Below are 56,505 nucleotides of genomic sequence, written 5' to 3'. Positions count from 1 at the left end.
GGCAAAGCGCGAGGGCATCCGGCAGGCCAGATTCCAGACCATGGATGCGCCCTGCGAGAAACCACTGGCCAGAATCCTGTCGGGGTCGACGGGGAAGCGTTGCGCGACATCGTCCAGCACATGGCCGATAAAGGCGAATTCGTCGCGATGGTGCCCGGGAGAGCCGGGATAGGACCAGGTCCGTTCCATCCCGTCCGGGACGATCAGGGCAACCCCGAGGCGCCGCGCAACCGCGACGAGGCCCTGATCGGCCATGATCTCCTCGGCCGAGCCTTGCCAGCCGTGAAAGTACATGATCGCCCCGCGCGGGGGGCCGATCGCGGCCCGCGCCGGCAGCAAGATGCGATAGAATCCGCCCTCGACCGGGCAGCCTCCCTCGGCCGGGCAAGGCGTCAGGCGTTCTCCCGTCCCGGCGTGTTCCTGTGCGATGGCGGCCGGTGGCAGCGTCGCGACCAGCGCCATTGCGAGCGCTGTGATCGCCAGGCTGAAGCACGCTGCTGTCGCCATGTTCGTCGCTCTCCCGCGAAGGCCTGGAAAGGCCGCGTTTTGCGCGTGTGCGAGCGTATCGGGGCTGCGCGTGGTCATCATCTACCAGTCACGGGCTTGTGAGCCCTGCACCATCATGCGACGGATTGGGCCTCCAGCTCGCACTGCCCGGACAATCGCTGCTTCCCGTGTCTCTCGCCGATCTTGAAACGCAGCTGCATCCCGTCTTTCTCTCCGCGCTTGCCGGCGATGCGGCGGCCTATCGCGTGTTCCTCGAGGCGATCAGCGTGCGTCTGCGCGGCTATTTGCGCCATCAGCTGGCGCGGGCGGGGCGCACCGAACCGAGCGAGGTGGAGGATGTGTTGCAGGAGACCTTGCTCGCCCTGCATCTCTCCCGACACAGCTATGATCCGGCGAGCCCCGTGACCGCCTGGGCCCATGCGATCGCGCGCTATAAACTTGTCGATCATTTGCGCCGCTCCGGGCGGCACGCGTCCAACCTGTCGATCGATGACGAGGCCTATCAGTTGGCGGCGCCCGACACGGTTGCCTCCGACGCCGGGTTGGACTTGACGCGTGCCCTGCAATCCCTTCCGGAGCGGACACGAAAGCTGATCGACCAGGTCAAGGTCCAGGGCTGTTCGGTCGCCGAGGCCGCAAGCGCTGCCGGCATGACCGAGACGGCGGCGAAGGTCGCGATCCATCGCGGCCTGCGGGCCATGGCCCGGATCCTGACCAAGCGCAATGCACCGTGACCGGTCCGCACCCTATGCGGCACTGTGAGCGCCGCCATCCCTGTAACCTTTCGCCTGCTTGCCGCGAAATCCCTGACCATCAGAGCGCAATGACCGATCAGACATGAAGACCGACGAGCTGATTTCCCTCATGGCCACGAGCAACCAGCCGGTTGATACCGGGTGGCTGCGCCGCGCCACCTGGCTTGCTGCGCTCCTCGCCATGATCGCGGCGACGATTGCCGTGCTCCTGACGCTCGGCGCACGGCGTGATCTGGCCGGGGCCTGGGCGACCGCGCCGGTGCTCGGCAAGCTCCTGCTCGGAGCGAGTGTCGCCGGGATTGCGCTCGCGGCTTTCCAGCGCAGCCTGCGACCCGGCCTCAGCCCGCGGGGACACCTGTCCTTGATCCTGCTCCCTATCGCTGCGGCGGTGCTATCGGCTCTCGTCGTTCTGGCCCAGGCGCCTGCCGGAGAATGGGCCAGCTTGACCTTTGGCAGGAGCTGGCAGGCTTGCCTGATCGCCGTTGTTCTCTACGGACTGATCCCGCTCACCGCCATGATCGCGGTCGCCCGGCGAGGCGCGCCGGTCGACCTGCGCCTCACTGGCGCAGCCGCCGGAATTGCATCCGCGGCCTTGGCGACCATCGCCTACAGCGTGCATTGCCCGGAGGATACGATCCCCTTCATCGCAAGCTGGTATCCGCTGGCGATGGGCATCATGGCTGTCGTTGGGGCCCTCGCTTTTCCGCGATTCGTGCGCTGGTAGCGGAACGTGAGGCTTTGGGCCGGAGCATCGCCATCACGCAGTACACGTTTCCGACCGCGCGAGGTTTCATCTGCCCGGCTACGTCACCTGCTGCAATCAGAGTCCGTATCAGGCCGGCAGCCTGGCGAGGTCCGGCTTGTTCGTCTGCACTCCGGGCCAGCCAAGATTCGGCGCGATCAGATGAATGAAATCGTCGATGATCTGCTCGTAGTTCTCCGCTTTGAAATTGTAGGGAAGTTCGAGCCGCAGCTCGCCGACTTCGCGCAGCACAGGGTCCTGCCACAGCTCAGTCAGGATCTGCTCCGACGTGCCGACGAGATCCGGGGCGAACAGGGCCCGCTGTTCGCCCTGCGGTTTCAGCGTGCGCTCATGCCGGCTCTCGGCGTAATCGCGATAGCGAGTGCGGGTTCTTGCATCGGCCCCATCGAGCGGGACGATGACACGGCCGACCGCAATGCGTGGCTGATGCGGAGCCTGCCAGCTGCTGCGATAGAGAGCGAGCTGACGCAGTTGCGCCTCGAAGAAATTGTCGGTCTCCTCGCCGATATTGATGTTGCCGACGAGAAGATTGAAGCCGTTCTCCCCGGCCCAGCGCGCGGAGCGCAGCGAACCTCCGCCATACCAGAGCCGCTCGCGCAGCCCCGGTGCGTGCGGTTGGATACGCGGCCGCAACCGTCCCGCCGCCGATGTGATGAAGGTCTCGTCATTGCCGAGATAGGCTCCGTCTAGATTGGCTGCGAGGCGGGCAACGCGCTGATGCGAGTAATCAGCGTCTGTCCGGTCTCCGTCGAGGAAGCGCTGACCCAGCAGCTCGGCGTGCAGCGGCGGTCCGGCACTGAGGCCGACATTGAGGCGCCCGCGCGAGAGCACGTCGACGAGGGACAGGTCCTCGGCCAGGCGGAAGGGGTTCTCGTAGCCGATCTGGATAACGGCAGAGCCGATCTCGATGCGTCGGGTCCGCTGGCTTGCGGCTGCCAGAAAGACGCTGGCCGAGGAGACGCGGGTTCGAGATGACGCTGGCGCACCCAGGCGCTGTCGAAGCCGAGCCGTTCGCCGAATTCGAAGAGCTGGAGGGTGTCCTCCAATCCAACCAAGGGAGCGTCGTCGCGGTAATTCCCAGGCGTCAGGAAGCCAATCCGGCTGATGGAGAGGGGAGTGGCGGGCATGATGGACTCGCAAGGCACTATTGAGGACGGAGGCTTCAGGATTTGGGCAAGCCTGGTGGATTGGTCTCGGAGCGTTCCAGAGCCTCCTCCTCCAGCCCCCAGCGCGCGAGCGCCTGACGGTATTTGTCGGTGGCGATCAGGCCATTGGTGGCGGCAGTCAGCGCGTCGACGAGACCGCTGCCCTTGCGTGTCGTAATCGCGACATCCGATTTGAGGGGCCAGCCGGCGCTGAGAGTGCCGGCTCGCCGGATGTTGCGGTCGCGTGCGGCAATGAAGACCAGTTGCGCATGCGGCTGGACAATGACGTCGGCGCGGCCGGCGAGCAGCGCGATCAGTTTGGTTGGCTCGTCGTCGTAATAGTGCAGGTCGAGTGGCCTCAGCCCGGCGGCGACATTCAGCTTGCTCCATGCGAGCAGGATGCGCTCCTGGTTGGTGCCGGCGCCGACGATGATGCGCAGGCCCGCCGCGTCCTTGGGTTCCTTGATGGAGGTCACTGGGCTATCGGCCTTCACGTAGAAGCCGTGGAGACCTTGCCGGTAGGTCGAGAAGTCGAATTTCTCCTTGCGCTGCTCGGTGACGCCGACATTCGAGATCACCGCATCGTATTTGCCGGAGGCCAACCCGAGCGGCCAGTCGGCCCAGGCGATCGGCAGAAGATTGAGCTTCAGGCCGAGGCTGTCGGCGATGAGCTGGGCGAAGTCGGGGTCGGCGCCGACCACGGTCCTCGCATCGGTCGCATAGGTGGCGAGCGGCGGACCGCTCGGGCTTATCGCGACGGTGAGCGAGCCTGGCTCGACGAAGGCAAAGCCCTTGGGGATAGCCCTGATTGCCTCGGCATTTCGCTCGGTGCGAACCCGGCCGGGCTGCTCCGGGCCGAGATCGAAGGACTGCGCCAACGCGGCAGCAGAGGCCCAGCAGGAGGTCGCTGCCCCAAGCAGCAGCGAGAGAATGGCCCGTCGTCCGATCATGATCGTCTTTCCAGTTCCAGAATTGGCCGCTTCGATGCAGGACATCAGCGCCGCCGCCTTGGAGCGCGGCGGCGCAAGGGCGTCAGCTCTTGGGCAAGCCAGGCGGGTTGGTGGTGGATTTCTCGATCGCCTCGGGGCCGAGATTCCAGCGGGTCAGCGCCTTGCCGTAATTGCCGTTGGCGATCTGGGTGTTGAGGGCCTGGGTGATCGCTTCCGCCAGCCCGTTGCCCTTGCGGGTCGTCACCGCGATCTCGGCCAGCAGCGGCCAGCCGCCGCTGAAATTGCCGGCGAGCCTGGTCTTGCCTTCGCGGGCGGCCTTGAAGCTGAGCAGGGCGTTGGGGCCGAGATAGGCGTCGGCTCGGCCGGTCTCGAGCGCGAGATAGAGCACGACGTCATCGTCGTAATACTGCACCTCGACCGGCTTCAGTCCCTGTTTGACGTTCTGCTCGTTCCAACGGAGCAGGATCTGCTCCTGGTTGGTGCCTGAGCCGACGATGACCTTGAGCCCGGCCACGTCCTTCGGCTCCTTGATGGTGATCGGGTTGCTGGCCTTGACGTAGAAGCCGAGCAGATCCTTGCGATAGGTCGAGAAGTCGAACTTCTCCTTGCGCTGCTCGGTCACGGTCACATTGCTGATCGCGGCGTCGTATTTGCCGGAGGCGACGCCAAGCGGCCAGTCGGCCCAGGCGACGCTGACGATCTCGAGCTTCCGGCCAAGACTGTCGGCGACGAGCTGGGCGATGTCGGGCTCGGAGCCGACCAGCGTCCTGGTGTCGGTGCCATAGGCGCCGAAGGGCAAGCGCTGCGAGGCAATCGCGACCGTGAAGACGCCATCCCTCGCGAATTTGGCGTCCTTGCCGATCAGCTTGAGCACCTCCTCATTCTTCCCCGTACGGGGGCGGCCGGGCTGTTCCGGGCTGAGATCGAAGACCTGCTGGGCAAGGGCCGGGGTGGTGAGGAAGGCGGCTGCGGCGGCGAGTGCGCCGAAGCCGAGCGAAAGGGATCTGGTCCTTGCGGCCATGCTGAAAACTCCATGCGAGGGATCGGGACAGGCTCGGATCATCCGGGGAAGCGCAGGTCCCGCTGCGCTCTCCGATTCTGGCCAGGCGTCAACAGGCCTTAGAGAACCTTGGCGAGGAATTCGCGGGTGCGCGGGTGGTCGGGAGCGCCAAAGACCTTCTCGGGCGATCCGGTTTCGAGAATGCGGCCCTGCTCCATGAAAACGACCCGGTCGGCGACCTCTCGGGCGAAACCGATCTCATGCGTGACCACGATCAGCGTCGTCCCGGAGCTGGCCAGTTCCTTGATGACGTCGAGCACCTCGCCGACCAGCTCGGGATCGAGCGCCGAGGTCGGCTCGTCGAAGAGCAGGACCTTCGGCCGGAGCGCGAGGGCGCGGGCAATCGCAACGCGCTGCTGCTGGCCGCCGGAAAGCTGGCGCGGATAGGCTTCCGCCTTCTCGGAGAGGCCGACCCGAGCAAGCAGTTCGCGCGCCTGGGCGATAGCCTCGTCGCGCCCGATGTTCCGGACCGAGATCGGTGCCTCGATGACGTTCTCGAGAGCGGTCAGATGCGGGAACAGGTTGAAGTTCTGGAACACCATGCCGACATCGACGCGGCGCTTCAGGATATCCTTCTCCTTGAGCTCATAGAGCGTGTGGCCATCCTGACGGTAGCCGATCAACTCGCCGTCGATCGAGACGAAGCCGTCATCGACGCGCTCGAGATGATTGATGGCGCGTAGCAGGGTCGACTTACCCGAGCCCGACTGACCGAGGATGACGGTAACGCTGCCGCGCGGGATGGTCAGACTGACATCGTCCAGCACCTTGAGCGGACCGAAACTCTTGCTGACGGCCTGGATGCGAACCTCGCCGCCGCTGCGGGCCAATGAGGCCCAGCTCACCGGCGTGCCCGCTTCCCGCACAAAGAGCGGGGCTGATGTGGTGGTCGGCGCCTGCGCCACGGCCGGGGCTACCGAGCGACGCAGCTTTGCCAAGGCATTGCCGATCAGGGACGGTGGCGGATTGCGCAGCGCGCCCTTCGAGTAATAGCGCTCGATATGATGCTGGATGAAGGACAGGACGCTGAGGATGACCAGATACCAGACGGTCGCGACCATCAGCAGCGGGATCACCTCCAGATTGCGGCGATAGATGATCTGGATCGTGTAGAACAGCTCCGGCAGCGCCAGGATGTAGACCATCGAGGTGCCCTTGGCCAAACCGATGATCTCGTTGAAGCCGGTCGGCAGGATGGTGCGCATCGCCTGTGGCAGGATGATCCGCGACGCCTGGCGCGAGCGCGGCAGGCCGAGTGCGGCTGCCGCTTCCAGCTGCCCCTGATCGACGGAAAGGATGCCGCCGCGAATGATCTCGGAGCAGAAGGCTGCCTGATTGAGCGCCAGCCCGAGCACGGCTGCCGCGAATGGCGTGAGCAACTGCGTGGTCTGGTAGCTGAAGAAGGAAATCTCGGTGAAGGGCACGCCGAGGGTGATCGTCTCGTAGAGATAGCCCAGATTGTTCAGGACCAGCAGCAGCACGATCAGCGGGATCGAACGGAACAGCCAGACATAACCCCAGGAGAGCGAACCCAGCAGGGGCGAGCCGGAGACCCGCGCCAGCGCCAGCGCCGTACCGAGCAGGAAGCCGAAGGTGGCGCCGAGCAAGGTCAGCAGCAGGGTGCGTCCGAGGCCGGCCAGGACCGGCTCGGCAAAGAACCATTCGGCGAAGACGTCCCATCCCCAGCGCGGGTTCGAGAGGACCGAGTTGAGGATCGCGAAGATCACGATCACCGAGAACACGGTCCCGACCGTCCGCGCCGGGTACTTAGCCGGCACGACACGGAAATGCGCGTAGTCGCTCTTTCGCGCAGGTTGCGGTGGAGACGCATCGAGCGCGCGAAAATCGGTTGTCAGGGTCATGGCAGGTCTCGTCTGGAGGCTGGGGGCGGTCTGACCCGCTGTCTGTCGGCTCGAAAGAGGCTCAGGCCGTACCGGCGGCACCCGGCCGCTCGCTGGCCGGCGCATGCGGCAGATGCCCCGCCAGCCGGCCGAGTTCCTTTTCGAAGGGGAGCTTCCGGTGGGTTTCTGGATCAACCGTGACGTCGAAGAGGGGGCGGTAGCCGGACTGCAGATAGAGTTCCTTGGCCTCGGGCTGCCGGAAGCCGGTCGTCAGATAGATCCTGCTGTAGCCCTGGCGCTGCGCCTGCGCCTCAAGCTCCTCGATCACCTTGCGGGCCAGCCCCTGACGACGGAAATCGGCATGGGTCCAGATCCGTTTCAGCTCGGCGGTGTGCTGGTCGTAGCGCTTGAAGGCGCCGCCGCCGATGGTGCGCCCGTCGCGGACAAGCAGTACGAAGTTTCCGTCCGCCGGCGCGAACAGCTCGGCCGGATAGCGGCTCATCTCGGCGCCGGGCGGCTCGCCGAATGTGCTGCCATAGCGGGTCGCGTATTCCCAGGTCAGTGCTTCGATCAGGGGCTGCGAGCGCGCGTCGAGCGGCGTGGTGTAAATGAAGCTATCGGCCATGATGGGCTGCCTTTCCGGCGGTTTCAGGAGAGGTAGGCCTGCGCGAGCGCGGCCCAGTAGGTCGCCGCGGGGGCCAGGACGGCGTCGTCGAAATCGTAGTGAGGGTTGTGCAGTGGGGCGCTGTCGCCGTTGCCGACGAAGAGGTAGCTGCCGGGGCGAGCCTCCGAGATGAAGGCGAAATCCTCGCTGGCGGTGCGGGGCCTGAAATTCCGCTCGATCCGCTCTTCGCCAAAGGTCGCCACCGCAACCTCCCGTGCGAAGACGGTTTCTGCCTCGTGGTTGACGAGAGCGGGGAAGCCGAGCCGGTAGCGGACCTCTGCCTGTGCGCCAAAGCTCTCTGCCTGTGCACGCGCCAGCGCCGGAATGCGCTGCTGCAACTGCGCGCGGACCGCGCTGCTGAAGGAGCGGATCGTCAGCCTGAGCTCGACGCTGTCGGGGATGACGTTCGAAGCGGTGCCGCCATGGATCGAGCCGACGGTGACGACGGCAGCCTCCAGCGGGTCGATGTTGCGGGAGACCACGCTCTGCAGCGCCGTGATCACCGAGGCGGCGGCAACGACCGGGTCGACCGTCTCATGGGGAGCCGCTCCGTGCCCACCCTTGCCGAGTACGGTGATCTGCGCCTGATCGACCGAGGCCATCGCCGGACCGGCGATGAAGCCGAATTGTCCGGCGGGCACGCCCGGCCAGTTGTGCAGGCCGAAGACGGCGTCGCTGGGGAAGCGCTCGAACAGCCCCTCGTCGATCAACTTGCGGGCGCCGGCGCCGATCTCCTCGGCCGGCTGGAAGATCAGGTTCAGCGTGCCGGAGAAGCGCCCGCTTTCGGCGAGATAGCGCGCTGCCGCCAGCAGGATCGCGGTATGCCCGTCATGGCCGCAGGCATGCATCGCGCCGGTATGGATGCTGGCATGGGCCAGGCCTGTTGCTTCCTGGATCGGCAGGGCGTCCATATCGGCGCGGATGCCGAGCCGGCGTTCGCCGTTGCCGTGCCGGAGCGTCGCCACGACGCCGGTGCCGGCGAGACCGGTCGTGACCTCGTATCCCCATCCGGCGAGATGTTCGGCGACGAGCGCGCTGGTCCGCTTCTCCGCGAAAGCGAGCTCGGGATGGCGGTGAAGATCGCGGCGCAATGCGATGAACGCGTCGGCAAAGGCTGCGATGCCTCGTGCCGCGTCTTCGCGCTCTGGCTGGCCGAGGCTTGGTGTGTGGAAGGTCATGTCTTTGCCCAGCTCAACCGGCTGACCGCGTCAGTGCGGCCTGCTGTTGCGTGCCTCCGCCGGCATGGCGGCTTTCCCGGCGCGGCAGGCCGAGATGGTCGCGCAGCGTCGCGCCGGGCAAGCTGCGGTCATAGACCCCGCGTTCCTCGAGCACCGGGATGACGAGCCGGGTGAAATCGTCGAAACCCTCGGCGATCACCGGGAAGCCCAGGATGAAGCCATCCGCCGCCTGCTGTTCGACACGGTGAATGATCCGCTCAGCGACGGCCTCGGCCGTGCCGATGAAATCGGTCCGCGGTGTGGTGGCTTCGAGAGCGACCTCGCGCAGGCTCAGGCCCTTCAGGACCGCATTGCGCTTGATGCGGTCCGTGGTCGAGCGGAAGCTGTTCTTGCCGATCTCGCCCAGCTCGGGAAACGGCTGATCGAGCGAGTAGGCGCTGAAATCGTGATGGTCGAAGAAGCGACCGAGATAGAGCAGGGCCTCGTTGATCGAGACGAGATCGCGGATGGCGCGGTATTTCTCCTCGGCTTCCCGCTCGCTCGCTCCCACGATCGGGCCGATGCCCGGAAAGACCTTGATGTCGCTGGCGCTGCGGCCATGGGCGACGGCGCTGTTCTTGATGCTGCGATAGAAGCTCTGCGCCTCCTCGATCGCGACATTGTTGCTGAAGACGGCGTCGGCATGCTTGCCGGCGAGCCCGATCCCGGCGTCCGAGGCGCCCGCCTGGAAGACGACCGGCTGCCCTTGCGCCGAGCGGGAAATGTTCAGCGGGCCCTCGACCTGGAAGAAACGGCCCTTGTGCCCAAGCGTGTGCAACCTGGCCTTGTCGAAGAAGACGCCGCTCTCGCGGTCCCGCGGGAAGGCATCGTCGTCCCAGGAATCCCAGAGCCCCTTGATGACGTCGAGATATTCGGTGGCGATCTCGTAGCGCAGCGCATGCTCAGGATGCGGCCGGCTATAGTTGCGGCCCGAGCCTTCGAGCGGAGAGGTCACCGCATTCCAGCCGGCGCGCCCGCCCGAGATCAGGTCGAGCGAGCCGAATTGGCGCGCGATGGTGAACGGGTCGCTGTAGGAGGTCGAGACGGTGCCGACGAGGCCGAGCTTGCTGGTCGAAGCGGCCAGCGCCGACAGGATCGTCAGCGGCTCGAAGCGGTTCAGGAAATGCGGGATCGACTTGTCGTTGATGTAGAGCCCGTCGGCGACGAAGGCGAAGGCGATGCCGGCTGCCTCCGCCTTGCGGGCGGTGCGGACGAAGAAGTCGAAATTGACGCTGGCATCGGCGGGGCTGCTGGGATGGCGCCAGGAATTCATATGGCTGCCCGGGCCCTGCAGCATGATGCCGAACGTGATGGGTTTCTTGCTCATGGAACGTGCTCCGATGGAGAGAGTGATCAGGCCGCGGCAGCCAGAACCTCGTCGGCGAGTAGCGCGATCGACGCGAGCCGCTGCTGCCGGGCGGCTGCCGGCGTATCGAGGATGAATTCGCTGATGCCGAAGCGCCGGTGCAGCGCATCGAGTTCGCGCCGGACCCGGGCCGGCGTGCCGGCGACGATGCTCGGTCGACGCAGCTCGGTGCGGTAGGAGCCCACGCCCGCTTGCCGGGCATATTCCGCGGCCTGCTCCTCGCTGCCGACATTGAGAGCCTGGCCGTCGTCGAGATGGAGGCGCACGATCTGCAGCCCGTCCGCGATCCGTTCCGCCTCCTCGTTGCTCTCGGCCGCCAGCGCGGTCACGGCGAGGAGCGGCGTGCCGGGGCCGCCTGCCTTGGTGAAAGCCTCGATGCTCGCCTCGATCGCCGCGTGATCGCCATTGAGTTGGCCGGCAAAGACGAACTGCCAGCCCTGTTCGGCGGCAAGTCGCGCGCTCTCCGGGCTGCCGCCGAGCAGGAAGCACTCCGGGGCCTCGGGCGGCAGCGGCGTTGCAAGCGGCCTCTCGAGGGCCTGGCCTGGGTCCGTTCCGTGATCGAGATAGGCGCCGAGTTGGCGCAGCTGCGCGCTGAAGTCGCGTCGGACCGCGGGATCATGTCCCCATTGCAGCGCGCGCGTCGCCAGCGGCAGTCCCCCCGGTGCCTTGCCGATGCCGAGATCGACCCGGCCCGGTGCGAGCGCGGCGAGGACGTGGAAGTTCTCCGCCACCTTGTAGGGGCTGTAATGCTGGAGCAGGACGCCGCCCGAACCGACCCGGATGCGCGAGGTGCTGGCCAGGATATAGGCCGCCAGCACTTCAGGCGATGCGCTGGCGACGCCCGCCATACCATGATGCTCGGCGACCCAGAAACGGTGATAACCCCAGCGCTCCGCATTTTGTGCAAGCGCGACGGAGCGGGCGAGGGCAATGCTGCCGGTCTCGTCGTCGAAGACGGGGCTCTTTTCGAGCAGGCTGAGGCGAAAGGTCATCGGAGCGGCTTTCGTGAATGTGCGGGTAGGGGGCTGGACGGTTTCAGAGGGCTCGCAACCCGAGCGCTGCCGCAGCCTCTTCCGCCATCCAGCCGAGGCGCTCGTAGTCGCCGCGCCAGTAGACGAGGGCTGCTTCGTCGGCGCCGAATCTGACGGCCCGCACGCGGCCGATGACGATGCTGTGGGAATGGCGCTCGATCAGTTCCTCGACCTCGCAGTCGAGGGAGGCGAGCGCGCCGACCAGGAGTGGGGCGCCGGTTGCGGCGGTGGTCCATTCGGCTTGCCGGAAGCGCTCGGCGCCCTTCTCGCCGTTTCGTCCGGCGAAGCGATCCGCGATCTGCTTCTGCGCCGCGTTCAGGAAGTTGATGCCGAAATTTCGGTGCCGCTGCAGAGCGGCGTAGCTCGACGATGTGCGGTTGAGCCCGAAGATGACGGTCGGAGGCTCGGCCGAGAGCGAGGCGACCGAGGTGGCCGTGAGACCGGTTCGGTCCTCGCCTGCACCGGTCGTGACGACGCTGACCCCGCCGGCGAGATGACGGAACGCGGCACGGAATGCGGCTGCCTCGTCGCGAACGGGGGGCGAAGCTGTCGGCAAGCGCGTGACGATGCTCATGGGGTTTCCTTCAAGCCATGCGGGCGGGTTTGGGCGGAGCGTTCTGGCGACGGCTGCTGAGCAAGCCATGCGTTCGCCGGCCGAGCCGGCCAGGGGCCGGACCGAGACGAGGGGCGGGGACGTTGCTGTCGGGCTGAGAGCGGTGCCTGATCCGCACAGGGGGCGTTGACGGCTCCGCCGTGGCCGAGTTGCGCGGCGTTACCCACGCGGGATCAGAGGGGGCGCGGCGGGTGCCTGTTCAGGCCCGGCGGGCGGGGGCGTTCAACATCGATGCGCGCAATCAGGCGCACTCGCGTGAAGATGAAGATCCATTCTCTTCGATGTTGCTTCAGTCATGAACGTGTCTCCAGCGATCGGGAGCCCACGAATGCATTCGTGGTGCTTTTAGCTTTGGTGACGCGGTGCAAGCTGCTCCAGCAAATCCCGCGATCGACGCCGTAAAACACGTCATCGATACTATGATCATTCTGCATCGCGCTGCTTCGGTCAATGAAACGTCTTTTCAAAGATCACAGCTGAACCGGGATAAACGCCTCTGGACCGCGAAGTGCCCGATAGGCTTTCCCTCATCTCCCTGAAGCAGACGGCCCCGGTCGTTCGGCCTTCGTCGGCGCGGGATGCCCGCGGTGCGCTTTCATCCAACAGTCATCCCGACGTCATCCAGGCGACCTAGGCAGGCGGCCTCACAGCTGGATTGCCGAGAATGAAACGCCAGAATGTTCTCCTGATCGTCGTCGACCAATGGCGCGCCGATTTCATACCCCATCTGATGCGGGCCGAGGGGCGCGATCCCTTCCTGAAGACGCCGAATCTCGACCGGCTTTGCGCGGAGGGCGTCACCTTCCGCAACCATGTCACGGCCTGCGTGCCCTGCGGTCCAGCCCGCGCTAGCCTGCTCACCGGCCTCTACCTGATGAACCATCGCGCCGTGCAGAACACGGTGCCGCTCGACCAGCGCCACTTCAATCTCGGCAAGGCGCTGCGCGCCATCGGCTATGATCCCGCGCTGATCGGCTACACCACGACGACGCCTGACCCGCGTGCGACCTCGAAGAACGATCCGCGCTTCCTGGTGCTCGGCGACCTGATGGACGGTTTCCGTTCGGTCGGCGCCTTCGAGCCCAACATGGACGGCTATTTCGGCTGGGTGGCGCAGAACGGCTTCGAGTTGCCGGAAAAGCGCGAGGATATCTGGTTGCCGGAGGGCGAGGACTCGGTGCCGGGTGCGACCGACAAGCCGTCGCGCATCCCCAAGGAGTTCTCTGACTCGACCTTCTTCACGGAGCGTGCGCTGACCTATCTCAAGGGCCGCGCCGGCAGGTCGTTCTTCCTGCATCTTGGCTATTACAGGCCGCATCCGCCCTTCGTTGCGCCGGCGCCCTATCATGCGATGTACCGCCCCGAGGATATGCCCGGGCTGGTGCGGGCGGAATCGCCGGAGGCCGAGGCGGCGCAGCACCCGCTGACCCAGTTCTACATCGACTCGATCAAGCGCGGCTCCTTCTTCCACGGCGCGGAAGGCTCGGGCGCGACCTTGGACGAGGCCGAAATCCGCCAGATGCGGGCGACCTATTGCGGCCTGATCACCGAGATCGACGACTGCCTCGGCAGGGTCTTCGCCCATCTCGACGAGACTGGGCAGTGGGACGACACGCTGATCGTCTTCACCAGCGATCATGGCGAGCAACTCGGCGACCACCACCTGCTCGGCAAGATCGGCTTCAACGACGAGAGCTTCCGCATTCCGTTGGTGGTGAAGGACCCGCGAGGAGCGGACGAGCGTCGCGGTGCGATCGAGACCTCCTTCACCGAGAGTGTCGACGTGATGCCGACCATTCTCGACTGGCTCGGTGGCGAGGCGCCGCGCGCCTGCGACGGGCGCTCGGTCATGCCGTTCCTCAGCGAGGGCAGGCCGGCGGATTGGCGCAGCGAGCTGCACTATGAATACGATTTCCGCGACGTGCACTACTCGCAGCCTGAGCAGGTGCTGGGCCTCCACATGGATCAGTCCAGCCTCTGCGTGATCCAGGACGAACACTACAAATACGTCCATTTCGCTGCGCTGCCGCCGCTCTTCTTCGACCTCGCCAAGGATCCGCACCAGTTCGTCAACCTGGCCGAGGACCCGGCCTATGCCGCCCTGGTGCGTGACTATGCCCAGAAGGCGCTGTCCTGGCGGCTGATCCATGCCGACCGGACCTTGACCCATTTCCGCTCCGGCCCGCGCGGGCTCGAGGAGCGTGATCCCAACGCCACCCCTTCAGGAGATGAACAATGGTCGGTTCCTTCACGCGTCGCAGCGCAATAGCGCTGGGCGGCTCCGCCCTCATTCTGCCGCGCTTCGCGATCGCCCAGGCCTATAACCGGCCCTCGATCACCATCGCGGTGCAGAAGATCGCCAATTCCAACACGCTCGACGTGCTGCGCGAGCAGTCCAATGTCGGCGAGCGCGTCTTCTTCTCGTCGATCTGGGAGGGGCTGATCGGCCGCAATTGGCTCGGCAATCTCGAGACCGTTCCCGGTCTCGCCACCGAGTGGAAGCGCATCGACGACAAGACTGTCGAGCTCAAGCTGCGCCGGGGCGTGAAGTTCCACAATGGCGACGAGCTGACGGCGGAGGATGTCGCGTTCTCCTTCAGCAGGCAGCGCATGTTCGGCGACACGCAGCCGTCGCAAGGCAAGACGATCTCCGTCGACTTCGTCGTCGGCGGGGGCCGCGCCAACAAGGAACTGCCGGCGGAAGTGCCGGCGGTGGCGCGCCGCTCCTGGCCGGCTCTGCTCGGCATCGAGATCGTCGACAAATACACGGTGCGCTTCGTCAACGGCACGCCCGACGTGACGATGGAGGGCCGTATCTCGCGCTATGGCAGCGAGATCATGAACCGCCGCGCCTTCGAGGAGGCGAAGACCTATAGCGATTGGGCGACCAGGCCGGTCACGACCGGCCCCTATCGGATCGCCGAATATCGCCCGGACGTCTCGCTGCTGCTCGAGGCCCATGACGAGTACTGGGGCGGCCGCCCGCCGCTGAAATCCATCCGTTTTGTCGAGGTGCCGGAGACGGCATCCCGCATCAACGGCCTGCTCTCCGGCCAGTACCAGTTCGCCTGCGATATCCCGCCGGACCAGATCCCCCAGATCGAGAAGAACCCTGCCTTCGAGGTGCAGGGCGGTACCATCCTCAATCACCGCCTGACGGTGTTCGACAAGAGCCATGCGCAGCTGCAGAATCCGCTGGTTCGCCGCGCCATGACGCATTCGATCGACCGGCAGGCGATCGTCGACTCGCTCTGGGCCGGCCGTACCGTCGTGCCGAAGGGGCTGCAATGGCCTTATTACGGCGACATGTTCCACGCTGGTTGGGCGGTGCCGGCCTTCGATCTGAAGCTGGCGCGCGAACTGGTCAAGCAGTCCGGCTACAAGGGCGATCCGATCCCTTATCGGCTGCTCAACAACTACTACACCAACCAGACTGCCACGGCGCAGGTCTTGGTCGAGATGTGGAAGGAGGCGGGACTCAACGTCGAAATCCAGGTCAAGGAGAACTGGCAGCAGATTCTCGAGCGCACGCCGACCCGGGCGGTCCGCGACTGGTCGAATTCGGCGCCCTTCAACGATCCCGTCTCCTCGATCGTCGCCCAGCACGGTCCCAACGGCCAGCAGCAGCAGGCCGGCGAATGGCGCAATGACGAGATGAACACGCTCTCGATCGAACTCGAAACCTCGACCGACCGCGCCCGCCGCAAGGCCGCGTTCCGCCGCATGCTGGAAATCGCCGAGCGCGAAGACCCCGCCTATACGGTGCTGCACCAGAACGCGACCTTCACCGCCAAGCCCAAGGCGCTCGCCTGGAAGGCCTCGCCGGCCTTCGCCATGGATTTCCGTGCCGAGAACTGGGGCGGCCGGAGCTGAAGGCAGTTCGATCGCGGCGCGCCCCGAAAGGGCGCGCCGTTTTCTGTTTCCGATGACTTCTGGAGGGTTCCTTGACCCATCTGACACGCCGCCATGCGCTTGGCCTCGGCGCAGCCTCGACCGGTGCCCTGATCCTGCCGCGCTTCGCGATCGCCCAGGCCGATAACCGGCCCTCGATCACCATCGCCGTGCAGAAGATCGCGAATTCCAACACGTTGGAAACGCTGCGCGAGCAGTCCAATGTCGGTACCCGCACCTTCTACAGCTATGCCGAGAGCCTGATCGATACCGACTGGGCCGGCGACCTGTCGCTTCGGCCGGGCCTCGCCACGGCCTGGCGCCGCATCGACGACCGCACCGTCGAGCTGACACTGCGCCAAGGCGTCAAGTTCCATAACGGCGAGACCATGACGGCCGAGGACGTCGCCTTCTCCTTCGGCACCGAGCGAATGTGGGGTGGAGCGGGGCAGGCGGGCTCGGCCGGGCTGTTCGGTTCGGTGACCGCTGGCGCCGCCGGCAAGCAGCCGCCCGCCGAAGTGGTGGCCGTGGCGAGGCGGGCCTTCCCAAGCTTCGAGAAGATCGAGATCGTCGATCCGCAGACGGTTCGCTTCGTCAACAAGACGCCGGATGTGACGCTCGAAGGTCGCATCTCGCGCAATGTCGGCATCATCGTCTCGCGCAGGGCCTTCGCCGAGGCCGGGAGCTGGCTCGACTGGGCGCGCAAGCCCGTCGGTACGGGGCCTTATGGGATCGCCGAGTTCAAGCCTGACCAGTCACTGACGCTTGTCGCGCATGACGCGTACTGGGGTGGCCGGCCGCCGCTCAAGCAGATCCGGTTCGTCGAAGTGCCGGAGACGGCGTCCCGCATCAACGGCCTGCGTTCGGGCGAGTATGATTTTGCCTGCGATATCCCGCCTGACCAGATCAGCGAGATCGAGAAGAATCCGCGCCATGAGGTGCTGGGTGGCCTGATCGCCAATCACCGCCTGACGACCTTCGACAAGACCCATCCCCAGCTCGAAAATCCGCTGGTGCGCCGGGCCATGACCCATGCGATCGACCGCCAGACCATCGTCGATGCGCTCTGGGGCGGGCGCACCCGCGTGCCCAAGGGGCTGCAATGGGAGTTCTACGGCGACATGTTCATCGCCGATTGGGCGGTGCCGGCCTTCGATACCCGGCTCGCCCGCGAACTGGTGAAGCAGTCCGGCTACAAGGGCGACCCGATCCCTTACCGCCTGCTCAACAACTACTATACCGGCCAGGTTTCGACGGCGCAGGTGCTGATCGAGAGCTGGCGCGAGATCGGCCTCAACGTCGAGATCGAAAGCAAGGAGAACTTCCCGCAGGTTCTGGCAAAGGGGCCGACGCGGGCGGTGCGCGACTGGTCGAACAGCGCCTCCTTCAACGATCCTGTCGCCTCGATCACCGCTCAGCACGGCCCGACCGGCCAGCAATGGCAGATCGGCGAATGGCGCAACGACGAGATGGGCAAGCTTTCCGACGCGCTCGAAACCTCGACCGACCGCGCCCGGCGCAAGGCGATGTTCCGCCGCATCCTGGAAATCTGCGAGCGCGAGGACCCTGCCTATACCGTGCTGCACCAGACGGCGAATTTCACGGCCAAGCGCCGGGATATCCAGTGGAAGGCGGCGCAGGCCTTCGTCATGGATTTCCGTGCCCGCAACTGGGGCGGGATCCGCTCGTGAGCGCAATGTTGGACAGGTTCGGCAGCGTCGCTGACCCGCTGGTCGAGATCAACGGACTGACGGTTGCCTTCGACGGCGTGAAGGTGCTGCACGGCATCGATCTCTCGGTCGCACGCGGCGAGGCGGTCGGCCTGGTCGGCGAGTCCGGCTGCGGCAAGTCGGTGACCTGGCTTGCCGCCCTCGGCCTCCTGCCGAAGAAGGCGAGCGTCTCCGGCAATGTCAGGCTGGGGAGCACGGAACTGATCGACGCCGAACCGGATGTGCTGGACACGGTGCGCGGCGGCCGCATTGCGATGATCTTCCAGGATCCGGCGAGCGCGCTCAATCCCGTCCTTCGCCTTGGCAAGCAGGTGGGCGAGGCCCTGGCGCTGCATGGCGGCCTCTCCGGGGCGGCGATTAGGGCGGAAGCAAGACGCCTGTTCGATCTCGTCGGGATTCCAGACGCGGCGCGCCGCCTCGACGCCTTTCCGCATGAGCTCTCCGGCGGCCAGAACCAGCGCGTGATGATCGCGATGGCGCTCGCCGGCAAACCCGACCTGCTCGTGGCTGACGAACCGACCACCGCACTTGATGCCACCATCCAGGCGCAGATCCTCGAGCTGCTGACCAAGATTCGGCGCGAGACCGACATGGCGCTGGTGCTGATCAGCCATGATCTCGGCGTGATATCGCAGACCTGCGACCGGGTCTGCGTGATGTATGCCGGGCGGATCATCGAGACCGCCGAGGCTCAGTCGCTGTTCGACGAGCCGCTGCATCCCTACACGCAGGGCTTGATCGCCGCGCTGCCGCCGCTGGAAGGCGTGCGCCGCCGGCTCGACCCGATCGAAGGCAATGTGCCCGAACCCTGGAACCTGCCGCCCGGCTGCGCCTTCGCGCCACGCTGCCCACGGCGGGGCGAGGCCTGCGACGCAGGCGTGCCGCCCCTGGCCTGGAAGGCGCCGGGACGCTTCGCCGCCTGCATCAAGGCGCTTCAGGCCGAACCGGTGCGTCCGCGGGAGCCGGTCTACGCATGAGCGCTCCCCTGCTTCAGGCGCGCAACGTCGCGCGTTGCTACCATATGCGCAAAGGCCTGCTGGGCCGCTCTGTCGAGGTGCGCGCCGTCGACGGCGTCTCGCTGACGGTCGAACGTGGCCGGACGCTTGGCCTCGTCGGCGAATCCGGCTCCGGCAAATCCACCACGGGCCGGCTCGCGCTCGGGCTTGAGAAGCCCGATGCGGGGGATGTCCTGTTCAACGGCGCCCCCATGCCGGCCACGGACACCTTGGCCTGGCGCCAGATGCGCGCACGCATGCAGATGATCTACCAGGATCCGCTCGGCGCGCTCGATCGGCGCCTCCAGATCGTCGAACAGGTGCGCGAGCCCTTCGACGTTCATGACCTGGGCGAGCCGAAGGAGCGCGAGGCGCTGGCCTTCGCGTTGCTGCAGTCGGTTGGCCTGCGCGCCGACCAGGGCCGACGCTACCCGCATGAACTTTCCGGCGGACAGCGCCAGCGCGCGGTGATCGCCCGCGCACTCGCCACCAAGCCCGACCTCCTGGTCTGCGACGAGCCTGTCTCGGCGCTCGACGTCTCGATCCAGGCACAGGTGATCAATCTCCTGGTCGATATCCAGCAGGAGCTCGGCCTCGGCCTGCTCTTCATCAGCCACGATCTCAAGGTCGTCAGGCAGGTCAGCCATCGCGTTGCGGTGATGTATCTCGGCCGGATCGTCGAAGAGGGCGAGGCCGATCTGCTGCTCTCCAGTCCGGCACATCCCTATACCGAGGCTCTGGTCTCGGCCGCGCCGGTGCCCGGCCGCCGCACGCGCCCCCGGATCGTGCTGCAGGGCGACCCGCCGAACCCGGCGGCGCGCCCCTCCGGATGCGCCTTCCATCCACGCTGCCATGCCGCGCGCGAGCGCTGCAAGGTCGAGAGCCCGTTGCTGAAGCCGATGCCGGATGGCCGGCTTGCTGCCTGTCATGTCGCGCATGACCAGGCCAATTTCCTGAAGGCGGCGAGCTGATGCTGCGTTTCTTCTTTCTGCGTCTCGGGCGCGCGGCACTGACCGTTGCCCTCGTCGTCACCTTCGCCTTCGTGGTGCTCAGGCTTTCAGGCGATCCGGCGCTGATCATCATGAGCGTGGATGCTCCGCCTGAGGCCATCGCCGCCTTCCGCAAGGCCTGGGGCCTCGATGATCCGATCTGGCTGCAATATCTCCGCTATTTCTCGGCGATCGGGCAGGGTGAGCTTGGCCAGTCGATGCGCGATGGCCGGCCGGCTCTCGAACTCGTCGCCGAGCGCATTCCGGCCACGCTGGCGCTGACCCTGCCGGCGCTTGCACTCAAGCTCGGCATCGGCATCCCCGCCGGCATCTATGCCTCTCTGCATCGCGACAGCCTGATCGATCGCGTCGTCATGGTCACGGCGGTCGCCGGCTTCACCGTGCCGAGCTTCGTGCTCGGCCTGGTCTTGGTGCTGATCTTCTCGGTCCAGCTCGGCTGGCTGCCCTCCGGTGGCCAGGAAAGCTGGCGCCACGCCATCCTGCCGGTGCTGACGCTCGGCATCGGTGGCGCGGCAGTCCTTGCCCGCTTCACCCGCAGCGCCATGCTCGAGGTGCTCGGCCAATCCTATATCCGTACGGCCAGTGCCAAGGGTGTGCCGTGGCCCGCCGTGGTGCGCGGCCACGCGCTGCCCAACGCCGCGGTCCCGACCGTCACCATCGTCGGCTTCATGGTCGGCAGCCTGATTGCCGGCGCGGTGGTGGTCGAGAGCGTGTTTTCCTGGCCGGGCGTCGGGCGGCTGCTGGTGGTGTCGGTCGCGAACCGCGATCTTGCCGTGGTGCAGTGCATCCTCTTGCTGGTCGCGATCACCATGGTCAGCGCCAATCTGATCGTCGATCTGCTTTACGGCGTGCTCGATCCACGCCTGCGCAGCGGCGCCAAGGCGGGAGCGCATTGAGATGGCCGACATCGCAGCCGCCGGCGCCACCCCTACCTCCGTCGACAAGACTGCCCCGCAGCCGAAGAACCGCATCCCGCTGCTGGTCTGGTTCGGGCTGATCTGGATCGGCTTCATCCTGATCGTGGCGCTGACGGCGGACTGGATCACGCCCTATCGCTTCACGGCCTACGATCTGCGCAATCGGCTGGCGCTGCCCGGCCACGCGCTGCACTGGCTCGGCACGGACGAACTCGGCCGCGATGTGCTCTCGCGCCTGATCGTTTCGATCCGCATCTCGCTGCTGGTCGCCTTCGGTGCGACGGTGATCTCGGCGGTGTTCGGCACGCTGATGGGCTTTCTCGCCGCCCATTTCCGCGGCTGGGTCGAGCAGTTCGTGCTGATGCTGGCCGATTTCCAAGCGGCCATGCCCTTCCTGATCCTTGCGCTCTCGGTGCTTGCCTTCTTCGGCAATGCGCTGCCGCTCTTCATCGGGCTGATGGGGCTCTATGGCTGGGAGCGCTATGCCCGCATCTCGCGCGGGCTTGCGATCTCGGCAGGGGCGCAGGGTTATGCCGGGGCGGTGCGCCAAATCGGGGCAAGCCCGTCACGCGTCTACCTGCGTCATATCTTGCCGAACATCGCCTCGACGCTGATCGTTTCGATGACGCTGACCTTTCCCGAAGTCATCCTGCTCGAGAGCGGGCTCTCCTTCCTGGGGCTCGGCGTGCAGCCTCCGATGACGAGCCTCGGCAACATGGTCGGCTATGGTCGCGAATATCTGACCCGTGCCCCCTGGATCATGCTCGCGCCAGCCTGCACCATCGTGCTGACGACGCTGGCGGTGAGTCTCGTCGGCGACTGGCTGCGCGACCGGCTCGATCCGACCCTGCGCTGATCCTGGAGAGACAACATGCACCCCAATGGCGTCCGCGGTTTCGGCATCACGGCTCCACGCGCGAAGAGCGACCTCTCCGATTTCGCCGCGATCCTCGACAAGGTCGAGACGCTCGGCGTCGAGTCCACGGAATTGCCGATCTTCGACATGGACCTGATCATTGGCGGGCGCATCCGCCGTCCGCATCTCGATCTGCTCAAGCGGGCCTGTGCCGGGCGCAAGCTCGCTTATTCCGCGCATGGTCCGCTGGCGATCAATTTCTTCGATGATCCCGCCCGCCTGCCGCGCCATTTCGAGGTGCTCAGAGCCTCGCTGGAGGTCGCGGCCGAGGTCGGCGCCGTTCATTACGTCATGCATTCCGGCGTCATGCCGGCCCAGCCCGGCGAGGTGGTCGAGGCTGCCTATGATCGCCAGCGCGAGTGGCTGTCGAGGGCTGGAGACGTGGCGCGCCAGTTCGAGCTCCTTCTTTGCGTCGAGACGATGTTCGGCGGACATCATGGCAGAATGCACGCTTCGATGCCGTCGAGGCTCGCCGCGGAGCTCGCCGAGATCGGCCATTCGCATGTCTGGGCGACGCTCGACTTCAGCCATTCCTATTTGCGCACGAGCTATTTCGGCGGCGACTATCTCTCCGAGATCAGGGCGCTTGCGCCCCTCGCCAGGCATCTGCATGTGCACGACTCCTTCGGCCGGGCTGACGCGATCGAGACCTACAGCCTGAGCGAGAAGCTCGCCTTCGGGCATGGCGACCTGCATTTGCCGGTCGGCTGGGGCGATATTCCCTGGCAGGAACTCATGGAGGCCTGTGTCTTTCCGGACGGCGTCCTCTTCAACATCGAGCTCAATCCGCGCTTCTGGTACGCAGCCGAGGAGTGCGTGGCCGCAACCCGGGCGCTTGCGATGCAGGCGCTGACCAGCGGCTTGAGGAGGAGCGCATGAGCGATCCCGCCAAGGCCGCAGCCGCCCGCATCGTCATCTGCGTCTTCGATGGCCTACGCCCGGACTTCATCACGCCCGAGCTGATGCCGAACCTGGCGCGATTTGCAGGGCAGGGCACCTGGTTTCGCGAGGCGCGCAGCGTCTTCCCGTCAATGACGCGTGTGGCCACCACGTCGATCGCAACCGGTGCGCCGCCAAAGGTGCATGGGGTTGTCGGCAACGCCTTCCTGTTTCCCGAGGTGACGCGCGAGCACGCGCTCGACATGAGCCGCGCCGACGATATCGCGCTGGCGGAGGCTGTGACCGGAGGAGGTCTGGTCGAGGCCGAGAGCTTCGGCGATGTGCTGGCGAAGGCCGGCAAGCGGCTCGCCGTGGTCCATACCGGTTCGGCCGGCTCGGCCTACCTGATCAATCCGCGCGCGAGGGCCAACGGTCACTGGACCTTCTCGATCCTCGGGCGCGAGCACAGCCAGACGCCGGAGGCGGTGGACGAGGTCGTCGCGCGCTTCGGGGCGTTGCCGCCGCGCAGCCTGCCCCGCTTCGAGGAGATCGATTACGCCGAACGGGTGCTGCGCGAGCATGTGCTGGCCGAGATGAAACCCGACGTCGCGCTGATCTGGTTCAATGAGCCCGACACCTCCTTCCATTACCGCTTTCTCGGCTCGCCCGAGACGCTTGCGGTACTGAAACATGTCGATGCCGCCTTCGGCAGGCTGCTTGAATGGATCGAGGCGCAGCCCGATGCCGAGCGCTTTGCCGTCATCGCGGCCTCGGATCATGGTCAGATCTCGAGCAAGGGCGAGCTCGCCCTCTCCGAGTTGTTGAACGGGCAGGGCCATGCCGGTCGCCGTGCAGCCGAGCGCACGCTGGCCGGCGCCAGCTTTTCGATGACCGGCGGCAATATGGGGGAGATCCGGATCCTCGAGGGAGGAGCGACGCGGCGCGACGCGATTGCGGCCTGGCTCCGCGAACAGGACTTCCTGGGCATGCTCTTCTCGAAGGCCCGCAACGAGGTCGAGGGCGAGGTCGAGGGGAGTTTTGCGCTCTCGCTGGTCGATCTCGATCACGCTCGGCAGCCCGATCTCGTCTATGTCCTGCGTTCCGGCGACGAGCCGGACAGCTATGGCAATCCCGGGCTCGGGCTCCTGACCAAGGCCGATGTGCCGGTCGGCGGTGGCATGCATGGCGGGCTCAACCGGCACGAACTCAACACCGTCCTGGCCGTCCGCGGTGGCGGTTTCGAGAGCGGGGCGAAGGATGTCCGCGCTTGCGGCATCATCGATATCGGCCCGACCGTGCTTGGTCTGCTCGGCCTTTCACCGGCACAGACGATGCTGGGCCGGAATCTGGCGCAGCCGGTGACGGAGCAGCGGACCCGTTCGTTCGAGACCGGCACCGGCGGGTTCCGCCAGCGCCTCGAACGCGTCGATCGCGAAGGATCGCGCATCATCCTCTCGGGCACGCGAGGCTGACCTCAAGGCGGGGACACTTTCCGCCCCAGCCCGAAGCGCATCGATGCTGAGCATCGGACCGAAAGGTGGAATCCGCTTTTCGGAAAAATCCGATGCAATGCAAAGAGATAGATCGCCGCATTGCGTCCTGTAGGGCGAACGGCGATCTAATCCTGCATCGAGAAATCGAACTGGGAAGATCGTGCAGGAAGCGCCAGTTGGGCCAGTCCAACAAGGCGGACCTTGAGCACAAGGGGGGAGCTCGGCGCCCCATCCGCGGTGATGGCCGACAGGGTGGCGCCATCTGCCGTCTGGTTCAACTCGAACGCGACGCAGCGACCGGCTTCGCGCCACTGCGCTGTGTCGCCATCGTCAAGATAGAGCGTGCCCGAGCCGTGGCCGGATGAGGCTCCGAAGGCGGCGAGGACCAAGCCTTCGCTGGTTTCCGTCGGAACGAGCGCGCCTGCGCGCGCAAAGAGCGGAAGGCGTCCGAGTGGCGCGTCGAGGCGAACCGTCCGGCCTCCTTCGAAATGCTTGCCGTCGTGCCAGTCATACCAGCCACCGGGATGTCCGGGCAGGTAGAGTTCGCGCTGCGTCTCGCCCTCTTCCAGCACCGGAGCGACCAGGAGATCGGGGCCGAGCATGAAGGCATCCTGGACAGCGCGCGCGGCCCTGTCGGCGGGAAAATCGAAGAACAGCGGCCGGACGACCGGGACGTCATCGCGCGTCGCGCGCCACATCTGCGTGTAGAGATAGGGCAGGAGACGATGGCGCAGCTCGATCGCGGCGCGCACCTGTGGCAGGACCTCGAGATGCATCCAGGGCTGGTTGACCGTGCCGTCTTCCTTCCAGGAATTCATCACCATGCGCGGCCAGAGCGCGCAGAATTCGACGAAGCGGCAGAACAGCTCCGGACCAGGGCTTGGTCCGTGAAAGCCGCCGACATCGTGACCGATATTGTAGAGCCCCGACAGGCTCATATTGAGCCCCTGCGTCAGGTTGAAGCGCAGCGTCTTCCAGGCCGTTTCATTGTCGCCGGACCAGGTCTGACCGTAACGGGCAATGCCGGCCCCGCCGCCCCGAGTGATGACATAGGGGCGCCTCCCGGGGGCGTGGGAGGCCTGCGTCTCGAAGGAAAGCTTCGTCATCAGAATCGGTTGCGCCGGGCGGCCAAGGCTTTGCGCGAAGGGGCGGCCGTCTCCGGCGCAGATCGCATCCTCGTCCCAGATCTCGAACTCGTTGTTGTCGTTCCAGACCGAGGTGACGCCATAGTCGAGCAGCGCGGTCCTGAGGCCGTCCTGCCACCAGTCCCGCGCCGCGGGGTTGGTGAAGTCGACATGGAACCCGAGCCCGTCCCAGAACTGCGCCACGGCTGGATGACCCGTGGCGCCGTCCCTGACGACGAGGCTGCCGTCGACGGCCTCCGCCAGGCGCGGATGGTCGTCGAGAAGGCAGGGCTTGATGTTGGTGACCGGCTGCATGCCGGCGTCCTTGAGGCGCTGCATGGTCGCTGCCGGATCAGGAAATTTCTCCCTGTTCCAATTGAAGACGTAGCGCCGCGGGCCGATCGAGGTATAGCCCGAGCCGAAATGGAAGCTGTCGCAGCGGATGCCGTGCCTGCGGCAATCCTCGACGAAGCCGGTGATGCGGGCGTCGGCATCGGGCGCATCGGCGATCGCCATCGAGGTCATGGCGAAGCCGAGCGACCAGCGCGGCGGGAAGGCCTGGCCGCCGGTCAGCCAGGAAAAGCGGCGGACGACGTCGGGAACGGTCGGGCCGGCAAGGATGTAGCAGTCGAGATCGCCGTCATCGGCCCGATAGGACCGGAACAGGCCGTGATAGTTGTCCAGCGTGCAGCCGAGATCGACCGCACCGGTGGCGAGATTGTCGTAGAACACGCCATGCGCGCCCTGCGCCCCGTCGACGATGAAGAAGGGCAGCATCTTGTAGAGCGGGTCCGAGAGCTCTGCGTCGAAGCCGCAGGGATCGACCGCGTCGATGGCGAAGCGGCGCCCGGTTCGATCGAGCGGTCCCGCCTTGTCGCCAAGACCGTAATGACGGTCGTCGGCTGCACGTTCCATGGCGTGCAGGAGGGCGCCGGTCTGGCGCGACAGGAAATAGGCCTGCGTACGGCGATCCCGCAGGAAGGGCGCAGTTTCGCCCTCGCGCCGCCAGGCGATGCCGAAGGGCACAAGCGTGACCTCCGCCGCAAGGCCGGCGGCCGAAACCGTGACCATGCCCGCGCCTTCGGTCAGCGTGGCAACCGGGTTCGCAAATCCGGATACGTCATCGCGCGGGCGGCCTTCATAGGGCGGCTCGGCGCCATCGGGTGCGATCGACCAGCCGCGGTCCAGGCGATAGCCCTCGGCGCGCCTCAGCGTGACCCGGCCGATATCACGGTCGAGAATCTGGACCCGGATCGTCGCGCCTTGGCCGACATCGAAGAGGACAGCGTTCCCGTCGCGGCCGCGCAGGCGACCTTCGGTCAGGGCTTTCATGATGTGACTCCTGGAAGATCAGGCAGAGGGTGACGCGAGCGCCGTTCCGGCCTCGTCGAAAAGGTGCAACTGGCCCGGCGCGAAGCGGATCGCGACCGTGTCGCCGCGCTTGAGGCGGGTCTGACCGTCCTGGCGCAGGGTGATCTGCGGAAGGCCCGGCGTCGATGCATAGACGAAGGTCTCGCCGCCAAGCTGCTCCACGAGATCGATGCTCAGGTTGAGATCGCCGCCATCGGAGACGATTGCGATGTGCTCCGGCCGGGCGCCGAGCGTGAGTGCGGCTCCGGCTTTCAGGCCGGATACCGGGCGGTCGAGGGCGAGTTCGCTTTCTCCGAGCATGAGGCGCAGGACGCCATCATCCGAACGCACCTTCGCGGGCAGGAGGTTCATGCGCGGCGAGCCGATGAAGCCGGCGACGAAGACATTGCTGGGGCTGTTATAGAGTGTGAGCGGCGAGCCGATCTGCTCGATGCGGCCGGCCCGCAGCACCACGATCCTGTCGGCCAGGGTCATCGCCTCGACCTGGTCGTGGGTGACATAGATCATCGTGCCGCCGAGTTCGGCATGGAGCGCGGCGAGTTCCTTGCGGGTCGCGACGCGCAGCTCCGCATCGAGATTGGACAGGGGCTCGTCGAACAGGAAGATCTTTGGGTCGCGCACGATGGCCCGGCCGATGGCGACCCGCTGGCGTTGGCCGCCGGAGAGGGCCTTGGGCTTGCGCTCGAGATAGTCGGTGAGGCGCAGCATCGTGCCGGCGCGCGAGACGCGCGCTTCGATCTCGGCCGGCTTCAGGCCCATGTTCTCGAGCGCGAACGCCATGTTCTTGCGCACGCTCATATGGGGGTAGAGCGCATAGGACTGGAACACCATCGCAAGGCCGCGATCGGAAGCGGGAACATCGGTCACCCGCGTGCCATCGATGAAGATGTCGCCGTCGCTCACGGTCTCAAGCCCGGCGATGACGCGCAGGAGTGTCGACTTCCCACAGCCGGAGGGCCCGACGAAGACGACGAACTCGCCGTTCTTCACCTCGAGGTCGATGCCGTGCAGTACATCGACGGGTCCGAAGGACTTACGGGCGCCGACCAGTTTCAGTTCAGCCATGGTGCGGATCTCGGTCGGTCATTTCATCCCCGTTGAGCCGATGCCCGTCGTGATGCAGCGCTGGAGGAAGACGAAGACGAGCGCGACGGGCAGCAACGTCACCACCGTCATCGCGAGCAGGTAGTGCCACTGCGTCTGCAGCTCGCCCTGGAAGGCATTGAGGCCGATCTGAAGCGTGTAGACTTCGGTTTTTGTGAGAACGGCGAGCGGCCAGAGGAACTCGTTCCAGCGCCACATGATCGAGAAGATGGCGAGGACCGCGAGCGCCGGCAGGGTCAGCGGCATGACGATGCGCCAGTAGATCTGCCACTCCGAGGCCTTGTCCATCCGCGCCGCCTCGATGAGATCCCTCGGCAGGGTCAGCATGTACTGGCGTAGCAGGAACACCCCGGTTGGCGTCGCCGCGCCCGGCAGGATGACGGCCCAGAGCGAATTGACGAGGCCGAGTTCGGTGACGACCAGGTAGACCGGGACGAGAATGATGGTGATCGGGATCATCAAGGTGCCGATCACGGCGAGCAGCGCCGCGTTCTTGCCCCTGAACTCGTAGACGGAGAGCGCATAGGCCGCCATCGAGTTGATCAGCAGCGTGATCAGCGTCGCCACCACCGTCACGAAGACGGAATTGCCGAGGAAGCGCAGGAAGGCGAAGCGCTCCAGCGGCTCGGTGTAGTTTTCCGTGGCGAAGGCCATCTTCCGAACTGGCTCGCGCTTGTCGAGCGCCACGCGGAACTGCTGCGAGGGGTCCTTCGGATCGACCATCTGGGCAACGAGGCCGACGCGGCGCAGCTGCGCCAGCTCGCGGACCGAGCCGTCAGGCAGGGTGACGCGAAAGAGCGGCAGGGGCTGCGGCTGTCCCGGCACGGTCACCTCGACCTGCGCGAGCGGCAGGAGGGAGGGCGGGAACTCGAGCAGCGCGCCTTGCGTCTTGAACGAGGACAGGACGAGCCACAACACCGGGCCGAACATCAGGATGCAGCCGAGTGCGAGATAGGCGTAGGCAGCGATGTCGGTCCAGTGCAGCGGCGCGCCGGAGCCGCCACGACGCCGGCCTGCGAAGCGAGCGAGGCGCGAAGCTGCCATCTCAGCGTTCCTTCTGCCGGGTCACGGCGAGCTGGAGCAGGGTCAGAACGAAGAGCACGATGCCGAGGACGACGGAGGCCGCGGCGGCAAGTCCGAAATTCTGCACCTGGTTGGAGAATGCCGTTTCGTAGATGTACTGCACGACCATCAGCGTTGCGGTGCCGGGGCCGCCTCCCGTCAGCACGAAGACCTCGTCGAAGGTCTGTACCCCCTTGATCAGCGAGAGCACGATGACGACGATCATGTTGGGCCAGAGCAGCGGCAGCGTGATCCGCCGGAAGACGCGCCAGCGCGGGGTGGCATCCATTTGCGCGGCCTCGTAGAGGTCGGACGGGATCGCCTGCAGGCCCGCGAGCAGGATCAGGGTGTAGAGGCCCATATGGGCCCAGATCGAGACGAAGACCGCCCAGAACATCGCCCAGCCGGGATCGACGAAGAACAGGATCTTCTGGCCGCCGAAAGTGGTGATCGCCGCATTGAGCAGGCCGTCGCGCTGCAGGATCCATTTCCAGATCAGTGCGACGACGACGGGGGAGAGCAGGACGGGGAAGAAATAGACGGCACGGAAGAAACCGCGGCCTCGGATCTTCATGTTGAGGATCACGGCGGTCAGTAGCGACAGGAGCACCATCGCGGTGACTTGGAAGACGACGAACTTCGCCGTGTTGGCGACGCCGCGCCAGAAATGATCCTCGCGGCAGCTGTTCGGATCGAGGAACGAACCGCAGTCGAAGAGGTAGGCGTATTGGTCGAGGCCGGCGAAGGGGCGCTGCGACGGGAACAGCGCGGTCCCCCCGGTGACGGAGAAGACCACATTGATCGCGATCGGCAGGAAGACGAACAGGCCGAAGAAGACGAAATTGGGCAGCAGGAAGACATAGGGCATCCGCTTCGCGCCGATGGCGCGCTGGATCGCCTTCATCGGCCGGTCGACGAGCCCCATCGCGAAGCCGACGAGACGGCCGACGGAACGGCCGATGACTTGGCCCGTCGCGGCCAGCGCCTGCCGACGCAAGCCGCCGCCTTCCTGCACCGCCACAGAGGGGAGTTCGGTCACCGCCGTCGCCCTGTCTTCCGCGCCGTTACTTCTTGGCGCGCTCGGCCATTTGCTGGTCGACGTCGGCGGTGATCCGCTTATAGGCCTCGTCCAGGGTGGTCTCGCCCGAGATGGCCTGGCCGAGCCGGCTGATCACCGCGTTGAAGATGATGCGGCTGTTGACGTATCCCTGAAGCGCAAAGGCCAGCGGGGCGACTTCGCTCGCCTGCGTCGAGAACACCTTGAGCGCGGCCTTCGCCTGCGGGCTGGCGCTGGGGTAATCGACGCCCTTCTTTGCAAGGCCCAGATGCCCGGGAACGAACAGGGTCCGCGAATAAAACTCCGACAACACGGGTTCGCTCGCGAGATAATCCATCACGCGGGCTACTTCCTTGGGGTATTTCGTCGACTTGATTGCAACCAGTCCGGCGCCGCCCGGCATGCTGGTGCAGCCGCCCGGGCCGCAGGGATTGGGCACCGCGACCCAGTCGAAGGCGTTGCCGACCGTCTTGTCGAACTGGCTCGTCTGCCACGAGCCCGACAGATACATCACGACCTGCGCGTTCTTGAATTCCTCGTTCGCGCCGCGATAGGCGGTGCCGGAGACCGAGCCCCATAGCTCCTTCGACATCACGCCGGACTTGTGCCAGCCGTAGATCATCTGCGCTGCGCGCTTGAAGCCTTCGTCCACGACCACGGGTTGACCGTCAGCGCCGAAGATCTTGGCACCCTCGGCGAGGGCGACGGCATAGAAGCGATGGCCCGAGCGATCGAGCGCGATCGGGAAGGGGGCCTGGACCTTGGCGGCAACGTCCTTGGTGGCCTTGGCCCAATCCTCCCAGGTCGCCCGCACGCCCGGCATCGCGACGCCGGCCTGCTCGAACAGGGTCTTGTTGACGAAGGGGCCGGTGACGGTGAGCTGCGTCATGAAGCCGGGAATCGACTTGCTATCGTCGGCCGGGCGCATCCATTGCAGGAACGGCCCGAAATTCTGGTTCCAGTAGCCGGTGTCCTTGAGATAGGGCGTGAGATCGAGCGTGTAGCGCGAGATGCCGCCGAGATCGACGACGCGCGCCATGTCGGGGCCCTGGCCTGAGGCGAGCTGAACCGGCAGGTTCTCGTTGATCGCCTTGTAGGGGACCTGGTCGAGGATGACCTTGATGTCCTTGTTCTGCTCCTCGAATCGCTTGAGCAGATCGGCGAGCACCTCGCCCTCGTTTCCATCGGAATACCACGCCATGCGGAGCGTCGTCTGTGCATGGACCGGGCTGCAGATCGCGCTGCCGGCCATGAGGGCGAACAGCAATGGCACTCCGAAACGCTTCATCTTCTTCCTCCCTTGTCGCTCTGCACGGCGCCTGAAGCGGGCTTGAGGCAGACGAATCCGCGTTGGCCAGCCGTCCGCTGACGGTCGGGTGCGAATGAGACGTTTCCTCTAGGCCTGCTCGGGCAAGCTCTTGTTTTTTAGCTTGGCAAACGTTTGCCTAACTTGTCAATCTGACTTGCGTGCTCGACATCGGCAGGCAGGCGATGGAACAAGGAGCCATGGACAAGGCCGAACGATCAGCGCTGGGCGAGGTCTCGCTGGCCACCGTGGCGGAGCAGGCCGGGGTCTCGGTATCCACGGTTTCGCGAATCGTGAACGGCGAGACCGGGCGTGCCTCGGCCGACACGGTGGCGCGCGTTCGCGAAGCGATCAGCGCCGTCGGCTACCGGCCGAACCATGTCGGCCGCACCCTGAGGCGGCGGGAAAGCCGGGTGGTCGCAATGCTCGCGGCCAATCTCGACAATCCGATCATGGCAACGATTGCGGCGGCGACCGAGACTGCCTTGCGCTCGGCCGGCTATGTCATGATCCTGTGCGACACGCATGATCGCGCCGATCTGCAGGACGAATATCTTCATGCCATGCGCGCGCAGGTGGTGAAGGGCTATGTTCTGGTCGGCTGCGTTGCGAGCCCCGAGCTGGAGCGCTTCGCAGCGCAGGGGGTGCCGATGGTCTTCGCGACACGTCGCAATCCCTATGGCGGTGGTGCTTTCGTTGGGATCGACGACAAACTGGCGGGCGCGCAAGTGGCGGATCGCTTCCTTGCCTCTGGGAACGTACGGCTTGCTGTCGTCCATCCCCGGAAGGGGTCGTCCGCTACGCGCGATCGCGTCGCGGGCTTTCAGGCACGCCTTGTCGAGCGCGGAAGCGGACCAGATCGCGTGATCGAGGCGATGGGCAATGGGGCGTCGCATCTCGAGGTCGGCTATGATGCGGCCGACGCGCTCTTCGCCATGTCGGACCCGCCCCGGGCGGTTCTCTGCGTCAGCGACCAGATCGCCTATGGCGTCTATCGCCGGGCGCGCGAGCGCGGCATCAGAATCCCGGAGGATTGCTATCTGGTCAGCATCGACGGGAGCTCGCTCAATCGCTGGATCGCGCCCTGGCTCGCTTCGATCCGCATCGAATATCCCCGCTATGGCGACGAGATCCTGCGCAGCCTGCAGGCGATCTGGAGCGGAGAAGCCGCTGGGGATCGCCTCGTGCCGCATGAGTTCGGGGACCTTGTGGGCTAACGGCGCTCGGCTGAGGTTTCGAGACTGACGTCGAAGAGGAGGCCCTCGCGGTCCTGCTCGCGCAGGGCGTCGCGGTCAGGGCCGAGCTCGGTCAGGACCGTGCGCCGGTTCATCGCGCGGGCAGTCTCGGGCAGGCAGAGCGCGATGCGGTGGTTCCGGCCCTGGCCTGTGGCGGATTCGGATGCAAAGGGCGTCACGCCGGTCAGACCGCCGAAACCAATGCCGCCGGGCGCAGTCGTGGCCGCAAGGAGGTGAGTCTTATCAGCGAGCTGAACGGTTTCGTTCGAAGGGTGCATGAACTCGGCAATGGCGCCAAAGGTGCCGAGATTCCATCGCGAGGCGGGATCGGCGAGATGGGCGCGCAGGAGCGCACGAATGTCGTCAGGGACGATCATGTCGCGGCTGTTCCGATGTGAGGCGCCGCCAGGGCAGCAGGTAGGGTGCGCCGGCTTCCGAACCACGGGCTGCGATAATGCCGAAGACGGCAGCCAGATTGGCGTCGCTGAGGACGCTTCCAGGTGAACCATCGGCGATGAGCCTGCCGCGATCGAGCAGGATCAGGCGATCGCAGAACCGCGCGGCCAGCGTCAGGTCATGCAGGATGACCGCCACGCCGGTGCCGCCGGCAGCTGTCCGGTGCAGGAGTTCCATGACCTCGAGCTGGTGCAGCGGGTCGAGCGCCGCGAGAGGTTCGTCGGCGAGCAGGATCGACGCCTCGACGGCGAGCGCGCGTGCCAGCAGCACGCGCATGCGCTCGCCGCCCGAGAGGGTCTCGACTGTCCTGTCGGCAAACGCGGTGGCATCAGTCGCTGCCAAGGCGCGCGTGATTGCGGCGCGATCCGCCTCGTTCTCGCCGGCAAAGGGCTGGCGATGCGGCAGCCGCCCAAGCCCGACCAGGGCCTCCGCACGCATCGACCAGTGCACTGCGCCGCCTTGCGCAAGGAAGGCGATGCGCCGCGCCAATTCCTTGCGCCCGAAGCTCTGAGCGGACAGGCCGTCATAGCGCACCTGGCCGGAATCCGGCGTGATGAGGTCGGCGAGCACGCGCAGCAAGGTCGTCTTGCCGGCGCCGTTGGGGCCGATCAGCCCGACCATTTCGCCTGCCGAGAGCGCGATATCGATGTCACGCAGGATCGGCTTTCCACCGAGCCTGAGCGATAATCCTTTGGCTTCGATCTTCATCAGACCTCCCGCCGCAGGCGATGGATCAGGTGGAACAGGAACGGTGCGCCGATCAGCGCCGTGACCACGCCGAGCTTCAATTCGGGCCGGATCGGGGCGAGTCGCAGCGCGGTATCGGCGGCGAGCGTCAGGATCGCCCCGCCGAAGCCGCTGACGAGCAGCAACCGGCCGGGTCGGTTGCCGACCAGCGGACGCAGCAGATGCGGCACGACGAGGCCGACGAAGCCGATCGCGCCGGTGACCGCGACCGCGCTTCCCACGGCGAATGCAGCACCACCGATCAGCCTGGCGCGCAGCCAGGTCAGGTCGAAGCCGAGACTCTTGGCCGTATCCTCGCCCAGGGTGAGTGCGTCGAGGGCAGGCGCGGTCGAAAGCAGCAGCAGCCAGCCGAGGAGCATCGGCGGCAGCACCAGCCAGACATGGAGCAGGCTTCGGTCGGCGAGCGAGCCCATCAGCCAGAACACGATTTCCAGCGCGGCGTAGGGATTTGGCGCGAGGTTGAGCGCAAGCGCGGTCATCGCTCCGGCGAAGCTGTTGATCGCGACGCCTGCGAGGATCAGCGTCATCGTTCCGGCGCCGCGCCCCAGGAAGGCGTAGAGCAGAAGCGTTGCCAGTGCCGCACCGGCCATGCCGCCCAGCGGGAGGGCAAGCGCCATCGTCGCCGACAAACCACTGTAGAAGACGACGACTGCGCCGAAGGCGGCGGCGCTCGAAATTCCGAGGATTCCGGGTTCGGCAAGGGGATTGCGCAGCAGGCCCTGCATGGCGGCGCCCGCAAGCCCGAGGCTGAAACCGACAAGCGCGCCAAGCAGCGCGCGCGGCAGGCGGAGTTCGACAAGGACGAGCGCCGGCAGGGTCTTTTGCCCGGCGAAGGCGTCGGCGAGCGCGGTCTTGATGTCGAGTGGCGCATAGCCCACCGCGATGGAAACGAGCATCATGGCCAGCATCAGCAGGGCCAGCATGACAATGAGCCGCGCCAGCTTCGGCGCCACGCCCCGTGCCCTGGCCCGAACCGCGATTGTCATGAGCGCGATCCTTGCGTGCGGAAGGCGGCCAGCAGCTCGATTGCATCGAGCACGGCCGGGCCGGCGCAGGTCCAGAGCTTCGAGGGGAGGGCGACGAGCCGGAGCCGCTCGCCGAGCTTCGCCAGGAGCGGATGAGCGAGGATCTCATGGGCGAGCGAGGGCGGCCCATCCGGCGTGGTGTTGAGGATCAGCATGTCGGCCCGGCTGAGCGCAACCGTTTCCAGCGCGATCTGGCCGTAGCTGTCGATGCCGAGTTCGGCGGCGAGATTGGTCAGACCGGCGTGGGTCAGGATCTCGTCCACCAGGGAGCCGCGCCCGACCGTGAATCCGTTCGGCCGCAGCACCAGCGCCCTGGAATGGCCCGCGCTCCGGTTGGCGGCGAGCGGTTCGAGGCGCCGGTCGATCGCTGCGATCAGGGCCGTGCCGCGTTCCGCCTCGCCCAGCAAGGCCGCCATCTCGGTGATCTGGGCACGCATTTCGGCGAGATTGCGCGGCACGCCGAATTCGCGGACGGGAACACCCGCTTTCTTCAGCAGCGCGACCGTGCTGCGCGTCGTGTAGGCGCCGGCGATGATCAGGTCGGGCTTGTAGCTCAGCACCTCCTCGACCAGCCCGTGATTGGCCGGGATGGTCCTGGCAATCTCGGCCATATTGGCGTTGCGCGGATCCTGGGAAATCCAGGTGACAGAGGCGATGCGCTCGCGCTCGGCGAGCCGCAGCACCAGTTCGTCAGTGCACATGTTGAGCGAGACGATGCGGGAAGGCCTTGCCGGAGCTTCGGCGGCCATCAGGCCACCGAAACCGAGGGAGAGGCCAAGCGCCAGCACGGCGCCGCCGGACATCATGCGGGCTGCCCGGCGCTTCACAGCGCGACCCTCAAGCCGCCATAGGCGCTCAGGCCGGGCACCAGGAAGCCGACCGGGTTCTCGTAGCGCTTGTCCAGCAGGTTATCGATGCGGCCGAAGACATTGAGCGTGTCCGTCGCCTTGTACTCGGCGGCGAGATTGACGATGGCCGCGCCCGGCGCCCGCATGCGCGAGATCGAGAAGTCACGGTTTCCGTCGACGCGCTCACCCACATAGATCAGCGTCGCCGAAAGGGTGAGCTTGTCAACCGGGGTCCAGCTCGCCGTCACGCTGGCCTTGTGGCGGGGACGGCGCAGCAGTTCCTGTCGGGCGATGTCGTCCTTGGCAATGGTGAAGGTGTAGTCGGTCCGCACTTTGAACTGCGGCGAGATTTCGAGCGCGGCAAAGGCTTCGACGCCCTTGGTCGTGGCCTTGCCGATATTGGCATAGGAGTTCCGCGCCACGTTGGTGACGATGAGGTTCTCGATGTCGTTGTGGAAATAGGTGGCGCCGAACCCGACCTTGTCAGCGAACAGAGGCTGCTCGAAGCCGAGATCCCAGCCGCGGCTTTCCTCCGGCTTCAGGTTGGGATTGCCGAAGAAGTTGAAGGCCGGGCGAGAATCGCTGAAGCGCTCGCTCAGGGTCGGGGCCTTGAACCCTGTGCCGTAGCTCGCCTTCAGCTTGGTTTCGGTCCCCGGCACGATATAGGCCGGCGCGATGCGGTAGGTCGTGTGGCCGCCGAAACTCTCGTCACCGTCGTAGCGGATGTTCGAGACCATGAAGAGCCGGTCGCTGAAGTTCGACTGCAGTTCGGCGAAGGCACCAGTATTGCCGTTGGACGCGGTGAGTGCGCGTGTTTCCAGCCGCTCGCGCTCGTATTGCAGGCCCATCACCAGGGTCTGGCCCGTCATCAGCTCAAGGTCGCCACGCCAGTCGACCTTGGTGCGCTCGCCGAGGTTCTCTGTCGGCAGGCCGAGGATACCAATGGCATTCGGCGTGCGGCCGGAGCGATCCTGATTGCTGTAGGACAGGCCGAAGCGATTGACGAAGCGCCCACCAAGCGGATCCCAGACGACCTCTCCGCGGGTGAAGGCCTGCTTGTAGTCCTGGCTGCTGCGGAAGCCGCTGGGCGTGCTCGGAAAGCCGGAATCGCCGGTGAAGAGCAGGTAGCCGTCATTGTAGCGACCGACCCAGTTCAGCGACAGCGTATCGGACAGCGCGACGCCGAACCGGGCCGAGTAGGTCCAGTTGTCGTAGGAATTCGGATTGATGCGGCGCCCCGGTGGCACGAGCCCGGGAGGTGTCACCGGCGTCGAATCCGATTTGAAATGAGCGATGCTGAGGGCGTAGTTGAAGCGGTCATCGCCGCCGCTCAGACCGACCGACTGGTTGAAGGTGCCGTATGAGCCCGCCTCGGCGCGGGCCGTCAGCTTCGGCGGACCCTCGCCGCGCTTGGTCGTGATCGAGATGACGCCGCCGAGCGCGTTGGCGCCGTAGAGGCCGCTTTGCGGACCGCGCAGCACCTCGATGCGCTCGATGTCGTCGGTCAGTATTGAGCCGAAATCGAAGGAGCGGTTCGGGGTCGACGGGTCGTTGGCCTCGATGCCGTCGATCAACACCTTGACGTGGTTGGAGTTGGTGCCGCGGATGAAGACCGAGGTCAGCCCGCCCGGCCCGCCGGCCTGCACGATAGTGAGGCCGGGGACGGCGGCCAACGCCTGCGGCAGGGTCCGGCGCTGCTCGCGCTGGATGTCACCGGCGGTGATGACGGTTACGGAATTGGCGATCTCGCGCGCGGGCGTTGGCCGCGTTGTGGCGCTAACGACGATTTCGTCGAGGGCAATCGATTCGGTGGCGGACTGGGCGGAGGCCTGGCTGGCGGGTAGGGAGCCGGCGGAGACAAGGAGCAGCAGGGCGACGAGCTGCCGGCTGCGCCGGGCAAGCTTGGGAGGGCGGATCACGATGGGACCTCGGCGTTGACGTCAGTGGCACGTCACCGCGAACGCGAGGCCCCGCCCGCTGCCCTTAGCCAGCGTGCAGTTCAACAAGCGATCGAAACACCCCGTCCGAACGTGTTCGCGTGTGACCACGGCTGACGGCAGGTCTCCTGGCTCGCGGGTCGGTGCCTTGACGCCGCCTTCCCAGGTCCGAGGGTCCCAGTGGCGTGTGGCGAAAGGCTCGCCGCTTACAGTTGCGGGGGCAGCCCCGGCATAGAATGGCGAACCATCCGCACCGCGTTCCCTTTTGATCCCCTAAGGGAACCGTCGCTGGCGAGGTAAGGCCGGAATGGCCGCCGCGTCAACGATCGTTGACGCGGGTGTCCCCAGGCGAACGCAGGTCGTCATCCCTCAGGATGCGCCAACTCGGTCCCTCGAGATCGCTGAACTGGCCGGTGCGCATGCACCAGAAGAAGGCGGCCAACCCCAGCAGCCCAAGACCGAGCGCCAGCGGGAACAGGATCACCAGGATATTCATGAAACCACTCCCGTATCCTGTCCGGGCAGGCCGCGTCCGGCGCGCAGTGCGTTCAGGGTGACCACCAGCGATGAGCCCGACATCGCGACGGCCGCGACCAGCGGCGTCGCGAAACCCGCGACGGCAATCGGCACCGCGACAGCGTTGTACAGCACGGCAAACCAGAGGTTCTCCAGCATGAGGTTGCGCGCCCTGCGGGCGATGCGCAGGCTGTCTGCGACTGGCATCAGGCTGTCGCCGATGAAGACGATGTCCGCCGAGGCCTGGGCCAGGTCGGTCGCACTGATCGGCGAGATCGAGACATGGGCCTTGGCAAGGGCTGGGGCGTCATTGAGCCCGTCTCCGATCATCAGCACCTTGCGCCCCCTGGCGCTGAGCCGATCAAGGGCCTTGAGTTTCTCGTCGGGACGCAGGCCGGCTTCAGCCTCCGTGATGCCGAGCGCCGATGCAACCGGCGCGACAGCCTCGCTCCGGTCGCCGGAGAGGATGCGGATTTCGAGGCCAAGTCGGCGCAGCGCGGCAATGCAGTCGCGCGCCTCCGGCCGGATTTGCTGGTCGACCGCGAAGACGGCGCATTGAATGCCATGGCGCCAGGCGATCAGGGAGGCGGTCGGATGGCGGGCGGCGACGATGGCGGCTTCGGCCCCGGCCTCGCAATAGGCGACGCTGCCGAGGCGGGTCTCGATCCCATCGACGATCGCGCTCAGGCCTGCGCCATGATTTTCACTGACGTCGCTCGCGGGAGCAGGATTGCCGGCGGCACGGGCGATGGCGCGGGAGAGGGGGTGGCGGCTTGCGGCTGCCAGCCTGCCCGCCGCCTGCAAGGTTGCGGCAGCGATCTCAGCGCCATTGACCAGATCGGGGTCTGGCAGGGTGAGGGTGCCGGTCTTGTCGAAGACAGCGACATCGGCTTCGGCGAGACGCTCCAGCGCATCGCCCTGTTTCAGCATGACCTTGCGCTTGAACAGGGCCGAGGCGGCAACGACCTGCACGGCCGGAATCGCGAGCCCCAAGGCGCAGGGGCAGGTGATGATCAGAACGGTGATGGCGATGATCAGGGCTTCCGGCCAGGACAGGCCGAAGGCCATCCAGCCCAGGAGGGTTGCGAGCGCTGTGGCGTGGACAAGCGGGGCGTAGAGCCTCGCCGCCCGGTCGGAGAGCTTGACATAGCGGGAGCGGCTTTCGACCGCGCGCGCCATCAGGGCGTCGATCTCGTCGAGCAGGGTGCCGCTGGCGGCAGCCGCGACCTTGACGGTCAAGGCTCCGGAGAGGTTCACGGTGCCGGCATAAACCTGCGTCCCGGCCATGACGGGATGCGGCAGGGTTTCACCGGTGACGAGGCTCTGGTCGATTTCGGAGGAGCCGGTCTCGATGATGCCATCGACACTAACGCGCTCGCCCGGCTGGATCAGGACGCGGTCTCCGGGGACGATGGCCGCGATCGGCGTCACCATCGCCTCGCCATTCGGCAGCAGCCGGGTCGCGGTTTCCGCCTTCAATGCGGCGAGATTGCCGGCGAGGTCGCGCGTGCGACGGCGCATCAGCTGGTCGAGATAGCGCCCGATCAGCAGGAAGAAGATCAGCATCACCGCGCCGTCGAAATAGGCATGCTCGGCGTGGTTCCAGGTTACCACCACCGACATGCCCAGCGCGAGCACGATGCCGAGGGTGATCGGCACGTCCATGTTGACTGCGCCGGCGCGCAGAGCCCGGAGCGCACTCTCGAAGAAGGGGCGGCCGGCATAGGCTGCGGTCGGCAGGGCAATCAGCGCCGAGAGCCAGTGAAAGAAGTCGCGTGTGACCGGATTGATGTCGCTGCTATTGCCCGACCAGACCGAAACCGAGAGCAGCATGATGTTCATCGAGGCGAAGCCGGCGACGCCGAGATAGCGCAACAGCCGCCTTTCCTCGCTTGTGTCGTCGTCACGCCCGGAGGTGGGCAGGAATGGGTAGGCTTTGAAGCCGAGCCGGGAAAGGCGTTCGATCACGGCCTCGGGGCGCAACGCGCCTTCCGTCCATTCCACCGTGACGCGCTTCAGCGCGAGATTGACGCGGGCGCTGAGGATACCGGCCTCATGGGCAAGGCCGTTCTCGATCGCATGCATGCAGCCGGCGCAGCGGATGTTCTCCACCGCGAGCTCCATGCCTGCGACCCCGCTCTGATGATGGCGGACGAAGACGGAGAGATCCTGCTGTGCGGCCATGCGCTTCACTCCTTCAGCATGATGCGGCTGCGGGAGGAGAAGATCGCGTCCCGATCGCGCTTCGCCTCGACCACCAGGGTCCAGGCGCCGGCATGCAGCTCCGGCACCGGCGCGCCATAGTGTCCCGGGGCGGTTTCGGTCAGCGTCACGCCGCGGTCCTGCTGCCGTGTCGCCGGGTGCTGGAGCTTCGCCTCGACTGCAAGCCCGGTCACGGCTGCGCCCGTCTTGTCCGTCAGCGAGAGCGAAACGATCGCATCGGTGCCGGCACGCGCGACCTCGGTCTGGGCCTGCCAGCCGCGTGCGGCCTGCGCCTGCATGCGCGCGATCTCGCTGTTGAAGCGCTGGCTGGTTTCGTAGGCACTCTTTACGTCGGCGCCGGGCATCGTCCGGATGGCCGAGACCATCATCACGCCATTGGCGCCCGCGACCACGATGAAGAAGCCGATCATGCCGAAGAGCACGGCGTGGCCGCTGAGCTCGAAGGGCCGGCGCCGGCCTGGCGCCGGCGGGGCTGGAAGATCGATCGGCATGATGAAGCCTCCGCAACAGGTCACGATGCGTTCTCTAGGGTGCGATGAAATGATCCCGCGCGGTCACGACCTCGCCGGCGAACAGGTCGGAGGCGGTGAAGGTGATCGTCTGGGATTTATCGAGAGGAATGCCCGCCGGCACCGTGACCAGCGCGCGGATCTCGCGCGAGGAATCGGGCTCGACCGTGATGATCGGACGAAGATCGGCTGTCGCCTGGGTTCCGACGGTCTCGACCCGGATGCCGGGCGGGCCGGCGACGGTGAGCGCGAAGGGGCGGGAGTCCGGGCGCTTGTTCAACAGGCGGATGGTGTAGGCGTTGCGGGTCGAGCCGTCGCTGAGCGTCACGAAGAGCGGCGTACGCTCGTGCAGCACCGAGATGCCTGCCGTGCTGCGGGTCGCGAGCTGGTAGATCATGGCGCCGCCCACAAGCCCGATCAGCGCGGTGTAGATCAGGGTGCGGGCGCGGATCAGGCGATAGACCGGCTTCTGGCCGGCGATCCGCCGCTTGACGTTGTCGTCGGTGTCGTAGGCGATCAACCCCGTCGGGCGGCTGATCTTGAGCATGACCGTGTCGCAGGCATCGATGCACAGGCCGCACTGGATGCAGTCCATCTGCGAGCCGTCGCGGATGTCGATGCCCGTCGGGCAGACGGCAACGCACTGGAAGCAGTCGATGCAATCACCGGCCGGCTCGTTGGCGGCACGCAGGCGCGTGGCCTGCTTGACCGAGACGCGCGGATCGCCGCGATCATAGCGATAGGTGACGTTGAGGGCGTCGTCGTCGGTCAGTGCCGCCTGGATGCGCGGCCAGGGGCACATGAAGGTGCAGACCTGCTCGCGCATGATCCCGGCGAGCGCATAGGTGGTGAAGGTCAGGATGCCGATCCAGGCATAGGCCGAGAGCGGCGCGGTGAAGGTTGCGAGTTCCCGCACCAGGGTCGGGGCATCCGCGAAATAAAGCACCCAGGCGCCGCCGGTCCACCAGGCGATCACGAGCCAGACCAGGTGCTTGCCGGTCTTCCGGGCGAGTTTGTCGGCTGTCCAGGGACCCTCGTCGCGCTTCATCCGTTCGCGCCGGTCGCCCTCGAAGGCGCGTTCGACGGCGAGGAAGAGGTCGGTCCAGACCGTCTGCGGGCAGAGATAACCGCACCAGACCCGGCCGGCGACCGCATTCATCAGGAACAGGAAGAAGGCGGCCAGGATCAGCAGGCCGGTGAAGTAGTAGACCTCCTGCGGCCAGATCTCGATGAAGAAGAAATAGAAACGGTTATTGGCGATGTCGGCGAGCACTGCCTGGTTCGGCAGATTGGGGCCGCGGTCCCACCGCAGGAAGGGCAGGAGGTAGTAGATGCCGAGGCAGAGGACGAGGATGACCCACTTGATGCGTCGGAACGAGCCCGACACGCTTTGCGGATAAACCTTCTTCGACGGCGCGAAGAGCGGAGCGTCTTCGCTTTCCGCGAGTGCCATGTCATTGGCCTCCGCCGAGCGAGTGGACATAGACGGTCAGCGCCTTGATCGTGGTCGGGTCGAGACGCTGGCCCCAGGCGGGCATGACGCCGTTGCGGCTGTTGGTGATGGTCTCGGTCAGGGACGCCAGATCCATGCCGTAGAGCGAGATGGCGTCGGTCAGGTCCGGTGCGCCGAGCTCCTGGTTGCCCTTTCCGGCAGGCCCGTGGCAGGCGGCGCAATTGTCGGCGAAGACCTTGCGGCCGAGTGCAAGATCAGCCTTGGGGGCCGTCGACAGGCCGGCCAGCTCGCGCAGATGGTTGGCGACCGCACTGACCTCCTCCTTCTTCAGCATGCCGTCGCGTCCGAAGGCCGGCATCTGGCTGACGCGGGTGTCGTTGTTGCCGGCGACGCGGATACCGTGCTGCAGCGTGGTCTGGATCGCGGCAAGCGAGCCGCCCCAGAGCCACTCGTCATCGTTCAGGTTGGGATAGCCCTTGGCGCCGCTGCCGCCGACGCCATGGCAGGCGGCGCAATTGTCGCCGAAAGCGGCCTTGCCCTGTGCCATTGCGACGCGAAACAGGGCGGGGTCGGCCTTGATCTGCTCGAGCGAAGCGTCGGCGAGGCCGCTGGCCAGCGCGGCGCGATCCTTGCGCATGATCGCGAGATCGTCCTCGATCTCCTGTCGCGAAGCGTAGCCGATGACACCCCTGGTCGCGTCGGTCAGCAGCGGCCAGGCCGGATAGATGACCCAGTAGCCGACCGACCAGATGATCGTGGCGTAGAAGATGCCGAGCCACCAGCGCGGCAGCGGCGTGTTGAGCTCGCGGATGCCGTCCCACTCGTGACCGGTGGTCGACTGGCCGGTGGCGACATCGGATTCCGAGGCAGGGTCGTGATGCTTGTTCATGGCTCAGTCCTCCCGCAGGGGAGTGCGGGCGGCCTCATCGAAGCGCGCGCGGTTGCTCGGCCAGAGTGCGTAGAGGCAAATGGCCAGGAAGGTGCCGACGAAGTAGAGAAGGCCAGCGGATTGGGCGAAGCCCGCGAGCCAATGGTAGGTCGAATCCATGGTGTCCTCGCTCAACGGATGTTGGCCTTGGTGTCGTAGAGCTTGAAGTCGACGAGCGTGCCGAGGACCTGCAGGTAGGCAATCAGCGCATCGGCTTCGGTGATCCGCTTGGGATCGCCGTCGAAATCGCGGATCTGAACCTTGGGATAGCGCGCTTCGAGTTCGGCGGCCTTCGGGTGGTCGGGAGTGGCCTGGGCCTCGAGATCGCTCGCAGCCTGCGCGATCATCTCGTCGCTATAGGGCACGCCGCCACCGCGATTGGCACGCAGATGATCGGCGATGTCACCAAAACGAAGCTCGGTCTTCGCCAGGAAGGGGTAGCCGGGCATGATCGACTGCGGCACCAGCGCGCGCGGCTGGTTGAGATGGCCGAGCTGCCATTCGTCGGAATACTTGCCGCCGACGCGGGCGAGGTCCGGGCCGGTCCGCTTCGAGCCCCACTGGAAGGGCTTGTCGTACATGCTCTCGGCAGCCAGCGAATAGGGCCCGTAGCGCTCGATCTCGTCGCGCAGCGGCCGGATCATCTGGCTGTGGCAGTTGTAGCAGCCCTCGCGGACATAAATGGCGCGGCCGGCGAGTTCCAGCGGCGTATAGGGCCGCATGCCTTCAACCTTCTCGATCGTGTTGCGCAGGTAGAAGAGCGGCGCGATCTCGACGAGACCGCCGACCGAGATCACCAGCAGCACGCCGATGACCAGGATGATCGAGTTGGTCTCGAAGATCTTGTGCTTGAGCCAGAGCGACTTGCGCGGAGCCGGTTTTTCAATGCTCGACATCTGAGCGTTCCTCACTGCGCGGGGACGAGCTGCGGCTGCAGCGCATGGTCATCGCTCGGGGCGTCGACCGTGCCGTGCCTGACCGTCATCCAGAGATTGAAAGCCATGATCAGCGCCCCGGTCAGGAAGAGCCCGCCGCCCAGCGCTCTGATGACGTAGTAGGGCTTCATCGCAGCCACGGTTTCGATGAAGGAGTATTCGAGGAAGCCGAGCGAGGTGTAGGCGCGCCACATCAAGCCCTGCATGATGCCGGAGACCCACATCGCCGAGATGTAGAAGACGATTCCGAGCGTCGAGATCCAGAAGTGCCAGTTGACGAGCTTCAGCGAATACAGCTCGCGTCGGTTCCAGAGCCACGGCACGAGGCAATAGATCGCACCAAAGGAAATATAGGCGACCCAGCCAAGCGCGCCGGAATGGACATGCCCGATTGTCCAGTCGGTGTAGTGCGAGAGCGAGTTCACCGCCTTGATCGACATCAGCGGACCTTCGAAGGTCGACATGCCGTAGAAGGCGAGCGAGACCACCATCATGCGCAGCACGGGGTCGGTACGCAGCTTGTCCCAGGCGCCGGACAGCGTCATCAGCCCGTTGATCATGCCGCCCCAGGACGGCATCCAGAGCATGATCGAGAAGGTCATGCCCAGCGTCTGCGCCCAGTCGGGCAGGGCGGTGTAGTGCAGGTGGTGCGGGCCGGCCCAGATGTAGAGGAAGATCAGCGCCCAGAAATGGATGATCGAGAGACGGTAGCTGTAGACCGGCCGATCGGCACGCTTCGGCACGAAGTAGTACACGATCGCAAGGAAGCCGGCAGTGAGGAAGAAGCCGACCGCGTTATGGCCGTACCACCACTGGAACATCGCATCCTGGACGCCCGACCAGACGACATAGGATTTCGGGGAGAGGATCGAGACCGGCAGCGCCAGATTATTGCCGATATGCAGGACGGCGATCGTCAGGATGAAGCCGAGATAGAACCAGTTCGCCACATAGATGTGCGGCTCCTTGCGCTTGGCCAAGGTCGCGAGGAACACCAGCAGGTAAACCACCCAGACGAGGGTCAGCCAGAGATCGGCATACCATTCGGGCTCGGCGTATTCCTTGCCTTGAGTGATGCCGAGCAGGTAGCCAGTGCCGGCGAGCAGGATGAAGAAGTTGTAGCCGAGGACGACGAACCACGGCGCGATGTCGCCGGCCAGTCGCGCCCGCGAGGTGCGCTGCACGACGTAGAACGACGTGCCGATCAGCACGTTGCCGCCGAAGGCGAAGATCACCGCCGAGGTGTGAAGCGGGCGCATCCGTCCGAAATTCGTCCAGGGCAGGTCGAAATTCAGGTCGGGGAAGGCGAGCTGAAGCGCGATGATCAGGCCGACGGTGAACCCGGCGATGCCCCAGACCATTGCGGCCACGGTCGCGAACTTGACCGGATCCATATTGTAGTTCGGCTTGCCGTCGATCTCTTGCGGCGCGGGGCTCGGCGCCGGGCTGAAGCAGCGGTTGCCGATCAGGAACACCGCGACGAGCGAGGCGACCGCTGCGAGGCTGATCTGGAAGGCATAGGCGGGATCGGGTGTCAGGGCGGCGATGATGATCAGCGGCAGCACGCAGCCGGCCGCCAATACGAGGCCTCCTATTTCTCCCGTCGTCGCGCGCCTGATCGGATACCCTGTCGCCGCCATGGCCAGCCCTCGTTTGCTGCAGCGCATCAATGCTGCCAATCGAGAGCGTTAGCGAAGCGGAATGGGACGGGCCTTGATGCAGATCAACGCGACCTGAGGAAGGATCCTTTGCTGCACTGCAGAATCAGAAAGGGCGCCGGTTGAACGGCGCCCTGCAGACTGCGCGAGCCGCGATCAGGCAGCTGCGACCAATTCCATATGGTCGGTGTTGAGCAGGCGCACGCCATCCGGCACGATCAGGATCGTCTTGTCCTTGGTGAGCTTGGTCAAGGTGCGACTCACCGTTTCGATCGTCAGGCCGAGGAAATCCGCGATGTCCTGGCGGCTCATCGGCAGCGGCACCGTCACTGACGGCTTGCCGAGCTTGGCCCAGCGGTCGCGCATGGTCAGCAGGAAGCAGATCACCCGCTCCTCTGCACTGCGGCGGCCGAGCAGCATCATCTGCTCCTGGGCCAGCGTGAGTTCATGGGTGGCGAATTCATGCAGGCGACGCAGCAGATGCGGCTTGGCATTGACCAGCGAGGCATAGGCCGAACGCGAGAAGGCGCAGGCCGACACCGAGTCGACCGCGTCGGCAGAGAAGCCGAAGGCATCGCGCATCGCCAATCCGAGGAAGTCGCCTGGCAGGGCAAAGCCGATGATCTGCCGGCGTCCATCCGGCAGCAGCTTGTAGAGCCGCACCATGCCTTCGACGATGTTGTAGACCGAATGGGCGGGATGGTCCTGAACGAAGAGCGTTTCCTTGGCATCGAACGCGGTGTGGTGGGAGAGGGCGTTGAGTTCCTCGAGTTCCTCGACGGATAGCGACGCGCACACGCTCGCGAGGCGGACCTTGCAGGCAAGGCATCCGCTGTCCCGTCTTGAATCGTTGCCGCAAGCGGCCTGCTGGCAGTCCACGCGTTCGTACCTCCGTGAACAAGGGAGCATCACACCTTGTTCCCAGTCATTCAAACCCTAGCCGGAAGGGCGAGGGCGCTCCTTGATCTGCATCAATGCAGAAGATCATGTGTTCAACTCTGCTGACATATCTCCGCTCAGCAGTTCGGCAATCGTAATGGAAGATATTTTCGAGGCGGTACGCGTCACATCGCAGCAGGCACAGGCAGCCTATGCATTGATGGCGATGGCGAATCCGGGCCTCAGCATCAGTGACTGGGCGACTTACCTACGCCGCTACGAGAAGGAGACAGGCCAGGAGCGCGGCCTGATTGCACTTTATGACCGGCGTCGCTGCATCCACGGGATCTTTGCCTATGAGGTTGCCCAGCCGCTCTCGCGGGAGGCGACGCTCAATGTCTCCGAACTGGCCTCGGTGCGCCTGCCCGGGACCGTCCTGATCGATGCCCTGATGCGCTTCGCCAATACTCTCGCCGGCGATCTCAATCTTCCCGCGATTGCGCTCGAGCTCGAGCCCTCGGCGGTCTGGGCGCAGGACCAGGTGGCCATGGAACAGCGCGGCTTTGCGCTCGAACGGGTCAGGATGCGGGGACGGACCTGGTAACAGCTCACGAGATCGTCGCAGTGGTGAGGGGTGAAACTGGGTAAGATCGCCCAGCGCCGCGGGAGAATCCGTTCCCAGGTGCCTGATTCGAGCCTTTGGAGCCCTGGATGTCCGATCTTTCCGCCTTCCCGATCACCCAGCGCTGGCCAGCCCAGCATCCCGACCGCATCCAGCTCTACTCGTTGCCGACGCCGAATGGCGTGAAGGTCTCGATCATGCTGGAGGAGACCGGACTGCCCTATGAGCCGCATACGATCAATATCGGGCAGAACGAGACCTGGACTGCGGAATTCCTGTCCCTCAACCCGAACGGCAAGGTTCCCGCGATCATCGATCCTAACGGCCCCGGCGGCAAGCCGATCGGCCTGTTCGAGTCAGGAGCGATCCTGATCTATCTCGCGGAGAAGGCGGGCAAGTTCCTGCCGTCCGATCTGGCGGAGCGCTACGAGACCATCCAGTGGGTGTTCTTCCAGATGGCCGCAGTCGGGCCGATGTTCGGTCAGCTCGGATTCTTCCATAAGTTCGCCGGGCGCGAATACGAGGACAAGCGTCCGCGTGACCGCTACGCGGCCGAGAGCAAGCGTTTGCTCGGCGTGCTCGAGACGCGTCTCGCCGGTCGCGACTGGATCATGGGCGATGCGTACACCATCGCCGACATCTCCCTGCTCGGCTGGGTCCGCAACCTGGTTGGATTCTATGGCGCGGGCGAACTTGTCGATTATGCCAGCCTGAAGCACGTGCCGGCCTGGCTGGAGCGCGGGCTTGCGCGTCCCGCCGTCCAGCGCGGGCTCGATATTCCGAAACGGCCCTGAGGGCTTCGGTGCAGTCACAATCGTTGTGGCTGCACCCTGCTCGGATTCCCCAGATTTTCCTGAATCTTGCGCCGGCTTCCCAAGGTCGGTTTGGAGCACCGTGCCTGGTGATGTGGAGGAGGACAGGGACCGTCAGCGGAGAGACGGAACGGGGCAGCGCTCCATCATTGTCGACAATATTTCATTTTGTTGGCGCTCAAGCTTGCCTTTCAGCCGGCCATATGAAACATATGTCGACAATAAATCTCCGGCGGCGCTAGGCGACCAGCCGGATCGGCGTGAGGAAATGCCTGTCCATGGCTCGATTCAACAACAATGAACGCCCCGCTCCGGATGGCGTGCTCGTCGATATCGCCGATTATGTCCTGAACTATCGTGTCGACAGTTCGCTGGCATACGAGACCGCCCGGAACTGCCTGCTCGACACGCTCGGCTGCGGGCTCGAGGCCTTGGAATACCCCGCCTGCACCAAGCTGCTCGGCCCGGTTGTACCGGGGACCGTGGTTCCAAATGGCGCGCGCGTGCCCGGCACGCCCTATCAGCTCGATCCGGTCCAGGCCGCCTTCAATATCGGCACGATGATCCGTTGGCTCGATTTCAACGATTGCTGGCTCGCGGCGGAATGGGGCCACCCGTCGGATAATCTCGGCGGCATCCTGGCTGTGTCCGACTGGCTGTCACGGACCGCAGTTGCGGCCGGTCGGCCGCCGCTGACCATGCGCGACGTGCTGACCGCGATGATCAAGGCCCATGAGATCCAGGGCTGTCTCGCGTTGGAAAACGCGTTCAACAAGGTCGGGATCGACCATGTCATCCTGGTCAAGGTGGCTTCTACCGCCGTGGTCGCCGGGCTGCTCGGCCTAAACCGGGACGAGATCATCAATGCCCTGTCACTTGCCTTCGTCGATGGGCAGGCTCTGCGCACCTATCGCCACGCACCGAATGCCGGCTCGCGCAAGAGCTGGGCAGCCGGTGATGCGACGAGCCGCGCGGTGAGGCTTGCCCTGATCGCCGGGAGTGGCGAGATGGGCTATCCCTCGGTCCTGACGGCGAAGACCTGGGGCTTCTACGACGCCTCGTTCCGCGGCCAGGAATTCAAGTTCCAGCGACCGTACGGCTCCTATGTCATGGAGCATGTGCTGTTCAAGATTTCCTATCCGGCCGAGTTCCATGCGCAGACGGCCGTCGAAGCGGCGATGACCCTGCAGGCTCATCTCCAAAAGCTCGGGCGCAGCAGCGACGACATCGCTTCGATCCGCGTCCGCACGCACGAGGCCTGCATCCGGATCATCGACAAGCGCGGGCCGCTGCATAACCCGGCCGACCGCGACCACACCCTCCAGTACATGGTCGCCGTGCCGCTGATCTTCGGACGGCTCACCGCAGGTGACTACGAAGACGATATCGCCGCTGATCCGCGCATCGACGCGCTCCGCGACAAGATCGAATGCGTCGAGGATCCTGCTTTTACCCGCGATTATCACGATCCGGAAAAGCGCTCGATCGCCAACGCCATGACGATCACGCTGAATGACGGGACGGTGCTGCCCGAACTGGTGGTGGAGTACCCGATCGGCCACAAGCGCCGTCGCGTCGACGGCATCCCGCTGCTTGAGGCCAAATTCCGCACCAATCTCGCGCGCCGCTTTGTCGAGAAGCGCCAGCGCCAGATTTTCGATGTCTCGCTCGATCAGGCGCGGCTCGAAGCCATGCCGGTTCACGACTACGTCGATCTCTACGCGAACTGAGGCCCCATGCCCTATCTCGTTGCCTCCGATTGTCCTTCGCAGCCGGCCGGCGAGCGCTTTCGGGCGCTGGTCGGGCAGCGCGGCATTGTCCGGCTGCCCGGCAGCCATAACGGAATGGCGGCCCTGCAGGCGAAGGCCGCCGGCTTCGAGGCGCTCTATCTCTCCGGCGCTGCCATGACGGCTTCGATGGGGCTGCCCGATCTCGGCATCATCACGGTCGACGAGGTTGCCTTCTTCATCCGGCAGGTGGCGCGAGCCAGCGGTTTGCCAGTATTGGTCGACGGCGATACCGGTTATGGCGAGGCGCTCAACGTCATGAACATGGTCCGCGCCTTCGAGGACGCGGGGGCGGGTGCGGTCCATATCGAAGACCAGTTGCTGCCGAAGAAATGCGGCCACCTCAACGACAAGAAGCTCGCAGACGCCCATGACATGGCGGCAAAGGTTGCGGCTGCGGTGAAGGCCCGCCGGCATCTCTATGTCATCGCCCGCACCGATGCCGCGGCGAGCGAGGGCATCGATGGCGCGGTCGCGCGCGCAAATCTCTATCTGGAAGCCGGCGCCGACGCGATTTTCCCGGAGGCGCTCACTACCGCCGAAATGTTCAAGGAGTTCGCGCGTCGTGTGCCGGGCGTGCCGCTGCTTGCCAACATGACCGAGTTCGGACGCACGCCCTTCTTCACCGCCTCTGAGTTCGAGGCGATGGGTTACCGCATGGTGATCTGGCCGGTCTCCTCGCTGCGCGTCGCCAACAAGGCGCAGGAGAGGCTTTACGCTGCGCTGGCTCGCGATGGCGGCACTCATGGCATGGTCGAGCAGATGCAGACCCGCGCCGAGCTCTACGCGACCATCGGGCTGCATGACTACGAGGCGCTCGACGCCTCGATCGTCGCGACCATCACGCCGGAAGCCATGCCGCAGCACGAGCGGAGCGCCTGACGACCAGTATGCGAGCCGGCGCGAAGCCGGCGACCAAACTCCGCGCGTCGCGCGGCAAGACACGACCAGCCAGACAAGGCGGCGGCAACCAACGGGAGGAAACGAGATGTTGAGGCGTCTGATGACGACTGGCGCGCTGGCGCTGGTCCTGAGCACGGGCATGGCGGCTGCCGAGCCGGCCAAGGTGATGATTCCGGCCAATCCGTGTGGCGGCTGGGATGGTGCCGGCCGCCACACGATGGCTGCCTTCGCGCAGTCGAAGGTCTTCACCGACGGCGCGTCCTTCACCAACAAGGGCGGAGCTGCCGGCACGATCGGGCTTGCCGAATTCGTCCGCACCTCCAAGGGCGACGACAACGCACTGCTGGTGACGGGCGTCATCATGGTCGGCGGCGTCATCACCAATCAAACGCCTGTGTCCCTCAAGGACACGACTCCGCTGCTGCGCCTGACCAATGAGTACAACGCGATCGCCGTCCCGGCTAACTCGCCGATCAAGACGCCGCAGGATTTCATCGCGGCGATGAAGGCCGATCCGGGCGCGCTCTCGGTCGGCGGCGGTTCGGCCGGCGGCGCGGACCATGTCATGCTGGCGCTGCTCGCCAAGCATGCCGGAGCTCCGGTTGCGAAGATCAATTTCGTGTCCTTCTCGGGCGGGGAAATCCTGGCGGCTCTCGGCGGCGGCAAGATCAAGGCTGCGATTTCCGGCGCGTCGGAATTCCGCCAGTTCGCCGAAACTGGCCGCATCCGCATCATCGCGGTCTCAGGTCCGACGCGTGTCGACGGACTCAACGCGCCGACGCTGAAGGAATCCGGCATTCCGGTCGAGATCGGCAACTGGCGTGGCTTCGTCGGCGCGCCGGGCATGAGCGAGGCAGCCAAGAAGACCTGGCTCGAGCGCTTCGCCAAGCTGCACCAGACGCCGGTCTGGAAGGAAACGCTGAAGACCCAGGGCTGGGAAGATGCCTATCTCCCGGGCGACCAGTTCGCTGCCTTCCTCAAGGCCGAGGATGCGAGCTGGTCGAGCGCGCTCAAGGAAGTCGGCATCCTGAAATGACAGCCTGCCGGATCGGCGCGTGACCGATGGTTGCGCGCTGTAGCCGACGCTTGTTCTCGAGGAGCCCGAACGATGTCGGTCAATCCAGGCAGACAGGATGCCCGCAAGCCCCGTCCATGGTGGCTGGGGCTCGGCGTGCTCGCGATGGGGGCGCTGTGGCTTAACGGTGCTCGCAGCATCGCTTCGACCACGAACTATATCGGGGTCGGGCCGGCGGCCATCATCCTGGCCGTCGGAATCGGGCTCACCGTCCTTGGGGTCATCCTGATCGCCCAGGCGATGCGCGGAGAACTCGTCCCGGCTCCGGAGGGGGAGGAGGACACTCCGCCGTCGCGTTCGGCCTTCCTGCTCGCGCTGGCAGGGGTGAGCATCCCGCTCCTGACCATCCGCTGGCTCGGCTTCCCGTTCACGGCGATGCTCGCCTTCACGCTGGTGACACATGCGTTCGGCTCGCGCCGGACCGGGCTCGACCTCATGGTCGGAGCCGTGCTCGGCAGCGTTGCGTGGTTCGGCTTCTCCCGCCTCGGCATCAGCCTTGGCCCCTTCCTGCCGCTGATTGGGTGAAGCCATGGACGTCCTGAGCCAGCTGATCGGGGGATTTGCCGTCGCGCTGCAGCCGATGAACCTGTTCTGGGCGCTGATCGGTTGCGCGCTCGGCACCGCGGTCGGCGTGCTTCCCGGGATCGGGCCGGCGCTGACCATTGCGCTGCTGATGCCGGTCACGGCGCAGGTCGCTCCCGCCTCGGCCTTCATCATGTTCGCCGGCATTCTCTACGGCGCGCTCTATGGCGGTTCGACGACTTCGATCCTGCTCAACACGCCCGGCGAAAGCGGGGCGGTGATGACCGCACTCGAAGGCAATCGCATGGCCCGCAACGGGCGCGGCGCGGCTGCGCTGGCGACAGCGGCGATCGGCTCCTTCGTCGCGGGCACGATCGGCACGTTGGCGCTGACCTTTCTCGCACCGGCGATCGCGGAACTCGCCTTCGTCTTCGGGCCGGAGGACTATTTTGCCCTGATGGTCTTGTCCTTCACCTCGGTTGCCGTGGTGATGGGCCGGTCGATGGTGCGCGGCTTCACGGCTCTGTTCTTCGGCCTGGCGCTGGGCACGATCGGCATCGACACCCAGACCGGGCAGACCCGCATGGTGTTCGGAACGCTCGAGCTGCTCGATGGCGTCTCCTTCACCGTCGTGCTGGTGTCGCTCTTTGCGATCGGCGAGGCACTCTACGTTGCGAGTCGCAGCGGTACGGTGCCGGCCGCGATCAACCCGCTATCGGGTGGGAGCTGGATGACACGGCAGGACTGGGCGCGCTCCTGGAAGCCTTGGCTGCGCGGCAGCGTCATCGGCTTTCCGATCGGCGCACTGCCGGCCGGCGGCACGGAAATCCCGACCTTCCTGTCCTATGCGCTGGAGCGCCGCCTGAGCAAGCATCCGAAGGAGTTCGGGCATGGTGCGATCGAAGGCGTCGCCGGCCCGGAAGCCGCCAACAATGCGGCCGCAGCCGGCATTCTGGTGCCATTGCTGACGCTCGGCCTGCCGTCGACGGCGACGGCCGCGGTGTTGCTCGCCGCCTTCCAGAACTACGGGCTGCAGCCCGGGCCGATGCTGTTTGCGACCAATCCCGACCTGCTCTGGGGCCTGATTGCTTCGCTCTATATCGGCAATCTGATCCTGCTCGTGCTGAACCTGCCGCTGGTCGGCATCTGGGTGCGGCTCCTGCTGATCCCGCGGCACTATATCTATGGCGGCATCGTCGTCTTCGCGCTGGTCGGCGTCTGGGGGCTGTCGACCTCCTGGATGGACCTGCTGCTGATGTGCGGGCTCGGGCTCATCGGTTATGTGGCAAGGGTCTATGATTTCCCGATCGCTCCGGTGCTGATTGGCCTGATCCTCGGGCCGCAGGCCGAAATCCAGCTGCGGCGTGCGCTTGCGGTCAGCCAGGGTGACTGGGGCGTGCTGGTCAGCACGCCAATCGCCACGACGCTGCTCTCGATCGCGTTTCTCGTGCTGGTCGTGCCGCCAATCCTGGCCCGGCTTCGGGCGCGGCCGAAGGCCGAGCCCGCCATCTCCGCCGGCTGAGCGCTATTCGCCTTCGCCGGAGCCGGCGCGGCGTTTTACCGGCCTGATCGCCTCGACGGTGGACAGCGCCGCCTGCAAGGCTGTCCTGGCGGCGCGGATGTGGCGCCGCATCAGGATCTCCGCCAACTCGCCGTCGCGATGGCTGATCGCTTCCGTGATGCGCACATGTTCGCGCCAGGCCTCGCGTCCGCGTCCCCGAACGGTCGAATGCAGGCGCCGGCACAGGCGCAGGCGCGGATAGAACTGCTCGCAGAGCAATTCGGCGAGAATCGGATTGCCGCTGCCATTGGCGATGCGCCGATGGAAATCCGCCTCCGGCTCGTCCTGCAGATAGGCGCCGAGCGGGTTGCGCTCGATCTCGTCGCGATGGCCGGCAACCAGATCTTCGAGCGCCCTGATCTCCGCATCGCTCATATTCACGGCGGCGAGGCGGGCGGCCATGCCCTCGGTGGCTTCGCGCACATCGAGCAGCGCGAGGAATTCCGCGGCGCTGGGCTCGGCGACGCGCACGCCCTGATTGGCGACATAGGTGACGAGGCCACGCTCCTGGAGGCGGCGGATCGCCTCGCGCACAGGTGCCCGGCTGGCACCATAGCGCCGCGCGATGACGGGTTCGCTCAGCTTCTCGCCGGGAGCAAGCTCACCGGCAACGATGGCCTGTGAAAGCGCATCGTAAAGCCGGACGGTCAGGCCCGTCGTGATGACGCTGTCCTGGCTGTCGCTGTCTGACATGGTCGCTGGCGCTTTCGCGGAATCGGAACGATGGCAGCATAGCGCAAGAGGTCGGGATTTGCCTCGGTGATACGGCTCCCGATCACGCGCCTTCCAGGCACCCTGGGATTGTCGAGGGACAAGCGCTCAGCCGAGCACTCGCCTGATCTTGGCGAGCGAGGTGGCTTCATCCTCGTGGTAGTCGATCATGGTCTTGAAGCGGCCCTGCGCGTCCATCAGGTAGACCGACGCGGTGTGGTCCATGGTGTAGCCGCCTTCGGTCGGGATGCGCTTGGCATAGGCCTTGTAGGTGCCGATCGCCGCATCGACCTGCTCGCGGCTGCCGGAGAGACCGACGATCCGGGGATCGAAGGACTGCAGGTAGAGTGCCAACTGCTCCGGCGTGTCGCGTTCGGGATCGACCGTGATGAACAGGATCTGCAGCTTGTCCGCGTCAGGGCCGAGCTTGGCGAGCCAGTTGGTCATGTCGAGCAGCGTCGTGGGGCAGACCTCCGGGCAGTGGGTGAAGCCGAAGAACACCGCGACTGGCTTGCCGCGGAAATCGGCGTCGGTGACAGCTTTCCCCTTGTGGTCGATCAGCGTGAACGGGCCGCCGACCTGAGGGACGCCCTGGGCGGTCGTCGTTTCCGTCGATGGGCGCCCAGGGCCGTCGACCTGCCACCAGCCCAGCAGGATCGCGGCACTGACGAAGGTGATGACGCCGACCAGGAGCCAGGCGCCGTAGCGAATGAATTTGAGGACTTGCATGCTTGATGTCGGGCTCGTCGGCGTTCGCCGGGCTATCGTTTGGCGAGAGACGCCGTGGTCTCGGCGGTTTCATTGCCCCCGTTGAACGGGTCCGCCAACGCTGCTTCCGGCCGGCTGATCTCGACCTTGCCGGCGACCATGGTCTGCATCCGTTCCGGCCCCAGTTTCTGCAGGAGGCCGCGAAAGCTCTTGTGCATGCCGCCATCGAGATAGGCGTAGCTCATCGCCGGTACGCCGCTGCCGACCAAGTCGGCAAAGCGCTGCTCATCGCGGGACCGACGCTGCGCCACGAGCGCCGCAAAGTTCGGCTCGACCTCATAGGCAGGGCAGGGCGCGTCGGGGCTGAAAGGGCCCGATCCCCCGCTGGGATTGAAGACATAGCGGCGGCCACAGGCGGCGAGCGCCGGCGGCTGTCTTGTCGCCTCGAAATGGTCGGAGCCTTCCTTGAGATTGCGCCAGAAGGCGATGTTCGGGTTGTTGCGATGCCGGGCCATGTTCTGCGGCGTCATGCGGAAGGGCAGCGCCTGGACCTGGAAGCTGCGCTGTCCGCCTGCAAAGGCCTCGCGCGCCAGGCCGTAGATCTCGGTGACGCCCTCATCCGTCATGGCGTAGCAGCCGGCCGAGGTGCAGGCGCCATGCACCATCAAGGCCGAGCCCGTATAGCCCTGCGCCTGCTCGAGAGCGTTGGGGTAGCCGAGATTGAAGGAAAGGTAGAACTGCGAGCGCGGATTCATCAGGTCTGCGGTGACGGTATAGAACCCTTCCGGAGCCTGCCGGTCGCCCTCGCGTTTCTTGGGTCCGAGCTGCCCTGACCAGCGGCACATCGGATAGGTCTTGAGCAACGCGTACTGTCCGCTGCGATCCCGCTTCCAGACTTCGAGTTCGCTTTCCTGCTTGAAGAGGCGCACCAGAATCGGATCGGCCTGCGTCATGCCCTTGCCCGACATCTCGGCGACCAGACGCGCCGGCAGGGGCTGGAGATGGCGCGTGTCGCCTTCGCCGCTGACACAGCCGGTCAGCGCAACGGCACCGAGCGCCAATGCGACGGCGAGACCGAGGATCGAGCGGGGTTGGCGAGCGGACATGCGGAGGAGCGTGGATGATCAGGGCTGACAGGAGGTGAAGAAGCGCGGTTAATGCTTTCCTACAAGCTGACACCAGGGCGGGATCAAGCCCCGATCACGGTTACGTGCGCGCATTCGGCGCAGGCTGAGCGCTCGCAAGGGCGGCGAGCTGGCCTCGCGATCAGGGAGCTCATGCCAGGGTATTCGTCAGCGCGGTCACATCCGTGCCGAAGCGAGCCCGGCTCAGGATTCAATCCGAACCGGGCTCGCTGGCACTCTCGAAGCTGAGCGCCTAACGGCCTGCCGCTCCCTCGACGACGGGTGTCTTGCCGCGCTCGCGCCACAACCGCCAAGCCGGAGTCAGCAGGATGGCGGCGCTGAGCAGGGCTAGCGTCACGGCGATCGGGGTCGAGAGCAGCGCCGTCGTCTTGCCGCCGGAGATGGTCAAGGCGAGCCGGAGCTGGCTCTCGACCATCGGGCCGAGCAGCAGGCCGAGCACGATCGGGGCACTGGGATAATCGAGTCGCTCCAGCACATAGCCGATCAGCCCGACGCCCAGCAGCACCCAGAGGTCGAACAGCGAGTTGTTGACCGAATAGACGC

General features: G+C 65.8%; 51 protein-coding genes, 1 pseudogene and 1 riboswitch (2 of these 53 running past the window's edge). Of the genes and pseudogenes, 19 read left to right on the top strand and 33 right to left on the bottom strand.

Features of this window, described 5'->3' with window-relative positions; translation table 11 throughout:
• Nucleotides 1-507 carry the 5' portion of a PHB depolymerase family esterase gene (locus FG93_RS14650; protein ID WP_161783822.1) on the bottom strand. 402 nt of this gene lie to the left of the window's left edge, so the window shows 507 of its 909 coding nt (coding positions 1-507); the start codon lies at nt 505-507; the stop codon falls past the left edge of the window.
• A 167-nt stretch (nt 508-674) separates the two neighbouring features.
• Here FG93_RS14650 and FG93_RS14645 point away from each other — a divergent pair, with 167 nt between their 5' ends.
• Together FG93_RS14645 and FG93_RS14640 are read left to right on the top strand one after the other, a co-directional pair.
• The gene (locus FG93_RS14645) at nt 675-1,241 is read left to right on the top strand and encodes a sigma-70 family RNA polymerase sigma factor (RefSeq protein WP_043235642.1); all 567 of its coding nucleotides are present in this window, start codon (nt 675-677) and stop codon (nt 1,239-1,241) included.
• A gap of 103 nt (nt 1,242-1,344) precedes the next feature.
• Nucleotides 1,345-1,986, top strand: coding sequence for an NrsF family protein (locus tag FG93_RS14640; protein ID WP_052513772.1), 642 nt, complete (start codon nt 1,345-1,347; stop codon nt 1,984-1,986).
• 108 nt (nt 1,987-2,094) lie between these two features.
• Here FG93_RS14640 and FG93_RS14635 read toward each other — a convergent pair.
• From FG93_RS14635 to FG93_RS14590, 9 genes and pseudogenes are all read right to left on the bottom strand, one after another.
• Nucleotides 2,095-3,152, bottom strand: a pseudogene (locus FG93_RS14635) (LLM class flavin-dependent oxidoreductase).
• Nucleotides 3,153-3,187: 35 nt separating this feature from the next.
• A complete protein-coding gene (locus FG93_RS14630) occupies nt 3,188-4,120 on the bottom strand; it encodes an ABC transporter substrate-binding protein (protein ID WP_043235639.1) in 933 nt (310 codons plus the stop codon).
• Nucleotides 4,121-4,202: 82 nt separating this feature from the next.
• Nucleotides 4,203-5,141 carry an ABC transporter substrate-binding protein gene (locus tag FG93_RS14625; RefSeq protein WP_043235474.1) on the bottom strand — a complete coding sequence of 313 codons (939 nt, stop codon included), beginning with the start codon at nt 5,139-5,141 and terminating at the stop codon, nt 4,203-4,205.
• A 98-nt stretch (nt 5,142-5,239) separates the two neighbouring features.
• Nucleotides 5,240-7,042 carry an amino acid ABC transporter permease/ATP-binding protein gene (locus tag FG93_RS33850; RefSeq protein WP_081881550.1) on the bottom strand — a complete coding sequence of 601 codons (1,803 nt, stop codon included), beginning with the start codon at nt 7,040-7,042 and terminating at the stop codon, nt 5,240-5,242.
• A 61-nt stretch (nt 7,043-7,103) separates the two neighbouring features.
• On the bottom strand, nt 7,104-7,646 hold the full coding sequence (locus tag FG93_RS14610; protein ID WP_052513771.1) for a GNAT family N-acetyltransferase: 543 nt from the start codon (nt 7,644-7,646) through the stop codon (nt 7,104-7,106).
• A 23-nt stretch (nt 7,647-7,669) separates the two neighbouring features.
• Nucleotides 7,670-8,863 carry a M20 aminoacylase family protein gene (locus tag FG93_RS14605; protein WP_043235471.1) on the bottom strand — a complete coding sequence of 398 codons (1,194 nt, stop codon included), beginning with the start codon at nt 8,861-8,863 and terminating at the stop codon, nt 7,670-7,672.
• 13 nt (nt 8,864-8,876) lie between these two features.
• Nucleotides 8,877-10,229, bottom strand: a complete 1,353-nt coding sequence (locus FG93_RS14600; protein WP_043235468.1) for an LLM class flavin-dependent oxidoreductase — start codon at nt 10,227-10,229, stop codon at nt 8,877-8,879.
• A gap of 26 nt (nt 10,230-10,255) precedes the next feature.
• A complete protein-coding gene (locus FG93_RS14595) occupies nt 10,256-11,260 on the bottom strand; it encodes an LLM class flavin-dependent oxidoreductase (RefSeq protein ID WP_043235466.1) in 1,005 nt (334 codons plus the stop codon).
• 43 nt (nt 11,261-11,303) lie between these two features.
• Nucleotides 11,304-11,873 (bottom strand): flavin reductase family protein, encoded by a 570-nt coding sequence (locus tag FG93_RS14590; RefSeq protein WP_043235463.1) that lies wholly within the window; start codon nt 11,871-11,873, stop codon nt 11,304-11,306.
• 703 nt (nt 11,874-12,576) lie between these two features.
• On the opposite strand from FG93_RS14590, the gene pehA reads away from it, so the two are divergent.
• The 9 genes from pehA (at nt 12,577) to FG93_RS14545 (ending at nt 23,722) form a co-directional block, all read left to right on the top strand.
• Nucleotides 12,577-14,181: a phosphoric/sulfuric ester hydrolase PehA gene (gene pehA, locus FG93_RS14585; protein ID WP_081881549.1), complete on the top strand. Its 1,605-nt coding sequence runs from the start codon at nt 12,577-12,579 to the stop codon at nt 14,179-14,181.
• Nucleotides 14,148-15,785: an ABC transporter substrate-binding protein gene (locus tag FG93_RS14580; RefSeq protein ID WP_043235462.1), complete on the top strand. Its 1,638-nt coding sequence runs from the start codon at nt 14,148-14,150 to the stop codon at nt 15,783-15,785. Before pehA ends, FG93_RS14580 begins: the two co-directional genes overlap by 34 nt.
• Before the next feature lie 71 nt (nt 15,786-15,856).
• Entirely contained in the window at nt 15,857-17,494 is a 1,638-nt protein-coding gene (locus FG93_RS14575) for an ABC transporter substrate-binding protein (RefSeq protein WP_043235461.1), read from the top strand.
• A gap of 5 nt (nt 17,495-17,499) precedes the next feature.
• Entirely contained in the window at nt 17,500-18,510 is a 1,011-nt protein-coding gene (locus FG93_RS14570; RefSeq protein WP_043235458.1) for an ABC transporter ATP-binding protein, read from the top strand.
• Entirely contained in the window at nt 18,507-19,499 is a 993-nt protein-coding gene (locus tag FG93_RS14565; protein ID WP_043235456.1) for an ABC transporter ATP-binding protein, read from the top strand. Before FG93_RS14570 ends, FG93_RS14565 begins: the two co-directional genes overlap by 4 nt.
• Nucleotides 19,499-20,434, top strand: coding sequence for an ABC transporter permease (locus FG93_RS14560; protein WP_043235454.1), 936 nt, complete (start codon nt 19,499-19,501; stop codon nt 20,432-20,434). Before FG93_RS14565 ends, FG93_RS14560 begins: the two co-directional genes overlap by 1 nt.
• Nucleotide 20,435: 1 nt before the next feature.
• On the top strand, nt 20,436-21,311 hold the full coding sequence (locus tag FG93_RS14555) for an ABC transporter permease (protein ID WP_043235452.1): 876 nt from the start codon (nt 20,436-20,438) through the stop codon (nt 21,309-21,311).
• 15 nt (nt 21,312-21,326) lie between these two features.
• Nucleotides 21,327-22,250 carry a sugar phosphate isomerase/epimerase gene (locus tag FG93_RS14550; protein WP_052513770.1) on the top strand — a complete coding sequence of 308 codons (924 nt, stop codon included), beginning with the start codon at nt 21,327-21,329 and terminating at the stop codon, nt 22,248-22,250.
• Complete coding sequence (locus FG93_RS14545) at nt 22,247-23,722, top strand: alkaline phosphatase family protein (RefSeq protein WP_052513769.1); 1,476 nt, start codon at nt 22,247-22,249, stop codon at nt 23,720-23,722. Before FG93_RS14550 ends, FG93_RS14545 begins: the two co-directional genes overlap by 4 nt.
• A 146-nt stretch (nt 23,723-23,868) precedes the next feature.
• On the opposite strand, the gene FG93_RS14540 is transcribed toward FG93_RS14545, so the two are convergent.
• From FG93_RS14540 to FG93_RS14520, 5 genes are all read right to left on the bottom strand, one after another.
• Nucleotides 23,869-26,199 carry a TIM-barrel domain-containing protein gene (locus FG93_RS14540; RefSeq protein WP_052513768.1) on the bottom strand — a complete coding sequence of 777 codons (2,331 nt, stop codon included), beginning with the start codon at nt 26,197-26,199 and terminating at the stop codon, nt 23,869-23,871.
• Nucleotides 26,200-26,217: 18 nt separating this feature from the next.
• Nucleotides 26,218-27,303, bottom strand: a complete 1,086-nt coding sequence (locus FG93_RS14535; RefSeq protein WP_043235450.1) for an ABC transporter ATP-binding protein — start codon at nt 27,301-27,303, stop codon at nt 26,218-26,220.
• Nucleotides 27,304-27,321: 18 nt separating this feature from the next.
• Nucleotides 27,322-28,386 carry a carbohydrate ABC transporter permease gene (locus tag FG93_RS14530; RefSeq protein ID WP_043235448.1) on the bottom strand — a complete coding sequence of 355 codons (1,065 nt, stop codon included), beginning with the start codon at nt 28,384-28,386 and terminating at the stop codon, nt 27,322-27,324.
• 1 nt (nt 28,387) lies between these two features.
• A complete protein-coding gene (locus tag FG93_RS14525) occupies nt 28,388-29,329 on the bottom strand; it encodes a carbohydrate ABC transporter permease (protein ID WP_081881560.1) in 942 nt (313 codons plus the stop codon).
• A gap of 139 nt (nt 29,330-29,468) precedes the next feature.
• A complete protein-coding gene (locus FG93_RS14520) occupies nt 29,469-30,749 on the bottom strand; it encodes an ABC transporter substrate-binding protein (RefSeq protein ID WP_043235447.1) in 1,281 nt (426 codons plus the stop codon).
• A gap of 218 nt (nt 30,750-30,967) precedes the next feature.
• Between FG93_RS14520 and FG93_RS14515 the strand changes: the two genes are divergently transcribed.
• Complete coding sequence (locus tag FG93_RS14515) at nt 30,968-31,984, top strand: LacI family DNA-binding transcriptional regulator (RefSeq protein ID WP_043235623.1); 1,017 nt, start codon at nt 30,968-30,970, stop codon at nt 31,982-31,984.
• On the opposite strand, the gene FG93_RS14510 is transcribed toward FG93_RS14515, so the two are convergent.
• The 14 genes from FG93_RS14510 to FG93_RS14450 all read right to left on the bottom strand — a co-directional run bounded on the left by FG93_RS14510 (nt 31,981) and on the right by FG93_RS14450 (nt 46,146).
• The gene (locus tag FG93_RS14510; protein WP_052513767.1) at nt 31,981-32,379 is read right to left on the bottom strand and encodes a hypothetical protein; all 399 of its coding nucleotides are present in this window, start codon (nt 32,377-32,379) and stop codon (nt 31,981-31,983) included. The genes FG93_RS14515 and FG93_RS14510 overlap by 4 nt on opposite strands.
• A complete protein-coding gene (locus FG93_RS14505; RefSeq protein ID WP_043235445.1) occupies nt 32,366-33,166 on the bottom strand; it encodes an ABC transporter ATP-binding protein in 801 nt (266 codons plus the stop codon). Before FG93_RS14505 ends, FG93_RS14510 begins: the two co-directional genes overlap by 14 nt.
• Nucleotides 33,166-34,191 carry an iron ABC transporter permease gene (locus FG93_RS14500; RefSeq protein ID WP_043235442.1) on the bottom strand — a complete coding sequence of 342 codons (1,026 nt, stop codon included), beginning with the start codon at nt 34,189-34,191 and terminating at the stop codon, nt 33,166-33,168. The genes FG93_RS14505 and FG93_RS14500 overlap by 1 nt, the downstream gene beginning before the upstream one ends.
• Nucleotides 34,188-35,057 carry an ABC transporter substrate-binding protein gene (locus FG93_RS14495; protein ID WP_152579439.1) on the bottom strand — a complete coding sequence of 290 codons (870 nt, stop codon included), beginning with the start codon at nt 35,055-35,057 and terminating at the stop codon, nt 34,188-34,190. Before FG93_RS14495 ends, FG93_RS14500 begins: the two co-directional genes overlap by 4 nt.
• Nucleotides 35,054-36,997 carry a TonB-dependent siderophore receptor gene (locus FG93_RS14490; protein ID WP_244448618.1) on the bottom strand — a complete coding sequence of 648 codons (1,944 nt, stop codon included), beginning with the start codon at nt 36,995-36,997 and terminating at the stop codon, nt 35,054-35,056. Before FG93_RS14490 ends, FG93_RS14495 begins: the two co-directional genes overlap by 4 nt.
• Nucleotides 36,998-37,115: 118 nt before the next feature.
• Nucleotides 37,116-37,317: riboswitch (cobalamin riboswitch) on the bottom strand.
• A 17-nt stretch (nt 37,318-37,334) separates the two neighbouring features.
• On the bottom strand, nt 37,335-37,511 hold the full coding sequence (gene ccoS / locus FG93_RS31845) for a cbb3-type cytochrome oxidase assembly protein CcoS (protein ID WP_081881548.1): 177 nt from the start codon (nt 37,509-37,511) through the stop codon (nt 37,335-37,337).
• The gene (locus FG93_RS14485) at nt 37,508-39,715 is read right to left on the bottom strand and encodes a heavy metal translocating P-type ATPase (RefSeq protein WP_043235619.1); all 2,208 of its coding nucleotides are present in this window, start codon (nt 39,713-39,715) and stop codon (nt 37,508-37,510) included. Before FG93_RS14485 ends, ccoS begins: the two co-directional genes overlap by 4 nt.
• A gap of 5 nt (nt 39,716-39,720) precedes the next feature.
• A complete protein-coding gene (locus FG93_RS14480; protein WP_052513765.1) occupies nt 39,721-40,245 on the bottom strand; it encodes a FixH family protein in 525 nt (174 codons plus the stop codon).
• 34 nt (nt 40,246-40,279) lie between these two features.
• Nucleotides 40,280-41,716: a cytochrome c oxidase accessory protein CcoG gene (gene ccoG, locus FG93_RS14475; protein WP_043235615.1), complete on the bottom strand. Its 1,437-nt coding sequence runs from the start codon at nt 41,714-41,716 to the stop codon at nt 40,280-40,282.
• Nucleotide 41,717: 1 nt separating this feature from the next.
• Nucleotides 41,718-42,605, bottom strand: a complete 888-nt coding sequence (gene ccoP, locus FG93_RS14470; protein ID WP_043235439.1) for a cytochrome-c oxidase, cbb3-type subunit III — start codon at nt 42,603-42,605, stop codon at nt 41,718-41,720.
• Between the two features lie 3 nt (nt 42,606-42,608).
• Nucleotides 42,609-42,764 carry a cbb3-type cytochrome c oxidase subunit 3 gene (locus FG93_RS14465; protein ID WP_043235436.1) on the bottom strand — a complete coding sequence of 52 codons (156 nt, stop codon included), beginning with the start codon at nt 42,762-42,764 and terminating at the stop codon, nt 42,609-42,611.
• Between the two features lie 11 nt (nt 42,765-42,775).
• Nucleotides 42,776-43,540 (bottom strand): cytochrome-c oxidase, cbb3-type subunit II, encoded by a 765-nt coding sequence (ccoO, locus tag FG93_RS14460; protein WP_043235434.1) that lies wholly within the window; start codon nt 43,538-43,540, stop codon nt 42,776-42,778.
• Nucleotides 43,541-43,551: 11 nt separating this feature from the next.
• Nucleotides 43,552-45,219, bottom strand: a complete 1,668-nt coding sequence (gene ccoN / locus FG93_RS14455; RefSeq protein WP_081881547.1) for a cytochrome-c oxidase, cbb3-type subunit I — start codon at nt 45,217-45,219, stop codon at nt 43,552-43,554.
• Nucleotides 45,220-45,393: 174 nt separating this feature from the next.
• Nucleotides 45,394-46,146, bottom strand: a complete 753-nt coding sequence (locus FG93_RS14450) for a helix-turn-helix domain-containing protein (protein WP_052513763.1) — start codon at nt 46,144-46,146, stop codon at nt 45,394-45,396.
• 127 nt (nt 46,147-46,273) lie between these two features.
• On the opposite strand from FG93_RS14450, the gene FG93_RS14445 reads away from it, so the two are divergent.
• The 7 genes from FG93_RS14445 (at nt 46,274) to FG93_RS14415 (ending at nt 53,359) form a co-directional block, all read left to right on the top strand.
• Nucleotides 46,274-46,720 (top strand): hypothetical protein, encoded by a 447-nt coding sequence (locus FG93_RS14445; RefSeq protein ID WP_043235428.1) that lies wholly within the window; start codon nt 46,274-46,276, stop codon nt 46,718-46,720.
• Nucleotides 46,721-46,827: 107 nt separating this feature from the next.
• Entirely contained in the window at nt 46,828-47,532 is a 705-nt protein-coding gene (locus FG93_RS14440; protein WP_043235426.1) for a glutathione S-transferase N-terminal domain-containing protein, read from the top strand.
• A gap of 296 nt (nt 47,533-47,828) precedes the next feature.
• Nucleotides 47,829-49,280, top strand: a complete 1,452-nt coding sequence (locus FG93_RS14435; RefSeq protein WP_043235424.1) for a bifunctional 2-methylcitrate dehydratase/aconitate hydratase — start codon at nt 47,829-47,831, stop codon at nt 49,278-49,280.
• A gap of 6 nt (nt 49,281-49,286) precedes the next feature.
• Nucleotides 49,287-50,219, top strand: a complete 933-nt coding sequence (gene prpB / locus FG93_RS14430; protein ID WP_043235422.1) for a methylisocitrate lyase — start codon at nt 49,287-49,289, stop codon at nt 50,217-50,219.
• A 106-nt stretch (nt 50,220-50,325) separates the two neighbouring features.
• The gene (locus FG93_RS14425) at nt 50,326-51,276 is read left to right on the top strand and encodes a tripartite tricarboxylate transporter substrate binding protein (RefSeq protein WP_043235420.1); all 951 of its coding nucleotides are present in this window, start codon (nt 50,326-50,328) and stop codon (nt 51,274-51,276) included.
• Nucleotides 51,277-51,348: 72 nt separating this feature from the next.
• The gene (locus FG93_RS14420; RefSeq protein ID WP_043235418.1) at nt 51,349-51,840 is read left to right on the top strand and encodes a tripartite tricarboxylate transporter TctB family protein; all 492 of its coding nucleotides are present in this window, start codon (nt 51,349-51,351) and stop codon (nt 51,838-51,840) included.
• A 4-nt stretch (nt 51,841-51,844) separates the two neighbouring features.
• Nucleotides 51,845-53,359 (top strand): tripartite tricarboxylate transporter permease, encoded by a 1,515-nt coding sequence (locus FG93_RS14415; protein WP_043235415.1) that lies wholly within the window; start codon nt 51,845-51,847, stop codon nt 53,357-53,359.
• Between the two features lie 3 nt (nt 53,360-53,362).
• Here FG93_RS14415 and FG93_RS14410 read toward each other — a convergent pair whose 3' ends face one another.
• The 4 genes from FG93_RS14410 to FG93_RS14395 form a co-directional block, all read right to left on the bottom strand.
• Nucleotides 53,363-54,091, bottom strand: a complete 729-nt coding sequence (locus FG93_RS14410; protein WP_052513762.1) for a GntR family transcriptional regulator — start codon at nt 54,089-54,091, stop codon at nt 53,363-53,365.
• A 126-nt stretch (nt 54,092-54,217) separates the two neighbouring features.
• Nucleotides 54,218-54,838, bottom strand: coding sequence for an SCO family protein (locus tag FG93_RS14405; protein WP_043235413.1), 621 nt, complete (start codon nt 54,836-54,838; stop codon nt 54,218-54,220).
• 32 nt (nt 54,839-54,870) lie between these two features.
• Nucleotides 54,871-55,923 carry a murein L,D-transpeptidase family protein gene (locus FG93_RS14400; RefSeq protein WP_043235412.1) on the bottom strand — a complete coding sequence of 351 codons (1,053 nt, stop codon included), beginning with the start codon at nt 55,921-55,923 and terminating at the stop codon, nt 54,871-54,873.
• Between the two features lie 271 nt (nt 55,924-56,194).
• Nucleotides 56,195-56,505, bottom strand: partial view of a tripartite tricarboxylate transporter permease gene (locus tag FG93_RS14395; protein WP_043235409.1) — the final stretch only. The gene runs 1,207 nt beyond the window's last position; only the last 311 of its 1,518 coding nucleotides appear in the window; the start codon falls outside the window, past its right edge; it ends in the stop codon at nt 56,195-56,197.

This window comes from Allobosea sp. LC85 (assembly GCF_000735605.1).
Classification (GTDB): domain Bacteria; phylum Pseudomonadota; class Alphaproteobacteria; order Rhizobiales; family Beijerinckiaceae; genus Allobosea.
Note: the sequence above shows the minus strand (reverse complement) of the source record. Positions and strands in the feature narration are given on the sequence as shown.

Bases quoted from the DNA above. Each gene is read 5' to 3' on its own strand.
- FG93_RS14410 (WP_052513762.1), bottom strand. From the start codon at position 54,091: ATGTCAGACAGCGACAGCCAGGACAGCGTCATCACGACGGGCCTGACC.
- ccoP (WP_043235439.1), bottom strand. From the start codon at position 42,605: ATGAACAAGCATCACGACCCTGCCTCGGAATCCGATGTCGCCACCGGC.
- FG93_RS14485 (WP_043235619.1), bottom strand. From the start codon at position 39,715: ATGGCCGCACAGCAGGATCTCTCCGTCTTCGTCCGCCATCATCAGAGC.
- FG93_RS14570 (WP_043235458.1), top strand. From the start codon at position 17,500: ATGTTGGACAGGTTCGGCAGCGTCGCTGACCCGCTGGTCGAGATCAAC.
- FG93_RS14550 (WP_052513770.1), top strand. From the start codon at position 21,327: ATGCACCCCAATGGCGTCCGCGGTTTCGGCATCACGGCTCCACGCGCG.
- FG93_RS14535 (WP_043235450.1), bottom strand. From the start codon at position 27,303: ATGGCTGAACTGAAACTGGTCGGCGCCCGTAAGTCCTTCGGACCCGTC.
- prpB (WP_043235422.1), top strand. From the start codon at position 49,287: ATGCCCTATCTCGTTGCCTCCGATTGTCCTTCGCAGCCGGCCGGCGAG.
- FG93_RS14580 (WP_043235462.1), top strand. From the start codon at position 14,148: ATGGTCGGTTCCTTCACGCGTCGCAGCGCAATAGCGCTGGGCGGCTCC.
- FG93_RS14435 (WP_043235424.1), top strand. From the start codon at position 47,829: ATGGCTCGATTCAACAACAATGAACGCCCCGCTCCGGATGGCGTGCTC.
- FG93_RS14415 (WP_043235415.1), top strand. From the start codon at position 51,845: ATGGACGTCCTGAGCCAGCTGATCGGGGGATTTGCCGTCGCGCTGCAG.
- FG93_RS14450 (WP_052513763.1), bottom strand. From the start codon at position 46,146: ATGCTCCCTTGTTCACGGAGGTACGAACGCGTGGACTGCCAGCAGGCC.
- FG93_RS14405 (WP_043235413.1), bottom strand. From the start codon at position 54,838: ATGCAAGTCCTCAAATTCATTCGCTACGGCGCCTGGCTCCTGGTCGGC.
- FG93_RS14640 (WP_052513772.1), top strand. From the start codon at position 1,345: ATGAAGACCGACGAGCTGATTTCCCTCATGGCCACGAGCAACCAGCCG.
- FG93_RS14525 (WP_081881560.1), bottom strand. From the start codon at position 29,329: ATGGGGCTCGTCGACCGGCCGATGAAGGCGATCCAGCGCGCCATCGGC.
- FG93_RS14505 (WP_043235445.1), bottom strand. From the start codon at position 33,166: ATGAAGATCGAAGCCAAAGGATTATCGCTCAGGCTCGGTGGAAAGCCG.
- FG93_RS14440 (WP_043235426.1), top strand. From the start codon at position 46,828: ATGTCCGATCTTTCCGCCTTCCCGATCACCCAGCGCTGGCCAGCCCAG.
- FG93_RS33850 (WP_081881550.1), bottom strand. From the start codon at position 7,042: ATGACCCTGACAACCGATTTTCGCGCGCTCGATGCGTCTCCACCGCAA.
- FG93_RS14500 (WP_043235442.1), bottom strand. From the start codon at position 34,191: ATGACAATCGCGGTTCGGGCCAGGGCACGGGGCGTGGCGCCGAAGCTG.
- FG93_RS14400 (WP_043235412.1), bottom strand. From the start codon at position 55,923: ATGTCCGCTCGCCAACCCCGCTCGATCCTCGGTCTCGCCGTCGCATTG.
- ccoN (WP_081881547.1), bottom strand. From the start codon at position 45,219: ATGGCGGCGACAGGGTATCCGATCAGGCGCGCGACGACGGGAGAAATA.
- ccoG (WP_043235615.1), bottom strand. From the start codon at position 41,716: ATGGCACTCGCGGAAAGCGAAGACGCTCCGCTCTTCGCGCCGTCGAAG.
- FG93_RS14510 (WP_052513767.1), bottom strand. From the start codon at position 32,379: ATGATCGTCCCTGACGACATTCGTGCGCTCCTGCGCGCCCATCTCGCC.
- ccoS (WP_081881548.1), bottom strand. From the start codon at position 37,511: ATGAATATCCTGGTGATCCTGTTCCCGCTGGCGCTCGGTCTTGGGCTG.
- FG93_RS14425 (WP_043235420.1), top strand. From the start codon at position 50,326: ATGTTGAGGCGTCTGATGACGACTGGCGCGCTGGCGCTGGTCCTGAGC.
- FG93_RS14445 (WP_043235428.1), top strand. From the start codon at position 46,274: ATGGAAGATATTTTCGAGGCGGTACGCGTCACATCGCAGCAGGCACAG.
- FG93_RS14480 (WP_052513765.1), bottom strand. From the start codon at position 40,245: ATGCCGATCGATCTTCCAGCCCCGCCGGCGCCAGGCCGGCGCCGGCCC.
- FG93_RS14530 (WP_043235448.1), bottom strand. From the start codon at position 28,386: ATGGCAGCTTCGCGCCTCGCTCGCTTCGCAGGCCGGCGTCGTGGCGGC.
- FG93_RS14560 (WP_043235454.1), top strand. From the start codon at position 19,499: ATGCTGCGTTTCTTCTTTCTGCGTCTCGGGCGCGCGGCACTGACCGTT.
- FG93_RS14600 (WP_043235468.1), bottom strand. From the start codon at position 10,229: ATGAGCAAGAAACCCATCACGTTCGGCATCATGCTGCAGGGCCCGGGC.
- FG93_RS14465 (WP_043235436.1), bottom strand. From the start codon at position 42,764: ATGGATTCGACCTACCATTGGCTCGCGGGCTTCGCCCAATCCGCTGGC.
- FG93_RS14555 (WP_043235452.1), top strand. From the start codon at position 20,436: ATGGCCGACATCGCAGCCGCCGGCGCCACCCCTACCTCCGTCGACAAG.
- ccoO (WP_043235434.1), bottom strand. From the start codon at position 43,540: ATGTCGAGCATTGAAAAACCGGCTCCGCGCAAGTCGCTCTGGCTCAAG.
- FG93_RS14565 (WP_043235456.1), top strand. From the start codon at position 18,507: ATGAGCGCTCCCCTGCTTCAGGCGCGCAACGTCGCGCGTTGCTACCAT.
- FG93_RS14610 (WP_052513771.1), bottom strand. From the start codon at position 7,646: ATGGCCGATAGCTTCATTTACACCACGCCGCTCGACGCGCGCTCGCAG.
- FG93_RS14420 (WP_043235418.1), top strand. From the start codon at position 51,349: ATGTCGGTCAATCCAGGCAGACAGGATGCCCGCAAGCCCCGTCCATGG.
- FG93_RS14595 (WP_043235466.1), bottom strand. From the start codon at position 11,260: ATGACCTTTCGCCTCAGCCTGCTCGAAAAGAGCCCCGTCTTCGACGAC.
- FG93_RS14520 (WP_043235447.1), bottom strand. From the start codon at position 30,749: ATGAAGCGTTTCGGAGTGCCATTGCTGTTCGCCCTCATGGCCGGCAGC.
- FG93_RS14605 (WP_043235471.1), bottom strand. From the start codon at position 8,863: ATGACCTTCCACACACCAAGCCTCGGCCAGCCAGAGCGCGAAGACGCG.
- FG93_RS14545 (WP_052513769.1), top strand. From the start codon at position 22,247: ATGAGCGATCCCGCCAAGGCCGCAGCCGCCCGCATCGTCATCTGCGTC.
- FG93_RS14630 (WP_043235639.1), bottom strand. From the start codon at position 4,120: ATGATCGGACGACGGGCCATTCTCTCGCTGCTGCTTGGGGCAGCGACC.
- FG93_RS14515 (WP_043235623.1), top strand. From the start codon at position 30,968: ATGGACAAGGCCGAACGATCAGCGCTGGGCGAGGTCTCGCTGGCCACC.
- FG93_RS14625 (WP_043235474.1), bottom strand. From the start codon at position 5,141: ATGGCCGCAAGGACCAGATCCCTTTCGCTCGGCTTCGGCGCACTCGCC.
- pehA (WP_081881549.1), top strand. From the start codon at position 12,577: ATGAAACGCCAGAATGTTCTCCTGATCGTCGTCGACCAATGGCGCGCC.
- FG93_RS14590 (WP_043235463.1), bottom strand. From the start codon at position 11,873: ATGAGCATCGTCACGCGCTTGCCGACAGCTTCGCCCCCCGTTCGCGAC.
- FG93_RS14540 (WP_052513768.1), bottom strand. From the start codon at position 26,199: ATGAAAGCCCTGACCGAAGGTCGCCTGCGCGGCCGCGACGGGAACGCT.